General features: G+C 71.8%; 42 protein-coding genes and 1 tRNA gene. 18 read left to right on the top strand and 25 right to left on the bottom strand.

What is annotated here, in order from left to right; all coding sequences use genetic code 11:
* The 5 genes from AOK09_RS07160 to AOK09_RS07140 all read left to right on the top strand — a co-directional run.
* The coding region (locus AOK09_RS07160; protein ID WP_169796998.1) for a carbonic anhydrase at nt 1-476 on the top strand (476 nt) is incomplete at its 5' end.
* A gap of 116 nt (nt 477-592) precedes the next feature.
* Nucleotides 593-2,548 (top strand): acetate--CoA ligase, encoded by a 1,956-nt coding sequence (gene acs / locus AOK09_RS07155; RefSeq protein ID WP_055586275.1) that lies wholly within the window; start codon nt 593-595, stop codon nt 2,546-2,548.
* Between the two features lie 191 nt (nt 2,549-2,739).
* The gene (locus tag AOK09_RS07150; RefSeq protein WP_055586274.1) at nt 2,740-3,213 is read left to right on the top strand and encodes a phage holin family protein; all 474 of its coding nucleotides are present in this window, start codon (nt 2,740-2,742) and stop codon (nt 3,211-3,213) included.
* 58 nt (nt 3,214-3,271) lie between these two features.
* Entirely contained in the window at nt 3,272-4,219 is a 948-nt protein-coding gene (locus AOK09_RS07145; RefSeq protein WP_055586273.1) for an alpha/beta fold hydrolase, read from the top strand.
* Nucleotides 4,220-4,341: 122 nt separating this feature from the next.
* Nucleotides 4,342-4,536, top strand: coding sequence for a hypothetical protein (locus AOK09_RS07140; protein ID WP_055586272.1), 195 nt, complete (start codon nt 4,342-4,344; stop codon nt 4,534-4,536).
* 2 nt (nt 4,537-4,538) lie between these two features.
* Here the strand turns inward: AOK09_RS07140 and AOK09_RS07135 are convergent, their stop codons facing one another.
* Complete coding sequence (locus AOK09_RS07135; RefSeq protein ID WP_055586271.1) at nt 4,539-5,156, bottom strand: TetR/AcrR family transcriptional regulator; 618 nt, start codon at nt 5,154-5,156, stop codon at nt 4,539-4,541.
* An 88-nt stretch (nt 5,157-5,244) separates the two neighbouring features.
* Between AOK09_RS07135 and AOK09_RS07130 the strand changes: the two genes are divergently transcribed.
* Complete coding sequence (locus AOK09_RS07130; RefSeq protein ID WP_055586270.1) at nt 5,245-5,979, top strand: SDR family oxidoreductase; 735 nt, start codon at nt 5,245-5,247, stop codon at nt 5,977-5,979.
* A gap of 202 nt (nt 5,980-6,181) precedes the next feature.
* Here AOK09_RS07130 and AOK09_RS07125 read toward each other — a convergent pair whose 3' ends face one another.
* Together AOK09_RS07125 and AOK09_RS07120 are read right to left on the bottom strand one after the other, a co-directional pair.
* Nucleotides 6,182-6,883, bottom strand: coding sequence for a metal-dependent hydrolase (locus AOK09_RS07125; RefSeq protein WP_055586269.1), 702 nt, complete (start codon nt 6,881-6,883; stop codon nt 6,182-6,184).
* Nucleotides 6,884-6,978: 95 nt separating this feature from the next.
* The gene (locus AOK09_RS07120) at nt 6,979-8,163 is read right to left on the bottom strand and encodes a MarP family serine protease (RefSeq protein ID WP_055586268.1); all 1,185 of its coding nucleotides are present in this window, start codon (nt 8,161-8,163) and stop codon (nt 6,979-6,981) included.
* Nucleotides 8,164-8,365: 202 nt separating this feature from the next.
* Here AOK09_RS07120 and AOK09_RS07115 point away from each other — a divergent pair, with 202 nt between their 5' ends.
* Complete coding sequence (locus AOK09_RS07115; protein ID WP_217698389.1) at nt 8,366-9,913, top strand: MDR family MFS transporter; 1,548 nt, start codon at nt 8,366-8,368, stop codon at nt 9,911-9,913.
* Nucleotides 9,914-9,935: 22 nt separating this feature from the next.
* Here the strand turns inward: AOK09_RS07115 and AOK09_RS07110 are convergent, their stop codons facing one another.
* Both AOK09_RS07110 and nth read right to left on the bottom strand, forming a co-directional pair.
* Nucleotides 9,936-10,658 carry an NUDIX hydrolase gene (locus tag AOK09_RS07110; RefSeq protein ID WP_055586266.1) on the bottom strand — a complete coding sequence of 241 codons (723 nt, stop codon included), beginning with the start codon at nt 10,656-10,658 and terminating at the stop codon, nt 9,936-9,938.
* Between the two features lie 2 nt (nt 10,659-10,660).
* Nucleotides 10,661-11,512 carry an endonuclease III gene (gene nth / locus AOK09_RS07105; protein ID WP_055586265.1) on the bottom strand — a complete coding sequence of 284 codons (852 nt, stop codon included), beginning with the start codon at nt 11,510-11,512 and terminating at the stop codon, nt 10,661-10,663.
* A 207-nt stretch (nt 11,513-11,719) separates the two neighbouring features.
* Between nth and AOK09_RS07100 the strand changes: the two genes are divergently transcribed.
* Nucleotides 11,720-12,658 (top strand): LysR family transcriptional regulator, encoded by a 939-nt coding sequence (locus tag AOK09_RS07100; protein WP_079062821.1) that lies wholly within the window; start codon nt 11,720-11,722, stop codon nt 12,656-12,658.
* On the opposite strand, the gene AOK09_RS07095 is transcribed toward AOK09_RS07100, so the two are convergent.
* The 9 genes from AOK09_RS07095 to AOK09_RS07055 form a co-directional block, all read right to left on the bottom strand.
* Nucleotides 12,642-13,769, bottom strand: coding sequence for an MFS transporter (locus tag AOK09_RS07095; protein ID WP_055586264.1), 1,128 nt, complete (start codon nt 13,767-13,769; stop codon nt 12,642-12,644). The two genes, AOK09_RS07100 and AOK09_RS07095, sit on opposite strands and share 17 nt — an antisense overlap.
* A complete protein-coding gene (locus AOK09_RS07090; protein WP_055586263.1) occupies nt 13,766-14,356 on the bottom strand; it encodes a TIGR03086 family metal-binding protein in 591 nt (196 codons plus the stop codon). The genes AOK09_RS07095 and AOK09_RS07090 overlap by 4 nt, the downstream gene beginning before the upstream one ends.
* Before the next feature lie 5 nt (nt 14,357-14,361).
* Nucleotides 14,362-14,757 carry a hydroxyphenylacetyl-CoA thioesterase PaaI gene (gene paaI, locus AOK09_RS07085; RefSeq protein ID WP_055586262.1) on the bottom strand — a complete coding sequence of 132 codons (396 nt, stop codon included), beginning with the start codon at nt 14,755-14,757 and terminating at the stop codon, nt 14,362-14,364.
* A 137-nt stretch (nt 14,758-14,894) separates the two neighbouring features.
* Entirely contained in the window at nt 14,895-16,208 is a 1,314-nt protein-coding gene (locus tag AOK09_RS07080; RefSeq protein WP_055586261.1) for a flavin monoamine oxidase family protein, read from the bottom strand.
* Nucleotides 16,205-16,438, bottom strand: coding sequence for a phosphopantetheine-binding protein (locus AOK09_RS07075; RefSeq protein WP_055586260.1), 234 nt, complete (start codon nt 16,436-16,438; stop codon nt 16,205-16,207). Before AOK09_RS07075 ends, AOK09_RS07080 begins: the two co-directional genes overlap by 4 nt.
* A gap of 16 nt (nt 16,439-16,454) precedes the next feature.
* Nucleotides 16,455-17,951, bottom strand: coding sequence for an AMP-binding protein (locus AOK09_RS07070; protein ID WP_157875818.1), 1,497 nt, complete (start codon nt 17,949-17,951; stop codon nt 16,455-16,457).
* Between the two features lie 17 nt (nt 17,952-17,968).
* Nucleotides 17,969-19,246, bottom strand: a complete 1,278-nt coding sequence (locus tag AOK09_RS07065) for an MFS transporter (RefSeq protein ID WP_055586276.1) — start codon at nt 19,244-19,246, stop codon at nt 17,969-17,971.
* Between the two features lie 4 nt (nt 19,247-19,250).
* On the bottom strand, nt 19,251-20,987 hold the full coding sequence (locus AOK09_RS07060) for a class I adenylate-forming enzyme family protein (RefSeq protein WP_063795865.1): 1,737 nt from the start codon (nt 20,985-20,987) through the stop codon (nt 19,251-19,253).
* A complete protein-coding gene (locus tag AOK09_RS07055; protein ID WP_245687158.1) occupies nt 20,980-22,362 on the bottom strand; it encodes a KamA family radical SAM protein in 1,383 nt (460 codons plus the stop codon). The genes AOK09_RS07060 and AOK09_RS07055 overlap by 8 nt, the downstream gene beginning before the upstream one ends.
* 576 nt (nt 22,363-22,938) lie before the next feature.
* On the opposite strand from AOK09_RS07055, the gene AOK09_RS07050 reads away from it, so the two are divergent.
* Nucleotides 22,939-23,613, top strand: coding sequence for a Crp/Fnr family transcriptional regulator (locus tag AOK09_RS07050; RefSeq protein WP_055586256.1), 675 nt, complete (start codon nt 22,939-22,941; stop codon nt 23,611-23,613).
* A 98-nt stretch (nt 23,614-23,711) separates the two neighbouring features.
* Here AOK09_RS07050 and AOK09_RS07045 read toward each other — a convergent pair whose 3' ends face one another.
* The 4 genes from AOK09_RS07045 to AOK09_RS38880 all read right to left on the bottom strand — a co-directional run bounded on the left by AOK09_RS07045 (nt 23,712) and on the right by AOK09_RS38880 (nt 26,119).
* Nucleotides 23,712-24,533, bottom strand: a complete 822-nt coding sequence (locus AOK09_RS07045) for an MBL fold metallo-hydrolase (RefSeq protein ID WP_055586255.1) — start codon at nt 24,531-24,533, stop codon at nt 23,712-23,714.
* The gene (locus AOK09_RS07040; protein WP_157875817.1) at nt 24,530-25,411 is read right to left on the bottom strand and encodes an NUDIX hydrolase; all 882 of its coding nucleotides are present in this window, start codon (nt 25,409-25,411) and stop codon (nt 24,530-24,532) included. Before AOK09_RS07040 ends, AOK09_RS07045 begins: the two co-directional genes overlap by 4 nt.
* 82 nt (nt 25,412-25,493) lie before the next feature.
* Nucleotides 25,494-25,961, bottom strand: coding sequence for a RidA family protein (locus AOK09_RS07035; RefSeq protein ID WP_055586253.1), 468 nt, complete (start codon nt 25,959-25,961; stop codon nt 25,494-25,496).
* A complete protein-coding gene (locus AOK09_RS38880; protein WP_003981536.1) occupies nt 25,958-26,119 on the bottom strand; it encodes a DUF4177 domain-containing protein in 162 nt (53 codons plus the stop codon). Before AOK09_RS38880 ends, AOK09_RS07035 begins: the two co-directional genes overlap by 4 nt.
* A 214-nt stretch (nt 26,120-26,333) precedes the next feature.
* On the opposite strand from AOK09_RS38880, the gene AOK09_RS07030 reads away from it, so the two are divergent.
* Both AOK09_RS07030 and AOK09_RS07025 read left to right on the top strand, forming a co-directional pair.
* Nucleotides 26,334-27,389: an ArsA-related P-loop ATPase gene (locus AOK09_RS07030; RefSeq protein WP_055586252.1), complete on the top strand. Its 1,056-nt coding sequence runs from the start codon at nt 26,334-26,336 to the stop codon at nt 27,387-27,389.
* Nucleotides 27,386-28,612 carry an ArsA family ATPase gene (locus tag AOK09_RS07025; protein ID WP_055586251.1) on the top strand — a complete coding sequence of 409 codons (1,227 nt, stop codon included), beginning with the start codon at nt 27,386-27,388 and terminating at the stop codon, nt 28,610-28,612. The genes AOK09_RS07030 and AOK09_RS07025 overlap by 4 nt, the downstream gene beginning before the upstream one ends.
* 30 nt (nt 28,613-28,642) lie before the next feature.
* Here AOK09_RS07025 and AOK09_RS07020 read toward each other — a convergent pair whose 3' ends face one another.
* Nucleotides 28,643-28,960, bottom strand: a complete 318-nt coding sequence (locus AOK09_RS07020) for a WhiB family transcriptional regulator (protein ID WP_055586250.1) — start codon at nt 28,958-28,960, stop codon at nt 28,643-28,645.
* Between the two features lie 379 nt (nt 28,961-29,339).
* Between AOK09_RS07020 and AOK09_RS07015 the strand changes: the two genes are divergently transcribed.
* Complete coding sequence (locus AOK09_RS07015; RefSeq protein WP_055586249.1) at nt 29,340-31,592, top strand: transglycosylase domain-containing protein; 2,253 nt, start codon at nt 29,340-29,342, stop codon at nt 31,590-31,592.
* Between the two features lie 82 nt (nt 31,593-31,674).
* Here the strand turns inward: AOK09_RS07015 and AOK09_RS07010 are convergent, their stop codons facing one another.
* Nucleotides 31,675-32,136 (bottom strand): GatB/YqeY domain-containing protein, encoded by a 462-nt coding sequence (locus AOK09_RS07010; RefSeq protein WP_055586248.1) that lies wholly within the window; start codon nt 32,134-32,136, stop codon nt 31,675-31,677.
* A 130-nt stretch (nt 32,137-32,266) separates the two neighbouring features.
* Between AOK09_RS07010 and AOK09_RS07005 the strand changes: the two genes are divergently transcribed.
* From AOK09_RS07005 to AOK09_RS06995, 3 genes are all read left to right on the top strand, one after another.
* A complete protein-coding gene (locus AOK09_RS07005) occupies nt 32,267-33,193 on the top strand; it encodes a D-alanyl-D-alanine carboxypeptidase family protein (RefSeq protein ID WP_055586247.1) in 927 nt (308 codons plus the stop codon).
* A gap of 156 nt (nt 33,194-33,349) precedes the next feature.
* The gene (locus AOK09_RS07000) at nt 33,350-34,291 is read left to right on the top strand and encodes a metallophosphoesterase (protein ID WP_055586246.1); all 942 of its coding nucleotides are present in this window, start codon (nt 33,350-33,352) and stop codon (nt 34,289-34,291) included.
* A 100-nt stretch (nt 34,292-34,391) separates the two neighbouring features.
* Nucleotides 34,392-34,465 (top strand) — tRNA-Pro (locus AOK09_RS06995).
* Nucleotides 34,466-34,557: 92 nt separating this feature from the next.
* On the opposite strand, the gene AOK09_RS37395 is transcribed toward AOK09_RS06995, so the two are convergent.
* The 4 genes from AOK09_RS37395 to AOK09_RS06975 all read right to left on the bottom strand — a co-directional run bounded on the left by AOK09_RS37395 (nt 34,558) and on the right by AOK09_RS06975 (nt 38,131).
* Nucleotides 34,558-34,728, bottom strand: coding sequence for a hypothetical protein (locus AOK09_RS37395; protein ID WP_217698388.1), 171 nt, complete (start codon nt 34,726-34,728; stop codon nt 34,558-34,560).
* 738 nt (nt 34,729-35,466) lie between these two features.
* Complete coding sequence (locus AOK09_RS06985; protein WP_055586244.1) at nt 35,467-35,958, bottom strand: SRPBCC family protein; 492 nt, start codon at nt 35,956-35,958, stop codon at nt 35,467-35,469.
* A 65-nt stretch (nt 35,959-36,023) separates the two neighbouring features.
* Nucleotides 36,024-37,493 carry a DHA2 family efflux MFS transporter permease subunit gene (locus AOK09_RS06980; protein WP_055586243.1) on the bottom strand — a complete coding sequence of 490 codons (1,470 nt, stop codon included), beginning with the start codon at nt 37,491-37,493 and terminating at the stop codon, nt 36,024-36,026.
* Nucleotides 37,494-37,537: 44 nt separating this feature from the next.
* A complete protein-coding gene (locus AOK09_RS06975) occupies nt 37,538-38,131 on the bottom strand; it encodes an SRPBCC family protein (RefSeq protein WP_055586242.1) in 594 nt (197 codons plus the stop codon).
* Between the two features lie 268 nt (nt 38,132-38,399).
* On the opposite strand from AOK09_RS06975, the gene AOK09_RS06970 reads away from it, so the two are divergent.
* The 3 genes from AOK09_RS06970 (at nt 38,400) to AOK09_RS43085 (ending at nt 41,227) form a co-directional block, all read left to right on the top strand.
* Nucleotides 38,400-39,101 carry a TetR/AcrR family transcriptional regulator gene (locus tag AOK09_RS06970; RefSeq protein WP_055586241.1) on the top strand — a complete coding sequence of 234 codons (702 nt, stop codon included), beginning with the start codon at nt 38,400-38,402 and terminating at the stop codon, nt 39,099-39,101.
* 675 nt (nt 39,102-39,776) lie between these two features.
* Complete coding sequence (locus AOK09_RS06965) at nt 39,777-41,051, top strand: COG4705 family protein (protein ID WP_055586240.1); 1,275 nt, start codon at nt 39,777-39,779, stop codon at nt 41,049-41,051.
* 50 nt (nt 41,052-41,101) lie between these two features.
* Nucleotides 41,102-41,227, top strand: coding sequence for a hypothetical protein (locus tag AOK09_RS43085; RefSeq protein WP_265736708.1), 126 nt, complete (start codon nt 41,102-41,104; stop codon nt 41,225-41,227).
* Nucleotides 41,228-41,260: 33 nt separating this feature from the next.
* Here the strand turns inward: AOK09_RS43085 and AOK09_RS06960 are convergent, their stop codons facing one another.
* Nucleotides 41,261-42,055 (bottom strand): DUF4097 family beta strand repeat-containing protein, encoded by a 795-nt coding sequence (locus tag AOK09_RS06960; RefSeq protein WP_055586239.1) that lies wholly within the window; start codon nt 42,053-42,055, stop codon nt 41,261-41,263.
* Nucleotides 42,056-42,142: the final 87 nt, after the last annotated feature.

Raw genomic sequence — 42,142 nt, 5'->3', positions numbered from 1 at the left:
ACCCCGGCGACCCCGGCGACCCCGGCGACCCCGCAGACGACTCCGTGGCCGCCGCCGTGGAGTACGCCCTCGGGGTACTGCGAGTGGACACCGTCACGGTGTGCGGGCACTCCGGCTGCGGCGGTATGCAGGGTCTGCTGCGGGGCGCCCACCTGCCGTCCGGGGAGCCGACCCCGCTGGGCCGCTGGCTGCGCAACGGACAGGATTCACTGACTCGGCTGCACCGGTCGCCGGCCCGGTTCGCGGACCGCGAGGCGGACGAGCTGGAGCGGCTCTGCCTGACCAATGTGGTGCAGCAGCTGGAGAACCTCGCCGCCCATCCGGCGGTACGGGCGCGGGCCGCGGAGGGCCCCGGCTCGGCCGTTCACCTGGTCGGGATGTACTTCGACATCGCCACCGCGCAGGCCTATCTGCTGGATCCGGCGGCGGGTGTCTTCGCCCCGGTCGGCGCGGAGACGGCGGGCACCGCAGCCTGAACCACAGAGGTCTAAACCAATTTCTCTGACACTCTTGTCATCATGCCTCCTCGCCTGGTGAGGTAGGTCGCGGGACGATGGGACCATCCCGCGATCATCTCGATGAGGAGTGCGCGTTGAGCAACGAGAGTCTGGCCAACCTGCTCAAGGAGGAGCGCCGCTTCGCACCGCCCGCGGAGCTGGCCGAAGCCGCCAACGTCACCGCTGCCGCCTACGAGCAGGCCGCGGCCGACCGGCTCGGTTTCTGGGCGGAGCAGGCACGCCGCCTCAGCTGGGCGGTGGAGCCGACCGAGACCCTGGACTGGTCCAACCCGCCCTTTGCCAAGTGGTTCGCCGACGGGGAACTCAACGTCGCGTACAACTGCGTGGACCGCCATGTCGAGGCCGGCCACGGCGACCGGGTCGCCATCCACTTCGAGGGCGAGCCGGGCGACGGCCGCAGCATCACCTATGCCCAGCTGAAGGACGAGGTGTCACAGGCGGCCAACGCCCTGCTGGAACTCGGCGTGGCCAAGGGCGACCGGGTCGCCGTCTACCTGCCGATGATCCCCGAGGCCGTGGTGGCCATGCTGGCCTGCGCCCGCATCGGCGCGGCCCACTCGGTGGTCTTCGGCGGCTTCTCCGCCGACGCGGTCGCCTCCCGCATCCAGGACGCCGACGCCAAGCTGGTGATCACCGCGGACGGCGGCTACCGGCGCGGCAAGCCGACCGCCCTCAAGCCGGCCATAGACGAGGCGCTGACCAGGTGCCCCGAGGTGCGCAACGTCCTGGTGGTGCGGCGCACCGGCCAGGAGACCGCCTGGACCGAGGGCCGGGACCTGTGGTGGCACGACGCCGTCGGCGGCCAGTCCACCGAGCACACCCCCGAGGCACACAACGCCGAACAGCCGCTCTTCATCCTGTACACCTCGGGCACCACCGGTAAGCCCAAGGGCATCCTGCACACCTCCGGCGGCTACCTCACCCAGGCCGCCTACACCCACCACGCCGTCTTCGACCTCAAGCCGGAGAGCGACGTCTACTGGTGCACCGCCGACATCGGCTGGGTCACCGGGCACTCGTACATCGTCTACGGGCCGCTGGCCAACGGCGCCACCCAGGTGATCTACGAGGGCACCCCCGACCACCCCCACCAGGGCCGGTTCTGGGAGATCGTGCAGAAGTACGGCGTCACCATCCTCTACACGGCCCCGACCGCCATCCGCACCTTCATGAAGTGGGGCGACGACATCCCGGCCAAGTTCGACCTCTCCAGCCTCCGGGTGCTGGGCAGTGTCGGCGAGCCGATCAACCCCGAGGCCTGGGTCTGGTACCGCGAGCACATCGGCGGCGGCCGCTGCCCGATCGTGGACACATGGTGGCAGACCGAGACCGGGGCCATGATGATCAGCCCGCTGCCGGGGGTCACCGAGACCAAGCCCGGCTCGGCGCAGCGCGCCCTGCCGGGCATCTCGGCCACGGTGGTGGACGACGAGGCGCACGAGGTGCCCAACGGCTCCGGCGGCTATCTGGTGCTGACCGAGCCGTGGCCGTCCATGCTGCGCACCATCTGGGGCGACGACCAGCGGTACATCGACACCTACTGGTCCCGCTTCGAGGGCCGCTACTTCGCCGGGGACGGCGCCAAGAAGGACGACGACGGCGACATCTGGCTGCTGGGCCGGGTCGACGACGTGATGCTGGTCTCGGGGCACAACATCTCCACCACCGAGGTGGAGTCGGCGCTGGTCTCCCACCCCAAGGTGGCCGAGTCCGCCGTGGTGGGCGCCACCGACGCCACCACCGGGCAGGCCATCGTGGCGTTCGTCATCCTGCGCGGCACCGCCGCCGACAGCGCGGAGCTGGTGGCCGAGCTGCGCGACCATGTGGGCCGCACCCTGGGCCCCATCGCCAAGCCCAAGCGGATCCTGATCGTCAATGAGCTGCCCAAGACCCGTTCGGGCAAGATCATGCGACGGCTGCTGCGCGACGTCGCCGAGAACCGCACCCTGGGCGATGTCACCACCCTCACCGACTCCTCGGTGATGGACCTCATCCAGGCGAAGCTGCCCAGCGCGCCCTCCGAGGACTGAGCCGCACGGCCCTTCCGGGCGGCTTCCGGCCGCCCCGGCGCTCCGCCGGGGCGGCCCGCGCGTGCCGGCCGCCGGGCGCCGCCCGGGTGAGCGGTGCGCCGGGTCGGCAGGGGGCGAGTGGTGGCCGTATGTCAGGTGAGGGCATGATCTGAGGGCGTATCGCACTGACCCCGTCCACAAGGAGGAACGCGATGTCCGCAGGACCTGACGGCCTGTCCACGAGCGGGAGCACCGCGCTCCGCGACGGCGAGCGATCGCTTGGTCAGCTGTTCTCGGCCGCGACCGCCGACCTCTCCTCGCTGGTGCACGACGAGATCGCGCTCGCCAAGGCGGAGATCCGGCAGGACGTCAAGCGCGGGGTGGCCGGCGGGGCGTCGCTGACGGTCGCCGGGGTGGTGGCGCTGGCCGCGATCCCGATGCTGAGCTTCGCCGCCGCCTACGGCATCCATGCGCTGGGCATCACACTGGGCTGGTCCTTCCTGATCGTGGGCGGCGCCTATCTGCTGCTGGCCGGGCTGCTGGGCCTGCTGGCGCTGCGTTCGTTCAAGAAGGTCGAGAAGCCGCAGCGCACCATCGAGGGCGCCAGGGCGACCGCCGATGTGCTGAAGAAGGCCAAGCCGCGTCCGGCCGGGCCGCAGGACAGGCACGGTACGTCCGGGCGCTGAGGCCACCCGGACGGGTACCGCGGCCCGGCGGGGGCCCGGGGTGTGACACGCTCTCGGTATGCCGCTGGATGAAACCTCCGACCGTTCCCCCGCCCCGGGCTCCTGGGACGTCCGCCTGGACGGCCCGTGGACGCACCGCGACGTGGCGGCCAACGGAGCCCGCTTCCACATCGCCGAGATCGGCGAGGGCCCCCTGGTGCTGCTGGTCCACGGCTGGCCGCAGTTCTGGTGGACGTGGCGGCACCAGCTGACCGCCCTGGCCGACGCCGGCTACCGCGCGGTCGCGATGGACGTGCGCGGGGTGGGCGGCAGCGACCGCACACCGCGCGGCTACGACCCGGCCAATATGGCCCTGGACATCACCGGGGTGATCCGCTCGCTCGGGGAGCGGGACGCCGCGCTGGTGGGGCATGACACGGGCGGCTTCCTGGCCTGGGTGGCCGCGGTGATGCGTCCCTCGCTGGTGCGCCGGCTGGTGGTGGTCTCCGCCGCCCATCCGCGGCGGCTGCGCCGGGCGCTGCTGACCGACCGGCGGCAGATCGCGGCGTACGAGCACGTGCTGGGCTTCCAGCGACCGTGGGTGCCGGAGCGGCAGCTGGTCGCGGACGGCGCCGCGCAGGTCGCCCGCTATCTGCGCGGGTGGACCTCGGTCGGGTCGTTCGACGAGAAGGCCCTGGACGAGTACCGGCGGGCGATGCAGATCCCGAGTACGGCGCACTGTTCCGTGGAGCCGTACCGCTGGCTGATGCGGTCGATGGCGCGGCCGGACGGCTTCCAGTTCTCCCGCCGGATGAAGCGGCCGGTGCGGGTGCCGACCCTGCATCTGCACGGCGCCCAGGACCCGGTGCTGCTGACCTCCACCGCGACGGGGGCCGGCGAGTACGTCCAGGCGTCCTACCGGTGGCAGCTGCTGGACGACGTCGGGCACTTCCCGCACGAGGAGGACCCGGCGCAGTTCACCGCGGAGCTGGTGGAGTGGCTGCGGGACGACTCGCTGGACCGGTGAGCGACGGCCTGCCGTCTTCACAATCTGACCATAAGTTAATAGGACTCATGCATAGGCCAATTGGAGTCGCGCTCCAGCGATTACCCCACCGGCCCCACGGGCATGGGTCTTGCATGACCTGGATGCACGAGCGTTCCCACGCGTCCCGGACCCGGCGCAGGGACAGCGCGCCGACGGCCCCTCTCGACCCGGCCGCCAACGACCGGGGTGCCGCGGCGCTGCACTCCGAAGCAGTCGGCGGCCTGGGCATTCCGACCATCCTGGGGCGGCGCGCCCGCTGGATGACCGCCAGGCTGCGCCCGGGCGGCCGCGGCTGACGTCACCCCTCCGCGGGGCGGCAGGCGGCCAGCAGGTGGTCCGTCAGCCGCGCCGCGGCACGGGCGTCCAGTGGCGCGTGGCCGACCAGCAACCGGTACCACAGAAACCCGTACGCGAGATCCGCCAGCAGGTCCGGATCCGCCTCCGGGCTCACTTCACCGCGCCCGGCCGCGCGGTCCAGCAGTGACCGCAGGGCCACCCTCCGCCGTTCGGTGAAGTCGGCGAGCACCGCGGTGGCACCGGCGTTCTCCAGATTCGCGGCCATGACCTCGCGCAACATCCGGGCCGCCCCTGGTTCCTCCAGCGCACGGAAGCTCGCGGCCAGGAAGGCGCCCAGGTCACCCCGGAGCGTGCCGGTGTCCGGAAGCCCGACGAACCCCTCGGCGAGGTCCGCGAGCGCCTCCGCGAGGACCGCGCCCTTGGACGGCCACCAGCGGTAGATCGTCTGCTTGCCGACGCCCGCCTTCCTGGCGATGCCGTCGATGGTCAGTTCGCGGCGGTCGCCGTCCCTCATCAGCTGGAGCGCGGCATCCAGAATCGCCCGGCGTACAGCCTCGTTGCGCCGGCGCCCGGTGTGGGGGCGGGCGCCCTGCGCCGCCTGCCTCTCGTCCTGTGCCATCCGCAGACTTTAACAGCTTGACGAGACCGTCCGTCTCGGCAAGTATTTGTCGAGACGTCAGGTCTCGACAAGCCAAGGGGAGTCGTCCATGTTCCAGGGACAGCAGGTCATCGTGATGGGCGCCAGCCACGGCATCGGAGAGGCCACCGCCGCCGCCTTCGCCGCCGACGGCGCCGCCGTCACCATCACCGGACGCAGCAAGGAGCGGCTGGAGTCCGCGGCGGAGCGGATCGGCCACCCGGTGACCACAGCCGAACTCGACGCCACCGACCCGGCGGCCGTGACGGCGTTCTTCGAAGCCGTGGACCACATCGACCATCTGGTGGTCTCCCTCGGCCCGGGCTCCGGTCACGGCGCGTTCGGCCCCTTCACCGAGCTGGCGGAGGAGTCGCTGCGGGCGGTCTTCGACGGCAAGTTCTTCGCCCACTTCCGGGTGGTCCAGGCGGCCGTCCCCAAGCTCACCCGTACCGCCTCGATCACCCTGGTGACGGCGTTGTCGTCCCGCGGCGCGATGCCGGGCACCGCCGGACTGGCCGCGGTCAACGGTGCGCTGGACGCCATGGTGCCGCCGCTGGCCACCGAGCTGGCCCCGGTGCGGGTGAACGCCGTCTCCCCCGGAGTGGTGGACACCGCCTGGTGGGCGTCCATGCCCGAGGCGGACCGGACCGCCTTCTTCGAGAAGGCCGCCGCCCACCTCCCGGTCCGCCGGGTCGGCCGGCCCGAGGACATCGCCCACTCCGTCCTCTACCTGGCGGGCAACGGCAATGTCACCGGCACCGTGCTGCCCTGCGACGGGGGCGCGAACCTGGCCACCGGCGTCTGAGCCCCGCACCGGCCACCGGGCGGCGATCCGCGGCCCGTCCGACGTCGTGTCCGGTGACGGGGTGAGGGGCTGGAGGGCTGACGACCAGGCCGGGAGACGGGCCCCGTGGACTCGATGACCGGCACCCCGGCCGGACGGTCAGCTCAGCGGCCCGAGGACAGCGCAGCGGCGCCCGGTCCACCCACCGGACGCCGCTGCAGCACTAGTTTCCCACTGTGGGGGCCAGCGCCGTGAACCAGAGCAGCGCCAGGGTGGCCACGCTCATCAGCGGCACCAGGACCTTGGTCTCCACCGTGTTGCCGCTCCGCTGGATCAGCACGGTCTCGTAGCGCTCCTTGTGCGGCCAGAGCAGCGGAGCGCCCTTCTTGGTGAGGCAGTCGCCCAGGATGTGCGCCAGGCAGCCGAGCCCGACCGCGTACGGCAGCCAGACCGGGGCGCTGGGCATCCAGCGGTCGATCCCCACGGTGCCGATGGCCGCCAGGCCGACCACAGTGATCCACTGGGACAGGCCGTCGCCGGGCGGGCAGAGGTGCAGTGCCCGGATGGCCAGCGCCAGCAGGACGAAGGTCGCCCCCATGGTGAACCGGTGGCCGCCGTAGGTGATGCCGGCCCACGTCCCGGCGGACATCAGCGCCACGAAGAGCAGGGAGTGGGTGGCGTGCCGGTGTCCGCCGGAGAGGAAGGCCACCAGCCGGCAGAGCAGCTTGGACAGCGGCCCCAGGAAGTTGGCGATGGTGCCGTCGTGGTGGTCCAGGTCGGGCAGCAGTGCCGCGCCCGCACAGAGCACCGTGCCCATCAGTATGTCGCTGGGCCGCAGATGGGTGTGGAGCAGCAGCGGCGGCAGAAACGGCGCGGAGGCCGCGTAGAGCATGGCGCCGCTGACCGCGTGCGAGTGACCCATCATGCCGCCCGGCCCCCCTCTGACCACCTGTCGGACGCCGTCCGACCGGTTGGGCCGGACGGGTGAGCGACGCCGACGCTACCAGTCGGTGGCGCGGCTCACAGGGCGCAGCCCTGGGTGTCCACCCGGGCGGTGGCGGCGGCGCCCTGGCGGACGTCGGGCAGGACCTCCGCCGCGGTCAGGGCGTAGCCCGTGTCGGGGCTGTCCAGCGACTTGGCGAAGACCACCCCGTACACCTGGCCCTCGGGGGTGAGCAGCGGGCCTCCGGAGTTGCCCTGGCGCACCAGGGAGCGCACCGAGTAGACGTCGCGGACCACCTGGCCGCGGTGGTAGATGTCCGGGCCGTTGGCCTGGATGCGGCCGCGCAGCCGAGCGGGCTGGACGTTGAAGGAGCCGTTCTCGGGGAAGCCGGCCACGATGGCGCTGGCGCTGGTGCCGGCCTGTCCGGCGAAGTGCAGCGCGGGGGCGGTCAGCCGGGGCACGTCCAGTACGGCGATGTCGCGCTGCCAGTCGTAGAGCACCACGGTGGCGTCGTAGAGGCGGCCGGCGCCGCCGAGCTGCACGGTGGGCTCGTTGACTCCGCCGACCACGTGGGCGTTGGTCATCACCCGGCCGGGGGCGAAGACGAAGCCGGTTCCCTCCAGGGTCTTGCTGCAGCTGGAGGCGGTGCCCACCACCTTGACGATGGACTGCCGGGCCTCGGCCACCGCGGCGCTGCCGGCCAGGGCCGGGTCGGGCGGCTGGACCTCGGTGATGGGCTCGTTCTCGAAGGGGTTGAACACCTGGGGGAAGCCGTTGCGGGCCAGCACCGAGCTGAAGTCGGAGAACCAGTTGGGCGCGCTCCCCGGCAGTGCCTCCTGGACCCCGCCCAGCACCCGGGAGGTGCGGACCTCCTTGGAGATGGTGGGCATCGAGGTGCCGGCCAGCGAGGAGCCGATCAGCCAGGCCACCAGCAGCATCGCCAGGACGTTCACCATGGATCCGCCGGCCGCGTCCACCACCTGGCCGCGTCCCCGGCCGATCCGGCCGCGCAGCTGCCAGCCGTAGTGGGTGGTCACGGCCTGCCCGATCGAGGCGAGGACGATCACCACGACCACGGCGACCACGGACGAGGCCGTCCCGGGGCTGACATGGCGCAGCACCAGCGGCAGCAGCTGGACCGCGACCAGCCCGCCGCCGAGGAAGCCCGCCACCGACAGGATGCCCACCACGAAGCCCTGGCGGTAGCCGGACCAGGCGAAGCACACGGCGGCGACGATCAGCAATACATCCAGGACGTTCACCCGGACACCCTCCCACGGCTTCCCTCACGCGGTGGGCGTAGGGCCCATGCACTGACTCCCCCGCGACGGCCCACATCATGCCTGGGGCATACGTCCCATCCCATCGTGCGGTTCATGAGGAGAGCGTGAAGACAAGTTGCTCCAAGCAACTAATTATGGTAGTATTGAAATGGTGCGAGAAGACTCGAAAACCCAGGGTCCCATGACCCACCGGCAGATCCTCGTGGTCATGGTCGGCCTCATGCTCGGCATGTTCCTGGCCGCTCTCGACCAGAGCATCGTCGGCACCGCAATGCCCAAGATCGTCAGCCAGTTCCACGGCCTGGACCACATGTCGTGGACGGTGACGGCCTATCTGCTGACCTCCACCGCCTCCGTCCCCCTGTACGGGAAGATCTCCGACCAGATCGGTCGGCGCCCCGTCTATCTCTTCGCCATCCTCATCTTCCTGGTCGGCTCCGCACTCGCGGGCATGTCGCAGAACATGGGCCAGCTCATCAGCTTCCGCGCGGTCCAGGGCCTGGGCGGCGGCGGCCTGATGTCGCTGTCGCTCGCCATCATCGGCGATGTCATCCCGCCCCGCGAGCGCGGCCGCTACCAGGGCATGTTCGGTGCCGTCTTCGCGGTCTCCAGCGTGGCCGGCCCGCTGCTCGGCGGCTTCTTCACCGACCACCTCAGCTGGCGGTGGATCTTCTACATCAACCTGCCGGTCGGTGTGGTGGCGCTCTTCGTGGCGGCCACCGTGCTCAAGATCGACCAGCAGAAGCAGAAGCACCGCATCGACTGGACCGGCGCCGCACTGCTGGTCGGCGGTGTCACCGCACTGCTGCTGGTGACCTCCTGGAGCGGCACCGCCAAGGGCTGGACCTCCGCCACCACTCTGCTGCTGGGCGCCCTCGGCGTGCTGGCGCTGGTGGCCTTCGCCCTGGTGGAGCGGCGCGCGGCGGAGCCGATCATGCCGCCGCACCTCTTCCGCAACCACACCTTCTCCCTCACCAGCGCCATCGGCTTCGTGGTGGGTCTGGCGATGTTCGGCGCCATCATCTACCTGCCGATCTACCTCCAGGTGGTGCGGGGCGACTCGCCGACCGGCTCCGGCCTGCGGATGATCCCCATGATGATCGGCATCCTCGGCGCCTCCATCATCTCCGGCCGGGTGATCAGCAAGACCGGCAAGTACAAGCTCTGGCCGCTGCTGGGCACCGCGGTGACCGTGATCGGCCTCGCCCTGCTCTCCCGGCTTCACCTGGACACCTCGATGTGGCTGCTGGGCGGCTTCATGGTGCTGATGGGCGTCGGCCTGGGCTGTGTGATGCAGGTGCTGGTGCTGGCCGTGCAGAACTCCGTGGAGATCAAGGACATGGGCGCGGGCACCGCCGGGTCGATGTTCTTCCGCTCCATCGGCGGCGCCTTCGGTACCGCGATCTTCGGCACCGTGCTCACCAGCCGGCTCAACCACCACATCAGCGAGGGTGTGGCCGCCGCCGGGCTCAAGGGCGGCAGCTTCTCCGGTGGCGACGAGAAGCTGACCTCGGGCGGCCGCGCCGCCATCGAGCAGCTGCCGGTGCAGCTCCAGGACATCGTGCTGAACGGCTTTGTGAAGGCCCTGGACGACCTCTTCCTGGTCGGCATCCCGTTTGTGGCGGTGGCCTTCGTGCTGGCGCTCTTCATCCGCGAGGTGCCGCTGCGCGGCCACAGCGGACCGGGCGCGGACCAGGCCGAGCACGCCCCCGTTCCGATCATGGAATAGCGGCGCCCCGGCGGGCGGTGGCTCAGGCCCCGCCCGCCGTACGGTCCCTCGCACGCTCCCGCTCGGCGACGGCCGCGCCGAAGGCGTCCTCGTCAAGACCGACCACCCGGGAGCCGTCCCAGGGCCGCTCCATCCCGCTGTAGTGCAGCACCCGGTCGATCACACCCGCGGTGAAGCCCCAGACCACAGTCCCGGCCACCAGGAACGCCGGGCCGGTGTGACCGCTGGGGTGCCGCAGCCGGGCTCGGTTCGCCGGGTCGGTGAGGTCGGCCACCGGGACCCGGAAGACCGAGGCCACCTCGGCGGGGTCGACCGGGCCGACCGGCGAGGACTCCCGCCACCAGCCCAGCACCGGGGTCACCACGAAGTCACTGACCGGGATGTAGAGGTCCGGCAGTATCCCGAACACCTGGATGCCGGACGGATCGAGGCCGGTCTCCTCCTGGGCCTCGCGCAGTGCCGCGTTGACCGGGCCCGGCCCCAGCGGGTCGCCGTCCTCGGGGTCCAGCGCACCACCGGGGAAGGACGGCTGCCCCGCGTGCGAGCGCAGCGAGCGGGCACGCTCGATCAGCAGCAGGTCGGGGCCGTGGTCGCCCTCGCCGAAGAGCACCAGCACCGCGGACCGGCGCCCGCCCCGGGCCGGCGGCAGAAACCGGCTCAGCTGCCCCGGCTGCACCCGCTCGGCCGCGTCCCGCACCGGCACCAGCCAGTCGGGCAGCCCGTCCCGCTCGACCGCCGTCGCCATGCTCAGGAGCCCTCCTCCAGTACCTTGCGCGCCGCAGCCTCACCGGGGTAGTCGGCCGGCGGCTTCAGCCGCTGACCGGGCTGGCCGCCCATCTCGTACTTGAGGAGCTTCTTCGCCTTCTCCGGATCGGTCTCGCCCTCACCGTACGCCGGGCAGAGTGCGGCGATCGGGCAGGCCCCGCAGGCGGGCTTGCGGGCATGGCAGATCCGCCGGCCGTGGAAGACCACCCGGTGCGACAACATGGTCCACTCGCTCTTGGGGAAGATCTCGGCCACCACCGCCTCGATCCGCTCCGGGTCGCTCTCGGTGGTCCAGCCGAACCGGTGCGCCAGCCGGGCGAAGTGGGTGTCCACCGTGATGCCGGGCACACCGAAGGCGTTGCCCAGCACGACGTTGGCCGTCTTGCGGCCCACCCCGGGCAGGGTGACCAGGTCCTTCAGCCGCCCCGGCACCTCCCCGCCGAACCGGTCCCGCAGCGCCGTGGAGAGCCCCAGCAGGGACTTGGCCTTGGCCCGGAAGAACCCGGTCGGCCGGATCAGCTCCTCCAGCTCCTCGGGGTTGGCCGCGGCCATGTCGTCGGGCGTCGGGTACTTGGCGAACAGCGCAGGCGTCGTCAGGTTCACCCGCAGATCGGTGGTCTGGGCCGACAGCACGGTGGCCACCAGCAGCTCGAAGGGGTTCTCGAAGTCCAGCTCCGGATGGGCGTACGGATAGACCTCCGCGAGCGCTCGGTTGATCTTCCGCGCCCGCCGCACCATCGCCAGGTGACTCTCCTGCTTGGGCTTGCGCGCCGGCGTGCTCCTGGCAGCACGCTCGACCTGGGCAGCATCGTTCTCGACCGGGTTCTTCGCCACCCGCCCAGCCTACGGTGGCCGACCGACAGCCATCAGCGACAAGCCGCAAGTCGTCACCGGCCGCCCGCCGGCGGAACGGGCCCGGCTGGGCGACCGGGGCGGCAAGCCGCCGAGTCCTGTCATGCATCCTTAATGCGGGCGCTGGTTATGCATGCTGGGACGGCCGCGTTTCAGGCGGCCGAGCCGGAACAGCCGAGGGACGAGGCAATGCTGGAACTGCGCGAGGTCGAGTGTCTTCTGACGCTCAGTGAACAACTGCATTTCGGACGGGCCGCACGGGAGTTGCGCATATCGCAGTCCCGGGTCAGCCAGACCCTGCGCCATGTGGAGCAGCGGGTCGGCGGCCAGCTCTTCGAGCGCACCAGTCGCCAGGTACGGCTGACCGCCCTGGGCGCGATCCTGGTCGAGCGGCTGCGGCCGCTGTACGAGCAGATGACGACCGCGTACGCCGAGGCGGTGGCCCATGCCCGCGGGGTGGCGGGGACCACCAGGCTGGGCTTCACCGGCGCCGCGGGCGGCGGGTACGCCGCCGACCTGGTGCGGTCGGTGCGCACGCACGCTCCCGAGTGCGAGATCACCCTGCACGAGGTGGCGTGCGGTGATCTGCTCGGACCGCTGCGCCGCGGGGAGGTGGACATCCTGGTGGCGCGGCTGCCGATCGACGAGCCCGACCTGACCGTGGGGCCGCTGCTCGGGGAGGAGCAGCGGGTACTCGCGGTGGCGCTGGACCACCCGGCGGCCCAGCTCGCCTCGGTCTCCATCGAGGAGGCGGCCCGGGACACCGTCTTCGCGCTGGCGACCACCGCCCCGGCCTACTGGCGGGACTACCACCTTCCGCTGGTGACACCCGGCGGCCGCAGCCTGCGGCAGGGCCAGGAGGTGCAGACCTGCCAGGAGATCCTGTCGCTGGTCGCCGCCGGCCGCGGAGTGGCGCCGCTGGCGGAGTCGGTGGCCCGCTACTACGCCCAGCCCGACGTCGTCTTCGTCCCCATCCGTGATCTGCCGACCACCTCGGTGGCGCTGATCTGGCGGACGGCCGAGGAGAACGCCCGCATCCGGGCGGTCGCGGCCTGCGCGGGGCAGCCCGCACGGATCCCCTCCCCCGGCCGTACCGCCGCGCGGGAGCCGGTCACCACGGCGGTGTGACCGGCAGCGGGCCGGTACGACGGGACTCCGCCCAGGCCAGCGGGGTCGCCGCAGCGACCAGGACGGCTGCCAGGGCCAGCGAGCCACCCAGCCCCAGCAGCCGGGAGAGCGCACCCACCACCAGCGCGCCCGCACCGGTGCCGGCGTCATAGGCCATGTTCCAGGCGGTGCTGGCCCGGCCGCGTCCGGCCCGGCCCGCTCGGGCGAACAGCACCACCAGGGTCTCGTTCTGCAGTGCGCCGAAGCCCGCGCCGAGGAGCACCCCCGCCACCGTCGCGGGGACCACGGACCCGGTGGCGATCCCACCTGTCCCGAGTGCCGCCAGGGCCACCGCCGGGGCCAGCAGGCGTCCGTCGCCGATCCGGTCGGCGACGGCGCCTGCGGCCAGCCGCCCGAGGACCATGGCGGTGCTCAGCGCGAGCAGCACCGCGGGCGCCGCCCCCGGCGCGGGCAGCACCAGGGCCAGAAAGGAGGTGACGCCGCCCAGTGCCCCGGCGACCAGCAGCATCAGCAGCAGCGGGGTGCCCGGCACCCTCGCCGTGCCGCCCGCCGGACCGGTCCCGCCCCGCGGCCGCTCGGCGATCGCGGCGGCGAGCGGTGCGGCGAGGACGGCGGACGCGGCGGCGACGAGGAAGACCGCGGGGAAGCCGAACCGCTGGGCGCACCAGAGTCCCAGGGGCAGACAGAGCACGTGCGGCAGCCCGGCCGCGGCCCCGTACCAGCCGATCGCCGAGGCCCGGCGGCCCGGCGGGGCGAGATCCGCCGCCAGTGCGCTGCCCGCCACGGCCACCAGCCCGAATCCCACGCCGCGGACGGCCGACACGGCGAGCACCCACGGCAGCGCGGCCGACAGCGGGTAGGCCGCGGTGGGCAGCCCCAGCAGCAGCGACCCGGCCGCCAGCAGCCGCCGTGCGCCGAAGCGCGGCAGCAGCAGCCCCATGCACAGCTGCACCGCCACGGTCGCCGCCATGGCGGAGCCCGTCGTGGCCCCGGCGCCGAACTCCGAGGAGCCTCCGGCCGCGGACCAGAGCGGCACCACCGCCAGCATCGGCGCATAGGTGGCGAAGGCGCCCGCGGTGGCCAGCAGCAGCAGCCGGAAGTCCCGGGTCATGCAGGCCAGGAGGGGGAGCGGCCGAGCATCGCCAGGATCCGGTCCAGCGGGCGGCTGCTGCCGGTCGCCAGGGCAGGCTGGAAGGAGGCGCCGGGCTGCCGCCGGTTGTCGCCGTCCGGGACCTCCTCGGCGTACGGCAGCACCGCGGCGAGCAGGTCGTCGTCGAAGGGGGCGGGTACGCCGATGGACGCCGCCACGTCCCAGCCGTGCACCACGTAGTCCACGAAGTGGAAGCCGATGGCGGTGCGGGCCGGGAACATCTGGCCGCCGCGGACCTCCGGCAGCCAGAACTCGCCGTCCAGGACGCCCTCCCGGGCGAAGGCCGCGCTGACCCGCGCCGCCGAGGCCCGGAAGGCCCCGGACGGGTCGTCGCCGAAGTCGCGGTCGGCCCAGGCCGCACGGTCGGTGTGCTCGCCGTCGGCGGCGGCCGCGAAGCCGTGGTTCTGGCCGATCATATGGGCGAGAAGCCGCCGCAGGGTCCAGCCCGCGCAGGGCGAGGGCAGGTCGAGACGGCCGGGGTCGACCTGGTCGACGACGGTCTCGGTGAGCTGCAGGGCCCGGCGGTCCCAGGGGCGGATGTCGGTCATGGCGGTCACCTCGTCGGGGCGGGGGAGGGCGGTACGGGGAGCGCCTGGCTCTGGCCGCGGAACTCGGCGATCACGGTGCCGTCGGCCCGGCGGACGGTGACGTCGTAGACGGCGCTGCGTCCGAAGCGGGAGCGCTCCACGGCCTCGGCCGCCAGCTGGTCGCCGGGACGGGCCGGGCGCAGGAAGGTCACCTGCGCGGACTGGGCCACGGTGGGGACACCGCGGCTGTTGCAGGCGTAGGCGAAGGCCACGTCCGCCAGCAGGAAGAGATAGCCGCCGTGTGCGGTGCCATGGCCGTTGACCATGGTGTCGGCCAGCCGCAGCCGTGCGGTGGCGCGGCCCTCGGAGACCTCCTCGACGGTGATGCCGAGCTCCCGGCAGGTCGGATCGGTCGCGTACATGGCTTCGGCGCAGCGCTGGGCGGTGTCCGCCGCCGGATCGCTGGTGATGGTGGGCTCCCGGGGGTGAGTGGTCGCTGGCCTGCCGGTGCGCCCGTCCCCGGGCGCACCGGCCGCTCAAGGCTCGGTCTGACGCTACATCAGCTTCCGGTGATCTCCTCGGCTGCCCGCCGTCCGGAGCGGATGGCCCCCTCCATCAGGCCGAAGAACTCGGTGCTGGTCTCGGTGCCCGCCCAGTGCACCCCGCCGTGCGGCGTGGTGAGGTGCGGGCCGGCGGTGAGCCAGTCGCCGGGGCCGAAGAGCGCGGCGTAGCAGCCACGGCTGTACTCGTCGCTGATCCAGTCGGTGACGTGGTACCCGATCGGGTCGGGCAGCTGGGGGAACAGCCGCCGGGTCTGGTCCAGTACGGCCTGCCGGGCGCTCGGCCCGTCCAGCGCGGCGAAGCTGCGCGCCTCGCTGCCGGTGACGAAGCCGGTCAGGATGCCGACGCCGCCGGGGGGCGAGTCGTCCACTGTGGACAGCAGCGGCCCGTCCGAGCTCACCGACCAGCCGGAGAGGCCGTGCTCGCGCCAGAGCGGCTCGGGGTAGACCAGCTGGACCTTGACGGCGCAGCCACGGCCGGTGGCCTGGCTCGACCTGGGCACGGGCAGCCCCGGCCGGTACTCGATGGTGTCGGCGAGCAGCGGCGGCAGCGCGACGACCACCGCCTCGCCCTCATGGACGCCCCGGTCGCTGTGGACCCGCAGCCGGTCGCCGGTCTGCTCGACCGCCCGGACCGGGTGGCCCAGCAGGACGCGGTCGCCCAGCTTGGCCGCCAGCAGTTCGCTCAGCCGGTGCGCCCCGCCGTCGACCCGCTCCTCCTGCGCACCGCCCTGGAAGGCGTTGAGGTAGCGGATCCCGCCGCCGGAGCAGAGGTAGAACGCCATGTGCAGCACGGAGACGTCGGCCGGGTCGGCGGCCATCATCTCGCCGAGGAAGAGCGGGAAGAACAACCGCGCGTCGGGGTGCGGGACCTGCCGCTCGATCCATTCGGCCGCGGTGAGCCGGTCCAGCCGTTCGGCGTCGGCGGTGAGCCACGGCGCGTCCTGGCGCACCGCCTTGGTCACCTCGTCCAGCTGCTCGAAGAGGCCGCCCAGGGCGATCGCGTTGAGCGGCGGGAACCGGCCGTCGACGGTCTGCGGGCCTCCCCCCACCGAGAACCGGCTGCGGCCCTCCATGGTGGTGGGCACGGTGGCCAGGCCCAGCCGGGCGATCAGGGACTTCAGCTCGGTGTGCCGGGCGCCCAGGTAGGCGGCCCCGGCGTCGGCCCACTGCCCCGGTGCGACCTCGATGCCGTGGGTGCGGCCGCCGACCCTGTCCCTGGCCTCCAGGACGGTCACCTCGATGCCCCGGGCGGCCAGTTCGGTGGCGGCGGTGAGTCCGGCCAGGCCCGCCCCGACAACGACGACGCTCATGCCGCCACGCCCTCGATCAGCTTGGCCAGGGCCAGCGGTGAGGGTGCGTCGATGATGTCGGCGAGGGTGAGTTCCGGCCCGAACTCGCGGGCGATCGCGCTGAGCACCCGGGTGGCGAGCAGTGAGTCCCCGCCCAGTTCGAAGAAGTCGGAGTCCGGCTGGACCCGATCGGACTCCAGGACCCGCCGGAAGATGCCGACCACTCCGTCGACGGTGCCGTCAGTGGACACGTACTGCCTCCTTGGCTCAGTTGCTCGATGCGTACAGCTGGTGCGTCCGCCGCCGGTCGACCTTGCCGCTGGCGGTGTGGACGAGTTGGGGCACCACGGTGACGCGGGCGGGCACCAGGTGGCTCGGGCTGTTCCTGCGCAGGTACCCGAGCAGTTCGGTGGCGAGGGTCGTGGAGTCGGCGTGCGGCCGCGGGATCACATAGGCGACCACGGCGGTGTGGTCGCCGAGCGGCGCACCGGTGGCCGCCGCCGCGGCGACGTCGGGGTGGCCGCAGAGCTGGGCCTCCACCTCGCCGGGGCTGACCCGGATGCCGCGGACCTTGATCTCGTCGTCCAGCCGGCCCTGGTGGAGCAGCACCCCGTCCGCCTCCCGGTGCACCCGGTCCCCGGTGTGGAACCAGCGGCCGGTGGGGAGGACGGCGAAGCGCTCGGCGGTGGCCTCCGGCAGCCCCCGGTAGCCGAGGGCCAGGGACGGGCCGCCGATCAGCAGCCCCCCGTCGTCGCCGATCTGCTCCCTGACGTGCGGCAGCGGACGCCCGATCGGGACGGCCCGGTCGGTGCGCGGCGGGGCGTACGGGCCGTGCAGGTCGACGGCATGGGTGACCAGGGTGGTCTCGGTGCAGCCGTAGGTGTTGACCAGGCGCACGCGGTCGGCTCCGGGCAGCGCCCGCCAGTCGTCCAGCCGGTCCGGCCGGGCTGCCTCACCGCCGATCACCACCACCCGCAGTCCGGCCGGCAGCGCCTCGCCACCCTCCGTCAGATGGTTGACCAGCTCGTGCCAGAAGGCGGTGGGCAGGTCCAGCACCCCGAGCGCCTGCCGGTCGACCATCCGCAGGAAGCGCGGGAAGGAGCCGCTGTAGGCGTCCGGGTCGAAGACCAGGGTGGCCCCCCGGGTGAGCGCCGGGAGGATCTCCTCGAAGCAGGTGTCCCAGTTCAGCGAGGCGAACTGCAGCACCCGGTCCCCGGGGGCGATGTCCAGCAGCGCGCCCAGCGAGGCGACGGCGGCGGCGATGGCCCGGCGGGGGGTGACCACCGGCTTGGGCTGCCCGGTGGAGCCCGAGGTGAACAGCACATAGGCCGGGTCCTCGGGGTCCGCCAGCGGCAGCGGCCCGCCTGCGTACGGGCCGGTGGCCGCCTCCTCCAGGTGCAGCACCGGCACCCCGTACGGCGCCGGGCGGGAGCCCGTGGTGATCACCGCACGGCAGCCGGCGGCCTCGACCAGCGCGGCCCGGCGCTGCTCGGGGAAGGCCGGGTCGATCGGGCAGTAGGCGCCGCCGGCGGCCAGTACGCCCAGCAGCGCGGCGACGGTGTCCGAGGAGCGGGAGGTCAGCACCCCGACCGTGCCGCCCTGCGGGCCCAGGGCGGCGGCGGTCCGGCGCACCCGGTCCTCCAGTTCGGCGTAGGTCACCTCCGTGGTGCCGTCGGCCACCGCGACACCGCCGGGGTCGCGCCGGGCGGCCCGCAGGAAGCGCTGGACCACGTCCGCGCCGGTTCCATCGGGGTAGGCAGGCATGGATGCCCCTTCGGTAGTCATCGTGGCGGCCCGCCGCGGACGGCCATCGGAGCGGGCGCGACGGGCCGGGCCGGCTCCGCCGCCTCACGCCGCCGGTGCAGCAGCAGCCCGGTGAGGGCGACACAGGCGAGCACCATCACCACCACCCCGTACGCGGTGGCGGTCGGCCGCAGCCCGACCTGCACCACGGCCACCCCCGCGGCCACCGCCGGAAGGCTGAAGCCCAGGTAGGACACCACGTACAGGCTGGAGAGCAGCCGGGCCCGCTGGTCGGGTCCGGCGAGCGGCCCGACGGTCTGGAAGGCGCCCAGGAAGCCGGTGCCGAAGCCGTAGCCGGCGACCACCGTGCCCGCGAAGAACAGCACGGTGGAGGTGGTGGCGAGCGCGCCCAGGGTGGCGCCGACACCGGCGAAGAAGGCCAGGAACCCCTGGGTCATGGTCCGCCGGGGCAGCCGGTTGCGCCGCAGCAGCGCACCCACCGCCCCGGCCCCGGTCAGGGTGAAGATGACCAGGCCGCCGATCAGATGGTTGGACAGGTGCAGGATCCCCACCGCGATCGAGGGGCCCAGCGACATGTACAGCCCGCCGAGCGCCCAGACCGCGAACAGGCACGGCACCACGATCAGGAAGAGCGGGCGGGCCTCCCGGGGGATCCCCAGCCGGGGCGCCAGCGAGGCCAGCGCACCGGGCCGCATGGGAGAGGTCTCCGGGACGGCCGGCACCACCAGCAGCGCCGCCGCGGCGAACAGCGCCAGCAGCAGGGCGTACACCAGGACCCTGGGCCGGGGGACGTACTCGACCAGCACCCCGGCGCCCAGCGCCCCCAGCGCCAGCCCGACGATCGGGGCGGAGCTGTTGACCAGCGACCCCAGCCGGGGCCGCTCCGGCGGCTGCAGGTCGAGGATCGCCGCGCTGGTCGCCCCGGTGGCGACACCGGTGGCGACGCCCTGGACCGCCCGCGCGGCCAGCAGCCAGCCCACTCCGTCGGCGCCGATGAACAGCGCCATGGCGGCGACCTCGACCACCAGCGCCCCGCCCAGCGCCCAGCGGCGGCCGATGTGGTCGGAGATCCCGCCGGCCACCAGCAGCGCTGCCAGCAGCGCGATGGCGTACATGGCGAAGACCCAGGTCAGGGTGATCGGGGAGAACCCCCACGCCGCCTGGTAGACCACATAGAGCGGCGACGGGGCGCTGGAGGCGAACAGCAGCAGGCCCTGGACGGCGGCGACCAGCCAGAAGGCGGCGCTGCGCGGCAGCACGGGCAGCGTACGGGGGCGTCGGGGGGTTGCGCTCATACGGTCAGGCCACCGCCTGCCCGCCGTCGCCGGCCGGGCCGCCACCGGTCAGTGCGGTGGCGAAGCGGGTGCGCAGCTCCCGCTTGAGCACCTTGCCGGTGGGGCCGGTCGGGAAGTCGTCCTCGGTCGCGGCCACGAAGACCGCCGCGAGGGTGGTCAGCCCGGCCGCCGCCAGCTGCTGGTTCACCGTGTCCAGCAGCTCCTTGGGGTCCGCTGTGGCGGCGTCCTGCTGGAGCCTCAGCACCGCCACCGGCAGCTGTCCGTCGCCCAGCGGGCCGGGCACCCCGATCACCGAGCAGTCCTGGACGAGCTGGTCGCAGTCGGCGATCAGCACCTCCTCCAGCGGCATGCTGTACACCGGCCCGTCCGCGGTCCGGATCACGTCCACGGTGCGGTCGAGGTGGTAGAAGCGCCCGTCGGGCTCCCTGCGCGCCACATCGCCGGTGAGCCAGTAGCCGGACAGTTCGAAGCTCCGGGTCAGCTCTGGGTCGTTCCAGTAGCCGGGGGTGCGGGTCGGGGTCAGCACGGCGAGGTTGCCGGCCGTGCCGTCCGGGACCTCCCGGCCCTCGTCGTCCAGTACCGCGGCCCGTTCCACCACCTCCACCGGCATCCCGACGCAGCGGTCGTCACGGGGGGTCTCCGGTGTCGTGGCATGGCCGAACAGCGCCATGCCCATCTCGGAGGAGCCGAGGCCGTCGATGAAGCGCGAGCCGGCCAGCACCGTCTGGTCCGCCGCGCCCTCCGGCAGCAGCCAGGGCTGGATCAGCCCGGTCGGCCGTTCGCCCAGCTGCACCAGCCGGCGGATGTGCCCGTAGTGCGCCGAGTCGCCGGTGTTGAACCAGGTGTGCACCCGGGCGGCGGCCTCCACCGGCAGCTCACCCGTCGCCAGCTCGACGAAGGTCCGCGGGAAGGAGGCGACCATGGTCGGCTGGAAGGCCTTCATCACCGGCTCCACCGCGCTGCGCCGCCAGTCGCCCATGGTCAGGGTGGGCAGGCCCAGCAGGATGGTGGTGAGCAGATAGCTGAGCCCGCCGGCGTGGGTGTGCGGCATCAGCGACAGCAGCCGGTCGTAGGGCTCGGCGGGGAAGCGCACCATGCGGGTCTCCTTGCCGACCCAGAACTGGCGGTGCGCGACCATCGTCGACTTGGGCGTGCCGGTGGTGCCCGAGGAGTGGATCAGCGCCACCACGTCCTGAGCGGCGTGCCGGTAGGGGTACTGCTCGGGGAGGGCGCCCGACCCCGGGTCGTGCGCCCGGACCTCCGCGCTGGGGACGATGAACCTCGGCCGGGGCTCGCCGGGCCGGTACGCGGCGCTGATCAGCCGCGGGTCGTCGGCCACCACGCCGACCACCCCGACATGGTCCAGGTAGCGCCTGGCCGTGGCGATCGGCATGGCGTCGTTCACCAGCGCGGGGATGGCGCCGATGGCGGTGAGCGCCAGGAAGTGCAGGATCGGCTGCAGCCCCTCGGCGATGTAGAGCGCGACCGGTTCGCCGGGCCGCACCCCGTTGGCCCAGTACCAGCGGGCGTACTGGTCCCGGAGGGCCTCCAGCTGGTGCAGGCTGTGCCCGCGCAGGGCGACCTGGCCGTGCTGGTCGTTGTGGTGGCTGTAGACCAGCGGCAGATCGAGGTGCGGGTTGTGGTCCAGTGCGTACTGGAGGAAGTTGCCCGCCCCGAGGTCGGGGTCGGTGAGGAACTTCCGGCGCACCGACAGGGGCGCTATGGGGCTGGCTTCACTCACTGCGGCTCCTCGTGCTGGATACGGTCTCCGACGCCCCGGCGTGTGCTCGCCACCACTCCTGGCCCTCCTCACCGAGGGTCTGGACCGGGTCGTAGTACTCATGGGTCTTCGCCAGCGCGTACGGGTCGTCGCGCTCCAGCGAGGTCAGGTAGTTCTTGGTCCAGTAGGAGATGCCGCGCTCGCGGTCGTAGTGGTCGACCTGGTGGACCCAGCGCTTGCCGACGTAGGGCACGTCGCAGACCAGCCGCGGGGTGGCGAAGCCCGGCAGGTACCCCATGACCGCCTGCTGCAGCGCCTGGGCCTCCCACAGGGCGAGCCGCCAGTGCTCGGCGCCCGGGATCATGTCGCAGAGGTAGAAGTAGTAGGGCATCACCCCGGCCCCGTCGAGCAGCGCGAAGCAGAGGTCCAGCAGCGCCTCGGGGGTGTCGTTGACCCCGCGCATCAGCACGCCCTGGTTGCGGACGTCGCGCACCCCCAGGTCGAGCATGGTCCGGGCGGCCTCCGCGTTGAGCGGCGTCACCTGCTGCGCGGAGTTGACATGGGTGTGCACGGCCAGGTTCACCCCGCGCTTGCGGGCCGTCCCGGCCAGCCGCGACATGCAGCGGCGCGCCTCGTCGGTGAGCCAGTGCTGCGGGAGGTCCATCAGCGCCTTGGAGGCCAGCCGGATGTCCCGGACATGGTCGATCTCCAGCAGGCCGGCCACGAAGGACTCCAGCCGCGGCCAGGGCACATTGGCCACGTCCCCGCCGGACACCACCACGTCGCGGACGCCCGGGGTGCGGCGCAGATAGTCCAGCATCGCCTCGTGCCGGTCGTACTGCGGCACCGAGAACTTGAGCTTGGGCACCTGGGGGGTGGAGACGCCCACCAGGTCCATACGGGTGCAGTGCCCGCAGTACTGGGGGCAGGTGGACACCAACTCGGCCAGCACCTTGGTGGGGTAACGGTGCGTCAGGCCCTCCACCACCCACATCTCCGCCTCGTGCAGGGAGTCCCGGGAGGCGTGCGGATGCGAGGGCCACTCGGTCTCGCGGTCGGAGAAGACCGGCAGCATGTGCCGCCGCACCGGGTCCGCGTACATCGCCTCGGCGCTCGGGACGGCGTCCGGCACCATCATGCCGAGCACATAGGGCGGCAGGAGCAGGGACATCGTGGCGCGCTCCGCCTGGTCCCGCTCGACGTCGCGGTAGAAGTCCTCCGACAGCAGGCCCTGGTAGGCCGCCCTGAGCTGCCGGACGTTCTTGACGCAGTGCGCGCGCTGCCACTGCGGGTCGCGCCACTGCTGCTCGGTCACCTCCCGCCAGCCCGGGATCCTTCTCCAGTCGGGCTCGACGAGGGCGCTGTAACGGTACGAATAGGGCTGCTGCTGTAACACGATCCCCCCGGAATCCATGGGTGGTCAGCGCTCGAGGGCAGGCCGGGACGCAGGCATGGCGAACCGGGCCGTGCCTGTGCCGGAGAACTACCGCTGCGAAGTGAGCCGCCTGCTCAGTGCAGGCGGGGATGGACCGGGTGACGGCTCAGGTGCGGCCCGCCGTCGCTTCCGGTCTGCGTCGACTCAATCGATCCCCCGAGTGCTGAAACGCTCAGTCCGTGCGACAACGATCCTTACCCGGCGGACAACAGCCATCAAGCACGATCCGCGAATCGTGCCATAAGCCGGACGAATCACCGCAGGTCGACCGGGCCACGGCGGCCCGCCCTGCCATGTGGTGTACATACGGTGTTCGCACCGCACCCCCGGCGGACCCTCGCCGGGTGCCCGCGACGATACGCCCGGGGCGGCCGTGAGCACCCCTTCCGGGACAAGAGATCAGGGCCCGGGGGCGCCCCGGACCCACCCCTCCTCATATGATCGACAGTGAATGCGTCATCCTTGTGACTGATCGCACTGTTTCTCCGTCGTGCATGATGGGGAGCCGGACAGACCCGGCCGAACAGGAGGAAGCTCGTGGACGATGTTCTGCGGCGCGCCCCGCTCTTCGCGGCACTCGACGACGAGCAGTCGGCGGAGCTGCGCGCCTCGATGACCGAGGTGACCCTCGCGCGCGGCGAATCGCTCTTCCACGAGGGCGACCCGGGCGACCGCCTCTACGTGGTGGTCGAGGGCAAGATCAAGCTGCACCGGGCCTCCCCCGACGGCCGCGAGAACATGCTCGCCGTCCTCGGCCCCAGCGAGATGATCGGTGAGCTCTCCCTCTTCGACCCGGGCCCGCGCACGGCGACCGCCACCGCGCTGACCGAGGTCAAGATGCTGGGCCTGGGCCACGGGGACCTGCAGCCCTGGCTGCACGCCCGTCCCGAGGTCGCCATGTCGCTGCTGCGGGCCATCGCCCGCCGGCTGCGCAGGACCAACGACAACATGTCGGACCTGGTCTTCTCCGACGTCCCCGGCCGCGTCGCCAAGGCCCTGCTGGACCTCTCCCGGCGCTTCGGGGTGCAGTCCGAGGAAGGCATCCACGTGGTGCACGACCTCACCCAGGAGGAGCTGGCCCAGCTGGTCGGCGCCTCCCGGGAGACGGTCAACAAGGCCCTCGCCGACTTCGCCGGCCGCGGCTGGCTGCGGCTGGAGGCCCGCGCGGTGATCCTGCTGGACGTCGAGCGTCTGGCCCGCCGCTCCCGCTGACCCGCGACCGCCCCGGTCGGACGACGGCCCCAGGCCTCCCGGCGCGCAGCCGCAGGGAGGCCCGGGGCCCGGCGCGGGGCGTGGTGAGGCCCGCCCGGCTAGATCAGGCCGTGCTCGTCCAGATAGTCCAGCTGCGCCCGCACCGACAGCTCGGCCGCCGGCCACAGCGCCCGGTCCACGTCGGCGTAGACATGCGCCACCACCGCCGCCGGGGTGCGGTAACCGGCCTCCACCGCGGTCTCCACCTGCGCCAGCCGGTTCGCCCGGTGCGCCATGTAGTACTCCACGGCCCCCAGCGCGTCACCCAGCACCGGCCCGTGGCCCGGCAGCACCCTCGTCACCCCGTGCTCGGAGGCCAGGTCGCGCAGCCTGCGCAGCGAGTCCAGATAGTCGCCCAGGCGGCCGTCCGGATGGGCGACCATGGTGGTGCCCCGGCCCAGCACGGTGTCACCGGTGAGCACCGCGCCGTCGGCGGGCAGATGGAAGCAGAGCGAGTCCGAGGTGTGGCCAGGGGTGCCCACCACCCGCAGGTCCAGCCCGCCGGTGGTGATCGTGTCGCCGTGCCGCAGCCCCTCGCCGCCCAGCCGCTGCGCCGGATCCAGCGCCCGCACCGCGGAGCCGGTCAGCTCCGCGAACCGGGCGGCGCCCTCGGCGTGGTCGGCATGGCCGTGGGTGAGCAGGGTGAGGGCGATCCGCTGGCCGCGCTCCTCGGCGGTGCGCACCACGGCCCGCAGATGCCCCTCGTCGAGCGGGCCCGGGTCGATCACCACCGCCAGGCCGGAGCCCGGCTCCGAGACGATCCAGGTGTTGGTGCCGTCCAGCGTCATCGGGGACGGGTTGGGCGCAAGGACGCAGACCGCCCGGTCCGTCGCCGGGCCGCCCACCCCGGCCCGCGGGGCGCCGGGGATCAGGCCGGTCATCGGGCACCGTCCGCGGCCGCGGGGAAGACGCCGTCCAGCGTCAGCCGTTCGTACCCGGGCCAGCGCACCGTCACCCGGTCCCCGTCCACCCGGATCCGGGCCATCACGGGTGCCAGGGTGCGGGTTGCCGCGGCCTCCAGTACGGTCCGCGGGCTGGTCAGCGGGGCGAGTTCACGCAGCACGGTGATGGTCGGCGGCAGCATGCCCAGCTGCCCGGCCTCGAACCCCCGGACCGCCTCCGACGGCTCCGTCCAGGTCACCCGGTCGGCCTCCCCGGTGGAGTCCGCCGCCCGCTGGCCGCCCGGCAGCACCGCGGCGAAGAACCAGGTGTCATAGCGGCGCTCCTCGAACTCCGGGGTGATCCAGCGCGCCCAGGCGCCCAGCAGGTCGCTGCGCAGCACCAGCCCGCGCCGGGCCAGGAACTCGGCGAAGGAGAGCCGGTGGGCCTCCAGATCGGCCCGGTCCTGCTGCCACCCGGGCCCGGAGGTGTCGGCGACGACCGACTCCCCGTCCGGTCCGGCCAGCAGCACCCCGGACTCCTCGAAGGTCTCACGCACCGCGGCGCAGACCACCGCCTGGGCCGACGCCCGGTCGGTGCCCAGCCGCAGCGCCCACTCCTCGGGCGGCGGTCCGGCCCAGCCGATCCGCCCCTCGCCGTCACGCGGGTCCACGGCGCCGCCGGGGAAGGCGTACATCCCGGCGGCGAACGCCATGGTGGTGCGGCGCCGCAGCAGATAGGCCTGCAGGCCGCCGCCGGTCTCCCGCAGCAGCACCACGGTGGCCGCCCGGCGCGCCGCCACCGGTTGGAGCTCCCCCGCCGCCAGTGCCCTGATCCGGTCCGGCCAGGACGGCGGCATCGCCATGTGCTGATCACCCATGGGGCGGATGCTACGGCCCCGCGCCCGGAAAGCGAACGGGTCGCCCTCCGGGAGGCGGGGCCGGGGCGGTCCGTACGGCGGCTCAGCCTGCCGAGACGCGGACCTGGATCTCCACCTCGACCGGGGCGTCCAGCGGCAGCACCGCCACCCCGACCGCGCTGCGGGCGTGCACTCCCGCGTCGCCGAACACCTCGCCGAACAGTTCGCTGGCGCCGTTGACCACACCGGGCTGACCGGTGAAGTCCGGAGCGGAGGCGACAAAGCCGACCACCTTGACGACCTGCTCGACCCGGTCGAGGTCGCCGATCACCGACTTGACGGCGGCCAGCGCGTTCAGGGCGCAGACACGGGCCAGCGCCTTGGCCTCCTCGGCGGTGACCTCGCCGCCCACCTTGCCGGTGACGGCCATCCTGCCGTCGGCCATCGGCAGCTGGCCCGAGGTGAGGACCAGGTCGCCGGAGCGCACCGCGGGCACATAGGCCGCCAGCGGCGGGACGACCTCGGGCAGGGTCAGCCCCAGCTCGGCCAGCCGGCTCTCCACCTTGCTCATGCCTGCTTCTCCCGCTTGAGGTAGGCCACCAGCTGCTCGGGGTTGTTGGGCCCGGGCACGACCTGCACCAGCTCCCAGCCGTCCTCGCCCCAGGTGTCCAGGATCTGCTTGGTCGCATGCACCAGCAGCGGCACGGTCACGTATTCCCACTTGGTCATGGGGCGACTCTAACGGCTGACGGATCCGCTTCCGCGGGCATCCTGGCCGCCGCTGTGAGGTCCGACACAAAAGGCTGCAAATCCCCCCTGGCTCCGGGGGCTTCCCCGCATCCGCGCGGTCCGGTGGTTACGCTCGCGGCGTGGGCCCTCCCCCGTTCGGGCAGGCCCTCCACGGCAGGACGATCGGATCGAGCAGGGCGGGATGAGGTCGAGCATGGCGCGCACCCAGGAGGGGGGATCGGACTGGGAGGGGGTCCGGCTGCACGTGGTCAGCGGCAAGGGCGGGACCGGCAAAACCACCGTCGCCGCGGCGCTGGCGCTGGCCCTGGCCGCAGAGGGCCGCCGCACCCTGCTGATCGAGGTCGAGGGGCGGCAGGGCATCGCCGAGCTCTTCGGCATCGCCGCGCTCCCCTACGAGGAGCGGAAGATCGCCTCGGTCTCCCCGGCCCGGCTGGGACTGCCCGGCACCGGCACCGGCGAGGTGTTCGCGCTCGCCATCGACCCGGAGCAGGCGCTGCTGGAGTACCTCGACATGTTCTACAAGCTCGGCCGCGCCGGGAAGGCGCTGAAGAAGCTGGGCGCCATCGACTTCGCCACCACCATCGCCCCCGGACTGCGCGATGTGCTGCTCACCGGCAAGGCCTGCGAGGCCGCCCGGCGCAAGGGCCCGGACGGCCGCCGCGCCTATGACGCCGTGGTGATGGACGCCCCGCCGACCGGCCGCATCACCCGCTTCCTCAACGTCAACACCGAGGTGGCGGGGCTGGCCCGGTTCGGGCCGATATACAACCAGGCCCAGGCGGTGATGCGGGTCATCAGGTCCGCCGAGACCGCCGTCCACCTGGTCACCCTGCTGGAGGAGATGCCGGTGCAGGAGACCGTGGACGGGGTCGCGGAGCTGCGCGAGGCCGGACTGCCGGTGGGCGGCATCGTGATCGACATGGTCCGTCCGCCGCTGCTGGACGAGGCCGCGGTGCGGGCCGCCGACGGCGACCACCGCGAGGAGGTCGCCAGGGCGCTGGTCGACGCCGGGCTGTCCGGGCGCTCCCGCAGCGCCCAGGCCGTCCGCACCCATGTGGAACCGCTGCTGGACCCGCTGCTGGAGCAGGCCAGGGAACACGCGGAACGGGTGCTGCTGGAACGTGAGCAGCGGGCCGAGCTGGCGCGGCTGGGCCTGCCCTCGTACCAACTGCCGCTGCTGGGCGAGGGCGTGGACCTCGGCGGTCTGTACCGGCTGGCGGCCGAGCTGAAGAGTCAGGGGGCGGCATGACCGGGAAGACCGGGGCGACGGCGGCGGAGCGGGCGGAGCCACAGACCGCTCTGGACGTCGACGCGCTCCTCGACGACCGGGAGACGCGGATCATCGTCTGCTGCGGCTCCGGCGGCGTCGGCAAGACCACCACCGCGGCGGCTCTCGGGGTGCGCGCGGCCGAACGCGGCCGGCGCGTGGTGGTGCTCACCATCGACCCGGCGCGGCGGCTGGCCCAGTCCATGGGCCTGTCCGAACTGGACAACACCCCCCGGCCGGTGAAGGGCGTCGCGGCCGCCAACGGCGGTGAGCTCTGCGCCATGATGCTCGACATGAAGCGGACGTTCGACGAGATCGTCATCGCCCACTCCGATCCGGAGCGCGCCCGCACCATCCTGGAGAACCCCTTCTACCAGTCCCTGTCGGCCGGCTTCGCCGGGACGCAGGAGTACATGGCGATGGAGAAGCTGGGCCAGCTCCGGGCCCGCGACGAGTGGGACCTGATCGTCGTGGACACCCCGCCCAGCCGCTCCGCGCTGGACTTCCTGGACGCCCCCAACCGCCTGGGGTCGTTCCTGGACGGCCGGTTCATCAGGGTGCTGATGGCGCCGGCCAAGGTCGGCGGGCGCGGCGCGATGAAGTTCCTGGGCGCCGGGATGGGCCTGGTCACCGGGGTCCTCAACAAGGTGATCGGCGCCCATGTGCTGACGGATGTGCAGACCTTCGTGGCGGCGCTGGACTCCATGTTCGGCGGCTTCCGGGAGCGCGCTGACCGCACCTACCGGCTGCTGCAGGCGCCGGGCACCGCCTTCCTGGTGGTGGCCGCTCCGGAGCGCGACGCGCTGCGGGAGGCGGCGTACTTCGTGGACCGGCTGGCCGCCGACCGGATGCCGCTGGCCGGGCTGGTCCTCAACCGGGTGCACACCACCGGGGCCCCGCAGCTCACCGCGGAACGGGCGCTGGCCGGCGCGGAGACCCTGGAGGAGAACGGCATCGGCGACGGGACGAGCGCGGCCGCGGGCGCCTCCGGGGGAAGCACCGCCGCCGAGGCCGTGGCCGCCGGTCTGCTGCGACTGCACGCCGAGCGGATGCAGGTGATCGCGCGTGAGCGGCGCACCCGTGACCGCTTTGTCTCGGTCTATCCGGACGTCCCCATCACCGAGGTCCCCGCCCTGCCCGGAGACGTCCACGACCTGGACGGACTCCGGGAGATCGGCGCGCGTCTGAACTCCACCCCGGCCTGAGGGGGGCGGGGCCCACCCGTCGGGTGGGCCCTAACCTGCCTGTGCGTAGTCCGGAGCGCCGACGCCCACGGACTGCTCGTACTCGGTCCGCGCGGTCTCCAGCAGCCTGCGCCACGAGGTGACCGTGGGCCGCCGCCGCAGCAGCGCACGGCGCTCCCGCTCTGTCATTCCACCCCACACGCCGAACTCGACGCGATTGTCGAGGGCGTCCGCCAGGCACTCGGTGCGCACCGGGCATCCGCTGCACACGGCCTTGGCGCGGTTCTGCGCCGCCCCCTGGACGAAGAGTTCGTCCGGATCACTCGTGCGGCAGGCTGCCTGCGCACTCCAGTCGTCAACCCAGCTCATGCTGGCGCCGTCCTCTCCCGAATCGAGGCTCCCCCACGGCGGCAACGGCATATTCACCGCTGCCAGTTGAGGACGTTACGGAAGAACGGCAGGTTGCAACAGCCCCTCGGGGCCCAATCTCGAATGGCCCGAACGGACTATGGGTGCCTGGGAGGTCACTCGCCGGAGTGACCGCAGCCTGGAGGCCTCCTGGGGCGCCGACGGGAGGCTTCGGGGACCTCCGCCCGGCAACTACTCCTGGCATATGTTGCGATCCGGACAGATCTCATCACCCACAAGAGTGAGTGCTGAGGGGTCGCTGAAGTTGTCGCAACCTTGTGACAGCGTAAGCGAACATATGCCCAGCTGTCCGCGATTCCCAGGACGTAGTCTGTCCCCCATGGCACAGAAGCGCTCGGGATCTCCCCTGGACAAGGCCAAGCTCGCCGTGTACTTCGCCGGCGCGAGCGTCCTGGCCGGCGTCCTCGCCGCCGGACTGGCCCTGCCTGCGGCAGGCGCACTCGGACTCACCGCCAAGAACACCGCGGAGAGCTTCAACAGCCTCCCGGCGAACTTCGAGGCGCCCACCCTCTCCCAGGCCTCGTACATCTACGACGCCAAGGGCGGCCTGATCGCCAAGGTCTACGACCGCGACCGCACCATCGTGAAGTTCGACGACATCGCCCCGGTGATGCGCCAGGCCCAGGTGGACATCGAGGACGCCCGCTTCTACCAGCACGGCGCGATCGACCTCAAGGGTGTGCTCCGCGCCGCCACCAAGAACGCGGAGTCCGGAAGCACCGAGGGTGCCTCCACCCTCACCCAGCAGTATGTGAAGAACGTCTTCGTCGAGGAGGCCGGCGACGACCAGAAGAAGTTCCTGGAGGCCACCCGGCAGACCGCGGGCCGCAAGATCCAGGAGCTGAAGTACGCGATCACGGTCGAGGAGAAGCTCTCCAAGGACCAGATCCTCACCAACTACCTCAACATCACCTTCTTCGGGAACGGCGCCTACGGCATCGAGGCGGCCTCCAACCGCTACTTCAGCAAGCACGCCAAGGACCTCACCCTCCCCGAGGCGGCGATGCTGGCCGGCCTGGTGCAGAACCCCTCCGCGTACGACCCCACGCTCCACCCGCAGGCCGCCAAGGAGCGCCGTGACACGGTGATCCAGCGGATGGCCTCGCTCAAGCACATCACCGAGGCCCAGGCCCAGCAGGCCATCGCCACACCGCTGAAGCTCAAGTTCTCGCCCCAGCAGAACGGCTGCATCACCGCCAAGCGGGGCGAGGGCTTCTTCTGCGACTACGTACGCAACGTGATCAAGACCAACCCGGCCTTCGGCAAGACCAAGGCGGACCGCGTCAAGCTGCTCTCCCGCGGCGGCCTGAAGATCTACACCACCCTGGACCCCGCGGTGCAGGCCGCGGCGAGCTCCGCGATCACCGGCAGGGTCCACGCCAGCGACTCGGTCGCCTCGGCGATCACCATGATCAAGCCGGGCACCGGGCGGATCCTCGCCATGGCGCAGAGCCGCCCCTACGGCCTGAGCGCCAAGCAGCACCAGACCCAGGTGAACTTCAGCGTCGGCAACGACCTCGGCAGCGGCGGCGGCCAGCCGGTCGGCTCGACCTTCAAGCCGGTCACCGCGGCGGCGGCGATCGAGGGCGGTACGCCGCCGACGCAGGTTTTCCCGTCGCCCAACAAGATGGTCTACCCCACCATGTCCACCTGCAACGGACAGTGGGTGCAGAACGGCGACAGCACCCGGAACGAGAGCGCCAGCGAAAAGGGCCCCTACTCGATGCAGGAGGCCATGAACAAGTCGGTCAACACCTACTTCGTCCAGCTGGAGCAGAAGATCGGCCTCTGCCCGGTGGCGAACATGGCCGGCAAGCTGGGGCTGGGCACCCAGGCGAACGGCGACAAGCTGCAGCAGCTGGCGTCCATGACCCTGGGCGTCCTCAACTACTCGCCGCTTCAGATGGCCGACGCCTACGCCACCTTCGCCGCCCGCGGCACCCACTGCGACCCCGTCGCCATCACCGCGGTCACCTACGGCACCAAGCGGCTGACGGTCCCCAAGGCCAACTGCCAGCAGGTGATGACGGAGAAGACCGCCGACACCATCAACACCCTGCTGCTGGGCGTGACCCAGGACGGTACCGGCACCAAGGCCGGCCTCACCGACCGCGACAGCGCGGGCAAGACCGGTACCACCGACGCTGCGGGCTTCACCGGCCCGATGAACGCCTGGTTCACCGGCTACACCCCGGACATCGCCGCCTCGGTCTGGCTGGGCGACCCCAACCAGGGCCACACCATGCTCGACATCACCATCGGCGGCCGCTACTACCCGCAGGTCTTCGGCGCCGACGGTCCCGGTCCGATCTGGAAGGCGGCCGTCTCGCAGGCCCTCAGCGGAACCGCGCCGAGCTCCTTCAACCGTGTCTTCATCCCCGTGCCCAAGCCGCCGGAGGACAAGAACAAGGACAAGAACGGCAAGAACAAGGGCGGCCAGGCCACCGCCGGCCAGATCGCCGGCGCCACCAACGGCGGCATCACCCTGCCGCCGGGCTTCATCGGCGGCAACACCGGCGGCCACACCGGCCGCGCCGGAGGCAACACCACCGGCGCCACCACCGGCCCCTGATCGCAGGGCCCGCCCCACACGGCGAGGGGGCACCCCGGTTCTCCGGGGTGCCCCCTCCCTGTTGTACGGGACCGACCAGCCGTCAGCCGCTGAGGGCCTGCTTCACCGCGGCGGCCACCCGGCCGCCCTCGGCGCGGCCGGCGACCCTGGGGTTCACCAGCTTCATCACCGCGCCCATCGCCCGGGGTCCCTCGGCGCCGCCCGCCGCGGCCTCCTTCACCGCCTCCGCCACGATCGCGGCCAGCTCCTCGTCGCCCAGCTGCTGCGGCAGATAACCCGCCAGGACCTCGCCCTCGGCGCGCTCCCGCGCGGCCGAGTCGGCGCGTCCGGCGTCGGCGAAGGCCTCGGCGGCCTCACGCCGCTTCTTCGCCTCACGGGTGATCACCTTGAGCACCTCGTCGTCCGAGAGCTCCCGGGCCTCCGTACCGGCCACCTCGGCGTTGGTGATCGCGGTCAGGGTGAGCCGGATCGTCGCGGAGCGGAGCTCGTCCCGGGCCCTGATGGCAGAGGTGAGGTCCTCCTGCAGCTGCTTCTTGAGCGTCATGCCCCACATTGTGCCTGCACCGGGCCGGTGCCGCCCCGTATTAAGGCCGCGCTGCGCAACCCCGCACGGCTGTCGGGCGTCGTACTCCGCGAATACGTCGGACCATCAGATGTTCTGAAACGGAGCACCCATGAGATCCGGGTACACCGGCATCCGCCGCATGGCCGCCGCGCTGACCACCGCCGCCGCGCTGCTGGCCGCGGTCCCGGCCACGTCGGCTCAGGCCGCCACCGGACCGTCCGGCATCAGCGCCCGGGGGGCCGTCCTGATCGACGCCTCCACCGGCAAGGCGCTCTGGGGCAAGGGCGCCGACACCAGCAGGCCGATGGCCAGCACCACCAAGATCATGACGGCCACGGTGGTGATGACCACCAAGGGCCTCAACCTGGACCGCAAGATCACCATCAAGAAGGAGTACCGCAGCTACGTCGCAGCCAAGGGCGCCTCCAGCGCCGATCTGCGCACCGGAGACAAGCTCACCGTCCGCCAGCTGCTCTACGCGATGCTGCTGCCGTCCGGCTGCGACGCCGCGTACGCCCTGGCCGACAACTTCGGCACCGGCAAGACCATGGCCGCGCGCACCGCCAACTTCATCTCCAAGATGAACGCCAAGGCCAAGGCACTGGGCCTCAAGGGCACCCACTTCGACTCCTTCGACGGGATATCGCCCAAGGGGCAGAACTACACCACCCCGCGGTCGCTGGCCCTGCTCACCCGCTTCGCCCTGCACAGCGGCAACATCCGCACCATCGTCGCCACCACCAAGACCCGCCAGAAGGCCACCAACGGCCGCATCTACACCTGGTACAACACCAACAAGCTGCTCGGTGCCTACAAGGGCGCCACCGGGGTGAAGACCGGCACCAGCACCCCCTCGGGCCCCTGCCTGGTCTTCGCCGCCACCCGCAACGGCCGCCCGGTGATCGGCGTCCTGCTCTACGACAGCAACCGCTTCACCGATGCGGCCAAGATCCTCAACTGGACCTACGGCGTGAAGGCGTCGGCCAACAGCACCTTCGTGCCGCGCCGTCTGCCCGCCGGCGTGCCGACCGACTGATCACCGGACCGATCACCGGACCCGCCGGACTGATCCGCCGTCCGGAGCCCTGAGCCCGGAGTGCCGAGGGCGGCTCCCACCCTGAGTGGGACCCGCCCTCGGCCGTCAGTGCCCCTCGATCATGTACCGCCACGGGCCGTCTGCAACCATGGACCGATGCGACCGCTGTACGCCGTACCCCTGGGAATCGCCGCCACCGGCGCCGCCTGCTTCGCCTACGCCGCCGGGTACGAGGTACGGGCCTTCCGCCTCCGCCGGATCGAGGTCCCGGTGCTGCCGCGCGGCTCCCGCCCCCTGCGGGTGCTCCAGGTCTCGGACATCCACATGGTCTCCGGCCAGCGCCGCAAACAGCGCTGGCTGCAGGGCCTCGCCTCGCTCCGCCCCGACCTGGTGGTCAACACCGGCGACAACCTCTCCGACCCGGAGGCCGTACCCGAGGCCCTGGACGCCCTCGGCCCGCTGCTGGAGTTCCCGGGGGCGTATGTCTTCGGCTCCAACGACTACTACGGACCCGTCGCCAAGAACCCGCTGCGCTACATCGGCGCCCGGCTCTCCGGGGACCACGGCCTGAACGCCGCCGACGGCAGCGCCCGCCGCGGGGTCACCGGCGCCATCCACAACCCCTGGCAGCAGCTCCGGGACGGCTTCGACTCGGCGGGCTGGCTCAACCTCACCAACACCCGCGGCCGGCTCAGGATCCAGGACCTGGAGATCGCCTTCACCGGCCTGGACGACCCCCACATCCGCCGCGACCGCTACAACAAGGTCGCCGGCGGCCCCGACACCTCCGCCGACCTCGCCCTGGCCGTGGTGCACGCGCCGTACCTGCGTGTCCTGGACGCCTTCGCCGCCGACGGCTATCCCCTGGTCCTGGCGGGGCACACCCACGGCGGCCAGGTCTGCGTCCCCTTCTACGGCGCCCTGGTCACCAACTGCGACATCGACCCCGACCGGGTCAAGGGCCTCTCCACCCACACCGCCGGGGGCCGCACCTCCTACCTGCACGTCTCCGCGGGCTGCGGCACCAACCGCTACACCCCGTTCCGCTTCGCCTGCCCCCCGGAGGCCACCCTGCTCACCCTGGTCCCCCGCCCCTGACCAGCACGTCGGCCCCCGCCGCACCGCTTCGAAAGCGGATTTCGTCTCCCGCCACGGGTCCGGTAGAGTACTACTCGTCGCGCCGGAGACGGTGCGACACCGGGGTGTAGCGCAGCTTGGCAGCGCGCTTCGTTCGGGACGAAGAGGCCGTGGGTTCAAATCCCGCCACCCCGACCCAGGAAAGTGCAGTTCAGGGCCGGTGTTCTCGCGAGAGAGCACCGGCCCTGACTCGTTTCAGGGGCGCTGGGGGCCGGCCCGGGGGCTGATCATGGAATCCGGCTGCCCCCCGAGGCCCCGGTGCGGCCCGTCAGCAGCGCGTCCAGCGCGGCGACCGGTGAGCGTGGCGAGAGCCGGCGGCGCTCCTCCAAGGACTCCTCCCATACCTCGGTCAGCCCGTCCAGCGGCCAGCGCCGCACCGCGCGGTGATGTGCGAGCACCGCGCCTGCACCGATCCGTCCTCATGGCCCAAGCGGTCGTCCATCAGCTGCGGGGGTGCCCCCACCTCCCGCATCAGGGTCTTTCTCCGTTCGCTGTGCCGCGCGGATGGCGCGACAGAAGAAACGGATGCTGCGACCACCTGGCGAGCCGGATCCGGGTGTTGGTGGTGCGGCCGGTGGGTGGCAGGCCGCGCGCGGGTGCGTTTCGACCTGGTGGTCGGCGGTGGCGCGGCGCATGAGATTTGGGGGTTGGTGGGGGCCGGGTTCGCCCCGAGGCTCGGAACATCAGCCCGCCGCGGGCGGTGGTGGGTGAACCGGACCAGGAGGTCTGCATGTGGCAGCGGATGTGCATCGTCGTGGCGTTGGCAGGGATCGTGGGCGGGCTTGTGGCGCTGGGCTGCTCGCTCCTGCAGGCGTCGGCCGCGCTGCAGGGGGTCATGGTGGCGGCCGGGAGGGTGTGGGCCGGTCCGGCGCTACGTGGAGGAACGGCGCAAGGACGCCTGCGGCGCGCGGGTACACGCCGACGCCGGTGAGGTCGACGGGGGCAGCAGTGGGGGCCGGTTTGGAGGCATCCGAACTGCAACCGGCGCTGAGCCTCGGTCGTCCCTCGCCGTGGGTTGACGGAGGGCCAGCCACAGAACAGACAGTCGTAGCCGGTGCGTGAGGACGCGTAGCACATGGAACACCCCCCGACCATCCGGTCGGGGGGTGTTCCGCAGCGGTGTTCGAAGGACCGTCCTACCGATTTTCGGCTTCGGTCTTGAGCTGGTGCAGCCAGTCGGTGAGGGACTGCTCCAGGGCCAGCCGCAACGGGTCGGGCTGGGCCTCGACCACGGCGCCGCTCCAGGACTCCTCGGTGTGGATGGTCACGCCGCCGTCGTGCTCTTCGAAGGTCCAGACGTGGATGCCGTCGATGCCGTTGGCGGGTCCGCCCCAGGCGATGCGCTCGCCGTGGACGACCTGGAAGAGGGTGGAGGTGATGTCGAGGCCGTGGGTGAGCCAGCGGAAACTCGCTCCGGGGGCGAGGGGGCCGGCGAACTCGACCCGCTCGACGTTGGTGTTCCACCGGGCCCACCCCGCGATGTCGGAGTGCAGGTCCCAGACGACGGCCAGGGGGGCGTTGACGGTGGTGGAGACCCGCACGATCACGGGGGCGTTCTCGTCGACGGCGGTGATCGCGGCCGGCTGGGTCTGCGGGGCGTCGGTGGCAGTGGTGGCGTCGGCGTTCATGGTGGTGTCCTCCGGGCTTGCGAACGGGTAACGGGTCAGCGGGAGTTGGGGTGCGTGGGTGGGTTTCAGAGGGTCCTGCGGGTAGCCGTCTCCTGCGTGGATCGGCCGCGGCGGGGGGCGATGAGGGCCGCGAGGAGGGCTGCGGCGGCGGCGATCGCTGTGCCGGCGAGGAAAGCTGCCTGGTAGCCGCTGTTGATGGAGGCCAGGGTGGGGCTGGTTCCGGTGTGGCGGGTGGCGACGGCGCTCAGCAGGGCGAGCCCGAGGGCTCCGCCGATCTGCTGGGTGGTGTTGATCAGGCCTCCGGCCAGGCCGGCGTCGGCCGGGGCGACCTTTTCGGCGGCGGTGATGTTGACGCTGACGAAGGACAGGCCCAGGCCTGCTCCGACCAGGAGCGAGGGGCCCAGGATGTCGCCGGCGAAGCTGCCGTGGACAGCGGCGGTGGAGAACCAGCCGAGGCCGGTGGCGAGCAGGAGCGGACCTGTGACCATGAGGGTTTTGGTGCTGGTGCGGGCTGCGAGCTGTGGTGCCAGCGTGGCTGCCGTAATGATCATCAGCGCGAGGGGGAGCTGGCTGAGTCCGGCCTTGAGTGGCGTGTAGTGCAGGATCTGCTGCAGGTACAGGGAGAGGAAGAAGAACAGTCCAACCGTGGCCGCGCCGACCGCCGCCATGATGACGTTGGCGGAAGTGACAGTGCGCAGCCGGAAGATCCGCAGCGGCACAAGCGGCTGGGTGACCGCTCGCTCAGTGGCGACGAAGGCCGCGAGCAGGAGTGCGCCGAGGCCGAGTGCGGACAGGACCAGGGGCGAGGTGATCCCCTTGGCGTTGATCTGGGAGAGGCCGTAGACGATCGAGGCCAGTCCCGTGGTGAGGGTGAGGGCGCCGGGGAGGTCGATCCGGCCTCGCGTTCCGGTGCCGGCGGGGACGTAGCGGAGGGTTCCTGCGGTCACCGCTGCCGCGACGGGGAGGTTGACCAGGAAAATCGAGGGCCAACCGAAGGCGCCGGTGAGCACGCCGCCCAAGAGGACGCCCGCCGCACCTCCGCAGCCGGCCACCGCCCCCCACACGCCCAACGCCTTGGACCGCTCCCTGCTGGGGAACAGGGTGGTGACCAGGGACAGGGCGGCCGGTGACATCAGCGCCGCCGCGGCTCCCTGGACGGCACGGGCCGCGATCAGGATGCCCGCGGTGGGGGCGAAGGCGGCGACGGCCGATGCCGTGCCGAATCCGATGAGGCCTGCCAGGAAGGTGGCGCGCCGGCCGCGCAGGTCGGCGATCCGCCCGCCCAGCATGAGCAGGCCGCCGAAGGTCAGCACATAGGCGGTCACTACCCAGGACAGGGAGGAGGCGGCCATGTGCAGGCCGGTGCCGATGTCCGGCAGGGCGATGTTCACGATCGAGGAGTCGAGTACGACCATGAACTGGGCGACCGCGAGCACGCCCAGAGCGACCCAGCGGCGCGGGTACGGCGGGTGCTCCGGTGTGGGCGAGACCTTCTGAACGGTGGGCGAGGCAGGCAGGGTGTGCAGGGCTTCCATGGCTCCGGCTCCTTTCGTGGCTGATGTGCTTGGGCGGCCGTTGGTCAGGAGTCGCTTTCGCTCCTGTGCTTGAGGTTGTTCACCCAGTTCTGGAGCGAGTTGTCGAGGGCTGCCTGCAGGACGGCGGTGTTGGCCACGACCGGAGCGCCGGTCCACGACTCCTCGGTGCGCACGAGCACGCCGCCCTTGACGGGAGTGAAGGTCCACACGTGGATCGCGTTGATGCCCTGGGCGGGACCACCCCAGGCCAGGCACTTGTCGTGCTCGACCGTCTTGACGGTGGACGTGATGTCCAGGCCCTCGGTGGCCCAGCGGAACACAGAGCCGGACCGCAGCGCGCCGGGGGTCTCCTTGACCAGCGAGGTGACGTTGGGCTGCCAGGTGGGCCAGTTCTCGACGTCCGTCTGCACCTTCCAGACCGTCTGCAGGGGAGCGTTGACCACGATCTCCTTGCGGGTGATCACCGGTGCGGTCTCGTCGGGGTGGACGTCGCCGCAGGTCAGCGACTGGCTGTAGGGGGCCTTGGCCGACTGGCGGACGTGCGTGTCGTCCTTCGAGTTGCCGAAGGCCAGACCGGGGGTGGCGAGGACCAGGACTGCGGACAGGGCGGCGAGCGGGACGGCGTGGAGAGCGCGCATGACGTGTTCCTTCGAGTGGAGACCGAGAGCGGGGCACCCGGAAGTCCGGGTGGGAAGCGAGTGAGCGTTACTGCCGCTCGCTTCTGTTAGAGACTGTAACTATGGTTACGGTCAGACGCAACTCGCGGCGGTCGCGACTGCATGTAGGCGCACCCTCGGCGCACCGCCATTCACTGACACCGCGCTCCAGGAAGTTAGAAGGAAGAAGGGAAGTTACGATGGCTCACACAGGAGAGATGCTCGGCACGGCAAGCAAGGAGGAACGGCGATGACAACCGGTGGACCACGGGCCAGGTACCGGGAGCAGACGCGCACGGAGATCAAGGAGATCGCCTTGCGACAGCTGGCCGAGGGGGGCATCTCGGCGGTCGCCCTCACCCGCATCGCCAAGGAGTTGGAGCTCTCCGGCCCGGCCCTGTACCGCTACTTCGCCAACCGGGACGACCTGCTCGGTTCCCTGATCGGCGACGCCTACCAGGACCTCGCCGCAGCCATCGGGGAGGCCGCGCAGGCGTCCGCGAAGTACACCCCTCGTCATCGGCTGCTGTCCCTGGCCGGAGCTCATCGAGCCTGGGCCGTGGCGGAACCCCACCGCTACCTGATGATCGCCGGAACACCGCTGCCCGGCTACAGCGCCCCGCCCGAGACCCTCGCGCAGGCGCGCGCGGCGCTCGGCCCGTTCCTGCCGCTGTTCGCGTCAGCGCAGCCCATTTCCGCGGTACTGCCCGTTGCCGAGCAGATGGATACCTGGGTACACCAGGAACCCGCGGTCGCCGCCTGGGTCGCGCAATACCTCGACACGACAGACGGCGCGGACCACGCCCTGGCCGGAGCCGTCATGGCGTGGACCCGCATCCACGGAGTGGTGAGCCTGGAGGTCGAAGGCCTTTACAGCGGCATGGGCCACCAGCCGCAGACGCTGCTGGAGGTGGAGATGAACACGCTCGCCGACACCTTCCGGCTCGGTTGACCGCGGGCGCGCACCGAGAACCGGCGCAGCCGCGCCACAGGAAAGCTCCATCGACCTGGGAGAAGACCTGGAGAAGATCAAGCAGTCGACGCCTCGAAGCGCCGACGCAAACCAACCCAGAGCGAGCCTCTGAGCTGCGGCTTTGGGCCTGGATCGCAGCTCTGGGGCCTCCCAGGGCCTGATTCGGGACGAAGGCCGTGGGTTCAGATCCCGCCACCCCGACTTCGTAGCACCAGCTCAGGGCCGGTGTCCTTTCCAGGACACCGGCCCTGTCCGGCGTTTCCGGGGCTCTCTGGAGAAATCCAGTCGAAAATCTTGGAATCCGTCTCCGGATCGGCCTCTGCCGGCACCCTAACGATCATGCTTTGCCGGAGCCGGACCACGAGACCGTCGACAGCCGGAGCACTCCGGCTCCGAGGGTGCCGACCAGGGGAAATGGAGAACTTCCACCCGAGTGCCTAGGGTCAGCGCGTGGCTTTCATCGTGGTGTGCGAGGACGATGCGGCGGTCCGCGACGTGCCGGGGCTGGCCGTGGTAAGGCGTCTCGCCGCGTCCGCGGGAGTGGCAGTCCGTGCGGTCGCGGATGGTCACGGCCGCGTCGAGGTGACCTTCCCCGCGCCGGAAGCGACTGCGTAGTCAGGTTGTGTGCAGGTTGGCCGAGCAAACCTGCGCTGTATGACAACGACAAGCGAAGCCCGCACGCGCCGCAGCGGGCGGCTGATGCTGAACAAGGTTCCCGAGGTCACCGTCTGGTTCTGGGTGATCAAGATCCTTTGCACGACCGTCGGTGAGAGTTTCGCCGACTGGATCAACATGAAGCTGGGCGTCGGCCTGGTGAACACGGCCTGGATCTTCACCGCGGTGTTCGTCGTGGTTCTGGGCGTCCAGCTACGGCTCAAGCGGTACGTCCCGTTCCCGTGCTGGCTGACCGTGGTCGTTGTCAGTGTCACGGGCACGCTGTACACCGACATCCTGACCGACCAGCTCAACGTGCCGCTCTGGATCAGCTCCACGGTGTTCTCGGTCCTGCTCGCCGTGGTCTTCGGTGTGTGGTGGCTGCGCGAGCGCACCCTGTCGATCCACTCGGTCACGACCTTGCCGCGTGAGTCGTTCTACTGGCTCGCCGTTCTCGTCACCTTCGCGCTCGGCACCGCGACCGGCGACTGGACCCTTGAGCTCACCGGCTGGAGCCCGGGAGTCTCGGTCCTGCTGCCGCTCGGCCTTATCGCGGCGATCACCGCGTTGTGGAAGTTCGGGGCGAACCCGGTGCTGTCGTTCTGGCTCGCCTACATCCTGACCCGGCCGCTGGGCGCCAACATCGGTGACTGGCTCGCCTCACCCAAGGTCGCTCAGCCGGGCGAGCCGACCGGGCTTGCGCTGGGCACCTTCACCACCAGCCTGGTCTTCCTCGGCCTGATCCTGGCGACCGTCGTCTACCTGACGGTGACGCGCTCCGACGTGACCGAGACCTACGAGGCTTCGCACGCTCCGCAGATCACCGCCAACCTGCACAGGGAACGCATCGCACTGGCGGGCTTCGGCCTCCTCGCCGTCGCCACCGGCAGCCTGCTGTTCTGGGCGCACAGCCGGCCGCACGTCGGCCCGGCGCCGGAGACCGACGCCACCTCCACCGTTCACCTCGCCCCCGGCCAGGCCGTGAAGCACTTCCCGTCCACGAAGGTCGACGCACTGAAGGCACTCGCCTCGACCTCGCTCAGGGACGCACGGTCGGGAAACGCGACCGGGGCCCATGCAGCTGCCCAGTCGCTGCGCGACCTCTGGGATGCCGACCAGGCTTCCTTGCAGCCGCTGGACAACACCGGCTGGACGTTCATCGACGCCCAGATGGACCAGGTCCTGGTGACCTTCGGCATCGACCACTCGAATCCGCCGATGCCGCCGGCCCAGCAGGAGGCTGAACTCGACTCCCTCCTCGCAGATATGCGCTGACGGACCTGATCGGCGGCGCCCCCTGCGGCCGCCGCCGATCGGCCACCCATGTGCCGGTCGGCCACGAGAGCGGACTGACCAAGCACAAGTCCCGGCTGGTCCGCCGGGCGGCCTTGCTGGGGCCCCGGGAGCTGGAGCGGGTGGAGGACGTCGTACGCCTGGTCCTCGACCTGTGACGGTCTGCGTCGGCCCCCGGGGCGCCGTACCTCTCAGCCGCCGTCCCGCAGCAGGGTGATGTCACCCGTGCTGCTGGACGCGGTGATGACATGGGAGCTGCCCGGGGTGTCGGGCGTTCCGTCGTGCACGATGTCGCCGAGCGAGGACTTCAGATCCAGGTGGTAGCCGGGAGACGCCGCGGACGGGAGGTGCAGGGACACGTCGCCCTGGCTGCTGGTGGCCCGGACACCGGTCGGCGCCTGGGCGAAGGAGAGGTCCACGTCGCCGTTGGTGGCGCCGGCGGTGGTCTGCGCCGCCCGGATGCCCGTCGCCGAGACGTCTCCGTTGGTGCTGGTGAGGGAGAGCGGTCCCTGGCTGGCGGAGGCGCTGATGTCGCCGTTGGTGGTGACGATGCTCAACGGTGCGGTGAAGCCGCTCGCATCGACGTCCCCGTTGATCCCGTGGACGGTGACGGTGACCCCGCGGGGCACCTGCACCAGGTCGTGGACGCTGCAGGAGCCCAGCCCCCAGCCGCAGTGCACCTTGAGGTGGAGAGTGTCCCCGCTCATCGACCAGGAGATGTCCGGCTTGCCGCCGCCGGCCTTCCACACCTTGATCCTTCGCTCCACCTGCACCCGGTCGCCGTCGGCGGGGGTGAGGGTGAGGTCCGCGTTGTCGCTCTCGACGACCAGGGTCCGGCCCGGCAGGGCGAAGGAGCGGTGGTCCGGCTGCGGATCGCTGTCGGCGTCGGTGGAACAGGCCGTGGCGGCGGCCGCCAACAGTGCGGCGGCCAGCAGTGCTGCGGCAGGGCGCAGCAGATGGTGTGTGCGGGTCCCGGTGGTGGGCATCGTCGCTCTCTCCCCCTGAGTGGTGTGGATATCACGCTAGGGCAGGCGGGGGAGCGCTTCGATCCGGTGCACCGGTGGGTCGGGGGT

The sequence above is a fragment of the Peterkaempfera griseoplana genome (genome assembly GCF_001418575.1).
Taxonomy (GTDB): Bacteria; Actinomycetota; Actinomycetes; order Streptomycetales; family Streptomycetaceae; genus Peterkaempfera; species Peterkaempfera griseoplana.
Note: the sequence above shows the minus strand (reverse complement) of the source record. Positions and strands in the feature narration are given on the sequence as shown.

Coding starts and splice junctions, on each gene's coding strand:
- AOK09_RS07150 (WP_055586274.1), top strand. CDS start 2,740: ATGTCCGCAGGACCTGACGGCCTGTCCACGAGCGGGAGCACCGCGCTC.
- AOK09_RS07145 (WP_055586273.1), top strand. CDS start 3,272: ATGCCGCTGGATGAAACCTCCGACCGTTCCCCCGCCCCGGGCTCCTGG.
- AOK09_RS07140 (WP_055586272.1), top strand. CDS start 4,342: ATGCACGAGCGTTCCCACGCGTCCCGGACCCGGCGCAGGGACAGCGCG.
- AOK09_RS07135 (WP_055586271.1), bottom strand. CDS start 5,156: ATGGCACAGGACGAGAGGCAGGCGGCGCAGGGCGCCCGCCCCCACACC.
- AOK09_RS07130 (WP_055586270.1), top strand. CDS start 5,245: ATGTTCCAGGGACAGCAGGTCATCGTGATGGGCGCCAGCCACGGCATC.
- AOK09_RS07125 (WP_055586269.1), bottom strand. CDS start 6,883: ATGATGGGTCACTCGCACGCGGTCAGCGGCGCCATGCTCTACGCGGCC.
- AOK09_RS07115 (WP_217698389.1), top strand. CDS start 8,366: ATGACCCACCGGCAGATCCTCGTGGTCATGGTCGGCCTCATGCTCGGC.
- AOK09_RS07110 (WP_055586266.1), bottom strand. CDS start 10,658: ATGGCGACGGCGGTCGAGCGGGACGGGCTGCCCGACTGGCTGGTGCCG.
- AOK09_RS07100 (WP_079062821.1), top strand. CDS start 11,720: ATGCTGGAACTGCGCGAGGTCGAGTGTCTTCTGACGCTCAGTGAACAA.
- AOK09_RS07095 (WP_055586264.1), bottom strand. CDS start 13,769: ATGACCCGGGACTTCCGGCTGCTGCTGCTGGCCACCGCGGGCGCCTTC.
- AOK09_RS07090 (WP_055586263.1), bottom strand. CDS start 14,356: ATGACCGACATCCGCCCCTGGGACCGCCGGGCCCTGCAGCTCACCGAG.
- paaI (WP_055586262.1), bottom strand. CDS start 14,757: ATGTACGCGACCGATCCGACCTGCCGGGAGCTCGGCATCACCGTCGAG.
- AOK09_RS07080 (WP_055586261.1), bottom strand. CDS start 16,208: ATGAGCGTCGTCGTTGTCGGGGCGGGCCTGGCCGGACTCACCGCCGCC.
- AOK09_RS07070 (WP_157875818.1), bottom strand. CDS start 17,951: ATGCCTGCCTACCCCGATGGAACCGGCGCGGACGTGGTCCAGCGCTTC.
- AOK09_RS07065 (WP_055586276.1), bottom strand. CDS start 19,246: ATGAGCGCAACCCCCCGACGCCCCCGTACGCTGCCCGTGCTGCCGCGC.
- AOK09_RS07045 (WP_055586255.1), bottom strand. CDS start 24,533: ATGACCGGCCTGATCCCCGGCGCCCCGCGGGCCGGGGTGGGCGGCCCG.
- AOK09_RS07040 (WP_157875817.1), bottom strand. CDS start 25,411: ATGGGTGATCAGCACATGGCGATGCCGCCGTCCTGGCCGGACCGGATC.
- AOK09_RS07035 (WP_055586253.1), bottom strand. CDS start 25,961: ATGAGCAAGGTGGAGAGCCGGCTGGCCGAGCTGGGGCTGACCCTGCCC.
- AOK09_RS38880 (WP_003981536.1), bottom strand. CDS start 26,119: ATGACCAAGTGGGAATACGTGACCGTGCCGCTGCTGGTGCATGCGACC.
- AOK09_RS07030 (WP_055586252.1), top strand. CDS start 26,334: ATGGCGCGCACCCAGGAGGGGGGATCGGACTGGGAGGGGGTCCGGCTG.
- AOK09_RS07025 (WP_055586251.1), top strand. CDS start 27,386: ATGACCGGGAAGACCGGGGCGACGGCGGCGGAGCGGGCGGAGCCACAG.
- AOK09_RS07020 (WP_055586250.1), bottom strand. CDS start 28,960: ATGAGCTGGGTTGACGACTGGAGTGCGCAGGCAGCCTGCCGCACGAGT.
- AOK09_RS07015 (WP_055586249.1), top strand. CDS start 29,340: ATGGCACAGAAGCGCTCGGGATCTCCCCTGGACAAGGCCAAGCTCGCC.
- AOK09_RS07010 (WP_055586248.1), bottom strand. CDS start 32,136: ATGACGCTCAAGAAGCAGCTGCAGGAGGACCTCACCTCTGCCATCAGG.
- AOK09_RS07005 (WP_055586247.1), top strand. CDS start 32,267: ATGAGATCCGGGTACACCGGCATCCGCCGCATGGCCGCCGCGCTGACC.
- AOK09_RS07000 (WP_055586246.1), top strand. CDS start 33,350: ATGCGACCGCTGTACGCCGTACCCCTGGGAATCGCCGCCACCGGCGCC.
- AOK09_RS06985 (WP_055586244.1), bottom strand. CDS start 35,958: ATGAACGCCGACGCCACCACTGCCACCGACGCCCCGCAGACCCAGCCG.
- AOK09_RS06980 (WP_055586243.1), bottom strand. CDS start 37,493: ATGGAAGCCCTGCACACCCTGCCTGCCTCGCCCACCGTTCAGAAGGTC.
- AOK09_RS06975 (WP_055586242.1), bottom strand. CDS start 38,131: ATGCGCGCTCTCCACGCCGTCCCGCTCGCCGCCCTGTCCGCAGTCCTG.
- AOK09_RS06970 (WP_055586241.1), top strand. CDS start 38,400: ATGACAACCGGTGGACCACGGGCCAGGTACCGGGAGCAGACGCGCACG.
- AOK09_RS06965 (WP_055586240.1), top strand. CDS start 39,777: ATGACAACGACAAGCGAAGCCCGCACGCGCCGCAGCGGGCGGCTGATG.
- AOK09_RS06960 (WP_055586239.1), bottom strand. CDS start 42,055: ATGCCCACCACCGGGACCCGCACACACCATCTGCTGCGCCCTGCCGCA.